The organism is Streptomyces sp. NPDC002133 (assembly GCF_040296405.1).
GTDB lineage: Bacteria > Actinomycetota > Actinomycetes > Streptomycetales > Streptomycetaceae > Streptomyces.
In genome coordinates, this window is sequence record NZ_JBEOXF010000034.1 from 1 (window position 1) to 55217 (window position 55217).

The 55217-nt window shown below is 71.3% G+C and carries 54 protein-coding genes, 9 pseudogenes and 1 riboswitch; of the genes and pseudogenes, 32 read left to right on the forward strand and 31 right to left on the reverse strand.

Annotation, left to right across the window (positions count from 1 at the left end; translation table 11 throughout):
- The 7 genes and pseudogenes from ABT078_RS26785 to ABT078_RS26815 all read right to left on the reverse strand — a co-directional run.
- Positions 1 to 213 (reverse strand): annotated as a pseudogene (locus ABT078_RS26785) (hypothetical protein); the annotation flags it as partial.
- A complete protein-coding gene (locus ABT078_RS26790) occupies positions 210 to 437 on the reverse strand; it encodes a transposase (RefSeq protein WP_351231989.1) in 228 nt (75 codons plus the stop codon). The gene ABT078_RS26790 and the pseudogene ABT078_RS26785, both read right to left, overlap by 4 nt.
- Positions 438 to 516: 79 nt before the next feature.
- Positions 517 to 960 (reverse strand): VOC family protein, encoded by a 444-nt coding sequence (locus ABT078_RS26795; RefSeq protein WP_351231991.1) that lies wholly within the window; start codon positions 958 to 960, stop codon positions 517 to 519.
- 410 nt (positions 961 to 1370) lie between these two features.
- A pseudogene (locus ABT078_RS26800) lies at positions 1371 to 1688 on the reverse strand (VOC family protein); the annotation flags it as partial.
- A gap of 70 nt (positions 1689 to 1758) precedes the next feature.
- Positions 1759 to 2010 (reverse strand): hypothetical protein, encoded by a 252-nt coding sequence (locus ABT078_RS26805; protein WP_351231993.1) that lies wholly within the window; start codon positions 2008 to 2010, stop codon positions 1759 to 1761.
- Between the two features lie 75 nt (positions 2011 to 2085).
- On the reverse strand, positions 2086 to 2646 hold the full coding sequence (locus tag ABT078_RS26810) for a hypothetical protein (protein ID WP_351231995.1): 561 nt from the start codon (positions 2644 to 2646) through the stop codon (positions 2086 to 2088).
- A 449-nt stretch (positions 2647 to 3095) separates the two neighbouring features.
- Complete coding sequence (locus tag ABT078_RS26815; protein WP_351231997.1) at positions 3096 to 3527, reverse strand: SMI1/KNR4 family protein; 432 nt, start codon at positions 3525 to 3527, stop codon at positions 3096 to 3098.
- A 664-nt stretch (positions 3528 to 4191) separates the two neighbouring features.
- On the opposite strand from ABT078_RS26815, the gene ABT078_RS26820 reads away from it, so the two are divergent.
- Positions 4192 to 4665: a hypothetical protein gene (locus tag ABT078_RS26820; protein ID WP_351231999.1), complete on the forward strand. Its 474-nt coding sequence runs from the start codon at positions 4192 to 4194 to the stop codon at positions 4663 to 4665.
- Positions 4666 to 4894: 229 nt separating this feature from the next.
- On the opposite strand, the pseudogene ABT078_RS26825 reads toward ABT078_RS26820, so the two are convergent.
- Together ABT078_RS26825 and ABT078_RS26830 are read right to left on the reverse strand one after the other, a co-directional pair.
- Positions 4895 to 5154 (reverse strand): annotated as a pseudogene (locus tag ABT078_RS26825) (tyrosine-type recombinase/integrase); the annotation flags it as partial.
- A gap of 7 nt (positions 5155 to 5161) precedes the next feature.
- Complete coding sequence (locus ABT078_RS26830) at positions 5162 to 5686, reverse strand: hypothetical protein (RefSeq protein WP_351232001.1); 525 nt, start codon at positions 5684 to 5686, stop codon at positions 5162 to 5164.
- A 151-nt stretch (positions 5687 to 5837) separates the two neighbouring features.
- On the opposite strand from ABT078_RS26830, the gene ABT078_RS26835 reads away from it, so the two are divergent.
- Positions 5838 to 5978, forward strand: coding sequence for a hypothetical protein (locus ABT078_RS26835; RefSeq protein ID WP_502981338.1), 141 nt, complete (start codon positions 5838 to 5840; stop codon positions 5976 to 5978).
- A 346-nt stretch (positions 5979 to 6324) separates the two neighbouring features.
- Positions 6325 to 6615: an Imm32 family immunity protein gene (locus tag ABT078_RS26840; protein WP_351232002.1), complete on the forward strand. Its 291-nt coding sequence runs from the start codon at positions 6325 to 6327 to the stop codon at positions 6613 to 6615.
- 407 nt (positions 6616 to 7022) lie between these two features.
- Here ABT078_RS26840 and ABT078_RS42835 read toward each other — a convergent pair whose 3' ends face one another.
- The 3 genes and pseudogenes from ABT078_RS42835 to ABT078_RS26850 form a co-directional block, all read right to left on the reverse strand.
- Positions 7023 to 7286: a hypothetical protein gene (locus ABT078_RS42835; RefSeq protein ID WP_502981344.1), complete on the reverse strand. Its 264-nt coding sequence runs from the start codon at positions 7284 to 7286 to the stop codon at positions 7023 to 7025.
- 108 nt (positions 7287 to 7394) lie between these two features.
- A pseudogene (locus tag ABT078_RS26845) lies at positions 7395 to 8093 on the reverse strand (tetratricopeptide repeat protein); the annotation flags it as partial.
- Positions 8094 to 8210: 117 nt separating this feature from the next.
- Positions 8211 to 8726 (reverse strand): hypothetical protein, encoded by a 516-nt coding sequence (locus ABT078_RS26850; protein ID WP_351232006.1) that lies wholly within the window; start codon positions 8724 to 8726, stop codon positions 8211 to 8213.
- An 806-nt stretch (positions 8727 to 9532) separates the two neighbouring features.
- Between ABT078_RS26850 and ABT078_RS26855 the strand changes: the two genes are divergently transcribed.
- From ABT078_RS26855 to ABT078_RS26905, 11 genes and pseudogenes are all read left to right on the forward strand, one after another.
- Entirely contained in the window at positions 9533 to 10243 is a 711-nt protein-coding gene (locus ABT078_RS26855; RefSeq protein WP_351232008.1) for an HAD family hydrolase, read from the forward strand.
- A gap of 251 nt (positions 10244 to 10494) precedes the next feature.
- Positions 10495 to 11532 carry a Strvi_7410 family MBL fold metallo-hydrolase gene (locus ABT078_RS26860; protein WP_351232010.1) on the forward strand — a complete coding sequence of 346 codons (1038 nt, stop codon included), beginning with the start codon at positions 10495 to 10497 and terminating at the stop codon, positions 11530 to 11532.
- A gap of 128 nt (positions 11533 to 11660) precedes the next feature.
- Positions 11661 to 11730, forward strand: a riboswitch (cobalamin riboswitch).
- Positions 11731 to 11838: 108 nt separating this feature from the next.
- Positions 11839 to 13095 (forward strand): SCO2321 family membrane protein, encoded by a 1257-nt coding sequence (locus ABT078_RS26865; protein ID WP_351232012.1) that lies wholly within the window; start codon positions 11839 to 11841, stop codon positions 13093 to 13095.
- Positions 13095 to 13820 carry an SCO2322 family protein gene (locus tag ABT078_RS26870; RefSeq protein WP_351232014.1) on the forward strand — a complete coding sequence of 242 codons (726 nt, stop codon included), beginning with the start codon at positions 13095 to 13097 and terminating at the stop codon, positions 13818 to 13820. The genes ABT078_RS26865 and ABT078_RS26870 overlap by 1 nt, the downstream gene beginning before the upstream one ends.
- 560 nt (positions 13821 to 14380) lie before the next feature.
- The gene (locus ABT078_RS26875; RefSeq protein WP_351232016.1) at positions 14381 to 15445 is read left to right on the forward strand and encodes an energy-coupling factor transporter transmembrane component T; all 1065 of its coding nucleotides are present in this window, start codon (positions 14381 to 14383) and stop codon (positions 15443 to 15445) included.
- On the forward strand, positions 15442 to 17304 hold the full coding sequence (locus tag ABT078_RS26880) for an ATP-binding cassette domain-containing protein (RefSeq protein WP_351232018.1): 1863 nt from the start codon (positions 15442 to 15444) through the stop codon (positions 17302 to 17304). Before ABT078_RS26875 ends, ABT078_RS26880 begins: the two co-directional genes overlap by 4 nt.
- A gap of 11 nt (positions 17305 to 17315) precedes the next feature.
- The gene (locus tag ABT078_RS26885; protein WP_351232140.1) at positions 17316 to 18128 is read left to right on the forward strand and encodes an ECF transporter S component; all 813 of its coding nucleotides are present in this window, start codon (positions 17316 to 17318) and stop codon (positions 18126 to 18128) included.
- A gap of 300 nt (positions 18129 to 18428) precedes the next feature.
- Positions 18429 to 18836 carry an aggregation-promoting factor C-terminal-like domain-containing protein gene (locus ABT078_RS26890; protein ID WP_351232020.1) on the forward strand — a complete coding sequence of 136 codons (408 nt, stop codon included), beginning with the start codon at positions 18429 to 18431 and terminating at the stop codon, positions 18834 to 18836.
- A 141-nt stretch (positions 18837 to 18977) separates the two neighbouring features.
- Positions 18978 to 19394 (forward strand): annotated as a pseudogene (locus tag ABT078_RS26895) (substrate-binding domain-containing protein); the annotation flags it as partial.
- A gap of 98 nt (positions 19395 to 19492) precedes the next feature.
- Positions 19493 to 20560, forward strand: coding sequence for a hydroxyacid dehydrogenase (locus tag ABT078_RS26900; protein WP_502981339.1), 1068 nt, complete (start codon positions 19493 to 19495; stop codon positions 20558 to 20560).
- A 12-nt stretch (positions 20561 to 20572) separates the two neighbouring features.
- A pseudogene (locus ABT078_RS26905) lies at positions 20573 to 20877 on the forward strand (alkaline phosphatase family protein); the annotation flags it as partial.
- Positions 20878 to 21001: 124 nt separating this feature from the next.
- On the opposite strand, the gene ABT078_RS26910 reads toward ABT078_RS26905, so the two are convergent.
- On the reverse strand, positions 21002 to 22171 hold the full coding sequence (locus ABT078_RS26910) for a steroid 3-ketoacyl-CoA thiolase (protein ID WP_351232022.1): 1170 nt from the start codon (positions 22169 to 22171) through the stop codon (positions 21002 to 21004).
- Between the two features lie 246 nt (positions 22172 to 22417).
- Between ABT078_RS26910 and ABT078_RS26915 the strand changes: the two genes are divergently transcribed.
- Positions 22418 to 23665, forward strand: coding sequence for a cytochrome P450 (locus tag ABT078_RS26915; RefSeq protein WP_351232024.1), 1248 nt, complete (start codon positions 22418 to 22420; stop codon positions 23663 to 23665).
- Between the two features lie 80 nt (positions 23666 to 23745).
- Here the strand turns inward: ABT078_RS26915 and ABT078_RS26920 are convergent, their stop codons facing one another.
- The 3 genes and pseudogenes from ABT078_RS26920 to ABT078_RS26930 form a co-directional block, all read right to left on the reverse strand.
- Positions 23746 to 24156 carry a PIN domain-containing protein gene (locus tag ABT078_RS26920; RefSeq protein ID WP_351232026.1) on the reverse strand — a complete coding sequence of 137 codons (411 nt, stop codon included), beginning with the start codon at positions 24154 to 24156 and terminating at the stop codon, positions 23746 to 23748.
- On the reverse strand, positions 24153 to 24431 hold the full coding sequence (locus ABT078_RS26925) for a type II toxin-antitoxin system VapB family antitoxin (RefSeq protein WP_351232028.1): 279 nt from the start codon (positions 24429 to 24431) through the stop codon (positions 24153 to 24155). The genes ABT078_RS26920 and ABT078_RS26925 overlap by 4 nt, the downstream gene beginning before the upstream one ends.
- Positions 24432 to 24503: 72 nt before the next feature.
- Positions 24504 to 24683, reverse strand: a pseudogene (locus ABT078_RS26930) (IMP dehydrogenase); the annotation flags it as partial.
- On the opposite strand from ABT078_RS26930, the gene ABT078_RS26935 reads away from it, so the two are divergent.
- Complete coding sequence (locus tag ABT078_RS26935) at positions 24684 to 25430, forward strand: MmyB family transcriptional regulator (RefSeq protein WP_351232030.1); 747 nt, start codon at positions 24684 to 24686, stop codon at positions 25428 to 25430.
- Positions 25431 to 25472: 42 nt separating this feature from the next.
- Here the strand turns inward: ABT078_RS26935 and ABT078_RS26940 are convergent, their stop codons facing one another.
- The 3 genes from ABT078_RS26940 to ABT078_RS26950 all read right to left on the reverse strand — a co-directional run bounded on the left by ABT078_RS26940 (position 25473) and on the right by ABT078_RS26950 (position 27953).
- A complete protein-coding gene (locus ABT078_RS26940) occupies positions 25473 to 26693 on the reverse strand; it encodes a M48 family metallopeptidase (protein ID WP_351232032.1) in 1221 nt (406 codons plus the stop codon).
- A gap of 185 nt (positions 26694 to 26878) precedes the next feature.
- Positions 26879 to 27145 carry a DUF397 domain-containing protein gene (locus ABT078_RS26945; RefSeq protein ID WP_351232034.1) on the reverse strand — a complete coding sequence of 89 codons (267 nt, stop codon included), beginning with the start codon at positions 27143 to 27145 and terminating at the stop codon, positions 26879 to 26881.
- Positions 27102 to 27953 (reverse strand): helix-turn-helix domain-containing protein, encoded by an 852-nt coding sequence (locus tag ABT078_RS26950; protein WP_351232036.1) that lies wholly within the window; start codon positions 27951 to 27953, stop codon positions 27102 to 27104. Before ABT078_RS26950 ends, ABT078_RS26945 begins: the two co-directional genes overlap by 44 nt.
- 129 nt (positions 27954 to 28082) lie before the next feature.
- Here ABT078_RS26950 and ABT078_RS26955 point away from each other — a divergent pair, with 129 nt between their 5' ends.
- Positions 28083 to 28442: an ATP-binding protein gene (locus ABT078_RS26955; RefSeq protein ID WP_502981345.1), complete on the forward strand. Its 360-nt coding sequence runs from the start codon at positions 28083 to 28085 to the stop codon at positions 28440 to 28442.
- Between the two features lie 35 nt (positions 28443 to 28477).
- On the opposite strand, the gene ABT078_RS26960 is transcribed toward ABT078_RS26955, so the two are convergent.
- Entirely contained in the window at positions 28478 to 29194 is a 717-nt protein-coding gene (locus ABT078_RS26960; protein ID WP_351232040.1) for an SDR family oxidoreductase, read from the reverse strand.
- Between the two features lie 804 nt (positions 29195 to 29998).
- Between ABT078_RS26960 and ABT078_RS26965 the strand changes: the two genes are divergently transcribed.
- Positions 29999 to 30667: an O-methyltransferase gene (locus ABT078_RS26965; RefSeq protein ID WP_351232042.1), complete on the forward strand. Its 669-nt coding sequence runs from the start codon at positions 29999 to 30001 to the stop codon at positions 30665 to 30667.
- A gap of 145 nt (positions 30668 to 30812) precedes the next feature.
- Here ABT078_RS26965 and ABT078_RS26970 read toward each other — a convergent pair.
- Positions 30813 to 31922 (reverse strand): annotated as a pseudogene (locus ABT078_RS26970) (serpin family protein); the annotation flags it as partial.
- Between the two features lie 11 nt (positions 31923 to 31933).
- Here ABT078_RS26970 and ABT078_RS26975 point away from each other — a divergent pair.
- Positions 31934 to 32260: an antibiotic biosynthesis monooxygenase family protein gene (locus tag ABT078_RS26975; RefSeq protein WP_351232044.1), complete on the forward strand. Its 327-nt coding sequence runs from the start codon at positions 31934 to 31936 to the stop codon at positions 32258 to 32260.
- 70 nt (positions 32261 to 32330) lie between these two features.
- Here ABT078_RS26975 and ABT078_RS26980 read toward each other — a convergent pair whose 3' ends face one another.
- Positions 32331 to 32747 (reverse strand): hypothetical protein, encoded by a 417-nt coding sequence (locus tag ABT078_RS26980; protein WP_351232046.1) that lies wholly within the window; start codon positions 32745 to 32747, stop codon positions 32331 to 32333.
- 91 nt (positions 32748 to 32838) lie between these two features.
- The gene (locus ABT078_RS26985; protein WP_351232048.1) at positions 32839 to 33336 is read right to left on the reverse strand and encodes a winged helix-turn-helix transcriptional regulator; all 498 of its coding nucleotides are present in this window, start codon (positions 33334 to 33336) and stop codon (positions 32839 to 32841) included.
- A gap of 107 nt (positions 33337 to 33443) precedes the next feature.
- Between ABT078_RS26985 and ABT078_RS26990 the strand changes: the two genes are divergently transcribed.
- The 3 genes from ABT078_RS26990 to ABT078_RS27000 all read left to right on the forward strand — a co-directional run bounded on the left by ABT078_RS26990 (position 33444) and on the right by ABT078_RS27000 (position 35306).
- Positions 33444 to 34229 (forward strand): SDR family oxidoreductase, encoded by a 786-nt coding sequence (locus ABT078_RS26990; RefSeq protein ID WP_351232050.1) that lies wholly within the window; start codon positions 33444 to 33446, stop codon positions 34227 to 34229.
- Between the two features lie 58 nt (positions 34230 to 34287).
- Positions 34288 to 34647 (forward strand): nuclear transport factor 2 family protein, encoded by a 360-nt coding sequence (locus ABT078_RS26995; RefSeq protein ID WP_351232052.1) that lies wholly within the window; start codon positions 34288 to 34290, stop codon positions 34645 to 34647.
- A gap of 152 nt (positions 34648 to 34799) precedes the next feature.
- Entirely contained in the window at positions 34800 to 35306 is a 507-nt protein-coding gene (locus ABT078_RS27000) for a GNAT family N-acetyltransferase (protein WP_351232054.1), read from the forward strand.
- Positions 35307 to 35388: 82 nt separating this feature from the next.
- Here ABT078_RS27000 and ABT078_RS27005 read toward each other — a convergent pair whose 3' ends face one another.
- On the reverse strand, positions 35389 to 36702 hold the full coding sequence (locus tag ABT078_RS27005) for a phytase (RefSeq protein WP_351232056.1): 1314 nt from the start codon (positions 36700 to 36702) through the stop codon (positions 35389 to 35391).
- Positions 36703 to 36961: 259 nt separating this feature from the next.
- Positions 36962 to 39049, reverse strand: a complete 2088-nt coding sequence (locus ABT078_RS27010) for a DHA2 family efflux MFS transporter permease subunit (RefSeq protein ID WP_351232058.1) — start codon at positions 39047 to 39049, stop codon at positions 36962 to 36964.
- 217 nt (positions 39050 to 39266) lie between these two features.
- On the opposite strand from ABT078_RS27010, the gene ABT078_RS27015 reads away from it, so the two are divergent.
- Both ABT078_RS27015 and ABT078_RS27020 read left to right on the forward strand, forming a co-directional pair.
- Positions 39267 to 40223 carry a peptidoglycan-binding domain-containing protein gene (locus tag ABT078_RS27015; RefSeq protein WP_351232060.1) on the forward strand — a complete coding sequence of 319 codons (957 nt, stop codon included), beginning with the start codon at positions 39267 to 39269 and terminating at the stop codon, positions 40221 to 40223.
- Between the two features lie 717 nt (positions 40224 to 40940).
- Entirely contained in the window at positions 40941 to 41612 is a 672-nt protein-coding gene (locus tag ABT078_RS27020; RefSeq protein WP_351232062.1) for an HAD-IA family hydrolase, read from the forward strand.
- 169 nt (positions 41613 to 41781) lie between these two features.
- Here ABT078_RS27020 and ABT078_RS27025 read toward each other — a convergent pair whose 3' ends face one another.
- Together ABT078_RS27025 and ABT078_RS27030 are read right to left on the reverse strand one after the other, a co-directional pair.
- A complete protein-coding gene (locus ABT078_RS27025) occupies positions 41782 to 42366 on the reverse strand; it encodes a TMEM165/GDT1 family protein (protein WP_351232064.1) in 585 nt (194 codons plus the stop codon).
- Between the two features lie 347 nt (positions 42367 to 42713).
- Positions 42714 to 43454 (reverse strand): ABC transporter permease, encoded by a 741-nt coding sequence (locus tag ABT078_RS27030; protein WP_351232066.1) that lies wholly within the window; start codon positions 43452 to 43454, stop codon positions 42714 to 42716.
- A 239-nt stretch (positions 43455 to 43693) separates the two neighbouring features.
- Between ABT078_RS27030 and ABT078_RS27035 the strand changes: the two genes are divergently transcribed.
- The 5 genes and pseudogenes from ABT078_RS27035 to ABT078_RS27055 all read left to right on the forward strand — a co-directional run bounded on the left by ABT078_RS27035 (position 43694) and on the right by ABT078_RS27055 (position 49373).
- Entirely contained in the window at positions 43694 to 44347 is a 654-nt protein-coding gene (locus ABT078_RS27035; protein WP_351232068.1) for an HNH endonuclease family protein, read from the forward strand.
- 90 nt (positions 44348 to 44437) lie between these two features.
- On the forward strand, positions 44438 to 46168 hold the full coding sequence (locus ABT078_RS27040; protein WP_351232070.1) for an alkaline phosphatase D family protein: 1731 nt from the start codon (positions 44438 to 44440) through the stop codon (positions 46166 to 46168).
- Positions 46169 to 46235: 67 nt separating this feature from the next.
- Entirely contained in the window at positions 46236 to 48206 is a 1971-nt protein-coding gene (locus tag ABT078_RS27045) for an FAD/NAD(P)-binding protein (RefSeq protein WP_351232144.1), read from the forward strand.
- Between the two features lie 55 nt (positions 48207 to 48261).
- Positions 48262 to 48369, forward strand: a pseudogene (locus tag ABT078_RS27050) (DoxX family protein); the annotation flags it as partial.
- Between the two features lie 353 nt (positions 48370 to 48722).
- Positions 48723 to 49373, forward strand: coding sequence for a DedA family protein (locus ABT078_RS27055; protein WP_351232072.1), 651 nt, complete (start codon positions 48723 to 48725; stop codon positions 49371 to 49373).
- Here ABT078_RS27055 and ABT078_RS27060 read toward each other — a convergent pair.
- Both ABT078_RS27060 and ABT078_RS27065 read right to left on the reverse strand, forming a co-directional pair.
- Entirely contained in the window at positions 49339 to 49590 is a 252-nt protein-coding gene (locus ABT078_RS27060; protein ID WP_351232074.1) for a DUF2277 domain-containing protein, read from the reverse strand. The genes ABT078_RS27055 and ABT078_RS27060 overlap by 35 nt on opposite strands.
- A gap of 207 nt (positions 49591 to 49797) precedes the next feature.
- On the reverse strand, positions 49798 to 50010 hold the full coding sequence (locus ABT078_RS27065; protein ID WP_351232076.1) for a hypothetical protein: 213 nt from the start codon (positions 50008 to 50010) through the stop codon (positions 49798 to 49800).
- A gap of 53 nt (positions 50011 to 50063) precedes the next feature.
- On the opposite strand from ABT078_RS27065, the gene ABT078_RS27070 reads away from it, so the two are divergent.
- Both ABT078_RS27070 and ABT078_RS27075 read left to right on the forward strand, forming a co-directional pair.
- The gene (locus tag ABT078_RS27070) at positions 50064 to 50702 is read left to right on the forward strand and encodes an HAD family hydrolase (protein WP_351232078.1); all 639 of its coding nucleotides are present in this window, start codon (positions 50064 to 50066) and stop codon (positions 50700 to 50702) included.
- A gap of 73 nt (positions 50703 to 50775) precedes the next feature.
- Entirely contained in the window at positions 50776 to 51228 is a 453-nt protein-coding gene (locus tag ABT078_RS27075) for a protein-tyrosine phosphatase family protein (RefSeq protein ID WP_351232080.1), read from the forward strand.
- Positions 51229 to 51411: 183 nt separating this feature from the next.
- Here ABT078_RS27075 and ABT078_RS27080 read toward each other — a convergent pair whose 3' ends face one another.
- Entirely contained in the window at positions 51412 to 51765 is a 354-nt protein-coding gene (locus ABT078_RS27080; RefSeq protein ID WP_351232082.1) for a hypothetical protein, read from the reverse strand.
- A gap of 331 nt (positions 51766 to 52096) precedes the next feature.
- Here ABT078_RS27080 and ABT078_RS27085 point away from each other — a divergent pair, with 331 nt between their 5' ends.
- Positions 52097 to 53398 (forward strand): MFS transporter, encoded by a 1302-nt coding sequence (locus ABT078_RS27085; protein ID WP_351232084.1) that lies wholly within the window; start codon positions 52097 to 52099, stop codon positions 53396 to 53398.
- Positions 53399 to 53726: 328 nt separating this feature from the next.
- Here ABT078_RS27085 and ABT078_RS27090 read toward each other — a convergent pair whose 3' ends face one another.
- A complete protein-coding gene (locus ABT078_RS27090) occupies positions 53727 to 54653 on the reverse strand; it encodes a hypothetical protein (RefSeq protein ID WP_351232086.1) in 927 nt (308 codons plus the stop codon).
- Between the last annotated feature and the right edge of the window lie 564 nt (positions 54654 to 55217).

The window sequence follows — 55217 nt, forward strand, 5'->3', positions numbered from 1 at the left end:
GTCGACCAGCTTCTCCAGGGCCCCGGCGTCCCGCGCGGCCCGCCACTCCTTCACGTGCGAGTGGTAAAGCCGCTCGCGGCGCAGGATCGCGCCCTTCTCGTTCTTGGGCGCGGCGTCGTACTCGGCCACGATCCGCAGCTTGTACTCGGGACTGAACGTGCGGCGCTTCGGCCGGGGAGCCGGATCGGATCCGGCGGGCTTGGTGCTGGTCATGAGGGGGTGGTTCTCCTGTCGTGCCCTCTCAGGCTAACCCGCCGAAACGGGACGTCTCGCCAAAGGCTGACAGAGAGGGCCTTTTTCACCCAGCCCCGCAGGGACTCCGAGCTGATCCCGAGCTCCCGGGCGACCTCGGTCACCGTCCGGCCCGACGACCGCACGAGCTCGATCGCGTCCCGCTTGTACTCGTCCGAGTACCGCTTCGTGTACTTGCTTCCCACCTGGCACTGCTTCCTCTGGGCTCTCACGTCCCAGTCTCCAGGTGTCCACGATCAAGGGGAAGCTTCAGGTGGCTCAGGCCTATGCGTCGGCGTCGGCGTCCTGCGTGGAGGCCACGAACGCCTCGGGGCCCTGCTCCGCCGCCGCCGGGTCCATCCACATGACCTGCCAGCCGTGGCCGTCGAGATCGAAGAAGCTGCGTGAGTACATGAAGCCGTAGTCCTCGGCGCCATCAGCCTCGGAGCCGCCCGCCGCGAGTGCAGCGGCGCTGACCGTATCGACCTCATCACGGGATGACACGCTGAAGCAGTACAGCGCCAGCGTGTGCGTGGTGGGATCGGCCATCGGCAGTTTCGCGAACTGCGCGAACTTCTCACGGCTGAGCAGCATGACGAAGGCCTGCTCGCCGACCAGCATGCAGGCGGCGGTCTCGTCGGTGAAGTTCGGGTTGAAACTAAACCCGAGATCAGCGAAGAACTCCTTGCTGCGTTCGAGGTCCGCTACGGGGATGTTCACGAACAGCATGCGGCCGGGGTGTGCGGGATTCGTCATGGTGGGTCTCCAGTCGGCGTCTCGATGGCGTACGTCCTGGTAGACCGGCCCGGTCGGCGGAACTCATCGGTGGATCTTCGCTGGCTACCCGAACAGCAGACGCCTTCGCTTGGATATCTTCGCCCACCGCGTCGAGTTGACCTCCAGGAAAAAGCGATCAGCCGTTGATCCCGGCTGAGTGTCTAACTGCGTGACAACGCCGAAGGACAGCGGCAGTCAAGTACTGACACAAGCGGACCATCAACGGCGCCGGACGCTAGCGCTCCTGAGCGGCCTGGCACGGCCAGCGTGGCCCGGTGCCTCCCGGGTGTTACCGAGGGGCGATCGAACTCCGAGGTCCATCTCATGACTTCCGTTCAGCTGCATGGTTCGGTTCCTCCCTCTCAGCGCAGTTGCTCGGCCAGTCCGACGATGATGCCCTCCGGGCCGCGGAGGTAGCAGAGTAGATAGCTGTCCTCGAACCGGGCGATCTCGCCGACGAGTTCGGCGCCGTGAGGGCGCAGGCGGGCAACGGTGTCCTCGATGTCGTCGACGGCGAACATGACGCGGTGCGTGCCCAGAATGTTGTGCGGCCGGTTGCGCGGCCCGGCGCTGATCACCGCGGGGCTGCGGTACTTCGCCAGCTCGAGCCGGCTGTGACCGTCTGGGGTCCGGACCATCGCGATGTCACAGCGGACGCCGTCGAGTCCGGTGCTGATGTCCCTGGGACGGAGCCGGTGGCACGTTCTCGACATCCCCAGAGCGCCGAACTCCGAAAATCTGGATCGCGCCTCAGGTGAGATTCATCCGGATGTACCAACCCACCGCCAGCACGATGAGAATGGCTCCCACGAAGGCCCACACCGTGGTTGCTGCGCTGTGCGAGGTATAGATCAGAGCAGGCATGCTCAGCCAGATACCCGGCAGGAGCGGCCGTAGCCAGTGGACGTTGGCGCCCCCCTGTCGAATACGTGTCGAAGGCGCCGATCTATCGCGCTCGGCGTCCGTGGAGCACCAGGTCAGGAGGGATGCGCCGACGATCACACCAGGCGCCTTCTAAGCGCTTGGCCAGCAGCAGCGAGTAGGCCGAGAGCGGGCCGGTCGGTCGGTGCAGCCCGTTCAGAGCAGCTTGGCGAGTCCGAAGCCGAGCAGCCCCGCGGCCCAGGACCCAAGGCAGGTCCAGAAGACGGTCCGGCCGCACGGAAGAGCGCGCACCGCGGCATTGAAGCGCTGGCTCTGCTCGATCTTCCCCGGAGAGGGGTAGCGCCCAGTGGCGAGGATCAGCCCTCCGGTCAACGACATGCCGAGCGCGATGAAGATGATGGCGGCGGCGCCCACCACCGATCCTGCATCCCGTTCCATGTAGATGGTGCCGTTGTCCCGGACCTCGATCCGGTCTCCCGGCTGTGCCTCGTCGCTGGCGAGCCAGTGCTGCGGGTCGGTGTCCGAACCATCGGCGGCGCTGAAGTCCCCCCAGCATCGCCGGGTCTCACGCCGGTCGTCGGCGTCGCGGTCATTGTCGGTGTACGAGACATCGATCCGGCAGTCGGCGACGGTGAGGGTTCCTCCGGTGCCGGCCAGGCCCACAGTGGTGGCGAAGGTCTGGGTGCCGTACGTGCCCATGAGCAGGCCGACGAGAAGTATGGCGAGACCGATGGCCCGGACGACGATGCGCGACATGATGCAGGACACTACATCGCGGGCCAGAATCCGGAATACCCCACCCCGCACGGCGCACGAGGCGCGCAGCTGTGCTCATATGAGGACTGCGGCTGTGCCGACGAAGGCCATGACCTGGCCGAACATCGCCCGCCAGCTGCGCAGCAGAGCTACGCCAGCCGACGCACCGACCTTAGTGCGCTGGGCCTGACCGATCAGTCGGCGAATCGGCCCGGAAGGGCAAGGGAACTGGCATGGCCGATGAATGGTGCCGAAGGGGGACGCATGAACGGGCCGCCCCAGTGGCCGACACTTCCGAGTAGGGACGCGTGCCCCCTGCGTGCCCGATGAGGCGGGGGCGATCGGGGAACCACGGGGAGTCGGGGCGATTCAACCGCTATCCCGCAGGTAAGCCATGCCCCAGGTCGGGCCGCATACGTGGTCTTCCAAACTAGGGACATAGAGGGTGGCTACCGGTACCAGTCGCCATCGCCCGCGAGCGAACGGTGCAGGTAGTCCTCCAGCTCGCATGCAGCCCACAGCCGACTGTCATCCTCGTGGTCCCAGACGAAGATGTCCGGACGCTCAGGCGTTAGCACGAAGGCGAACTGGTCGCCTCCGCCGTTGTCGCCGAAGAACAGCAGCGGATCGAAGGGCATGTACAGGCCCGGGAACGTGTCGGGGGACCAGAACAGCAGGTTCTGCTCCACAATCCGATCCAGGGACCATACGACGTCAGTCCCGTACTCGCCGACCATCCCGTTGGTCTCCGTCAGCAGAGCAGTCAGCTGCGCCGGCAGGCCTCGGCCAAGGCGCCGTTGCGCCTCGGCTAGAGCAGTCGCGTCAACGGGTGCGCGGAACTCGACCTCGGGCAAGGCTTCGGAAGCGGCTTCTTTCCACATAGGCGCAGCTTAGGCCGAGGGTTGACCGTGCCGACAACGGGCGCTGTACAGCAGCGCCGTACCGCAACCCCAGCCCGCCGCTGTCCGGTAGCGTCCCTCCAGAGCCACGCAGCGACCGGTATGACCGTCGCTGACCGATCCGGCTAGAGCTACGGATCAGAGGGTGACAACTACCATGGCGAGCGTGGCTGGCATGGAGGTCCCCGAGCCCCTGATCGCTCTGCAATGCGCCGTATATGCGGCTAGGCAGGCACTGGCCGAGCACGTCCGCACGAACGGTCCTGTACGCACCTGGAGCACTGGGATCAACGCCGCGGGTGCCGCGTTGCAGCAGACGTGCGAGAGAGCCAAGGCCACTCTTCAACAGGCGATCAATGACAGCGGCTTGGTCCGCGATCACGGTAGCCGTGCTGTGAATCACGCACTCAGGGGAGCGGCCCTGCCGCGGATGGAAGCCCGTGCCACATCCGTGCCAGAAGGAGCGGATCCCAGCGGTCAAGAGCGGTCAAGCGGGACGCCCCGCGAGTGATCATCAGCAGCCGTTTGCGCTGGTCAGCGTCAACATTCCACGTGACGGTCCGGTGATTCCCAAGCTCATGTCCTTGGACGCCCTACCGCACCTCGTCATAGGGTCCGCGTCAGGGGGGATGCGATGCGATCTCCGATGATCACGTGGACGTTGCACAGTCACGGGTGGGCCTTCGTCAAGGTGGGTGACGATCAAGGCGAGGCGGAGGTCATGGCTTCATACATCACTGACGGGCCTGAGCAATTCTTGTACGCCGTGGCCAGGCTGGTGTTGGGTGACGAAGACACGCGTGCCGAGTTGGAGGGGGAACCTGAGGTGTACAGGTGGTTCTTCCATCGGGAGGGTTCGGGTGTCGATGTTCGTCTAGTGAGGGCTGACGACGACCGTGCGCCGGACAGCTCAGGGACGGTTCTCTGGTCAGGACGCCACACGATCGCGGCACTCGCACGGTCGGCCGTCCGAGCCTTCGACCGGATCGACCACGAACTGGGCGAGGAGGCCTACGAGTCTCAGTGGGGCCGGCCGTTTCCCCGAACCGAACTCGAAGCCCTGCGAACCGCGATGCGGCGGCACCTCAAGACCACTCCTAGTCCTGACATCACCAAGTGACATCAACGACAGCGGACATGGGCAGCCCGAGACAGTCATTCACGAGGCGTGGACGCAAGGACGAGGGCTCCAGACGGCCCGTCCGCGCGAACTTACAAAGCAGATGTCGGCGGTTCGAAACCGTCCGCGCCCACCAGCACAAAGGCCCCCGCAGCGAGTCCGCTGCGGGGGCCTTGACGGTAGAACTTGATGGCAGTCGCCCAGTCCCGAGCGCGCCGTCGGCGCAGTGCCGGTCCATGTGACCCATCGCCTCACGCCGCCCCTCGTCCGACAAGTGGGTGTAGATGTTCATCGTGACGGCGATCTGGGAGTGACCCTGGATCTCCATAACCACCCGTGGCGGCACCCCGGCAGCGAAAAGAAGGGTCGCGCACCCGTGACGGGTGTCGTGCAGCCGGATCCGCGGCAGCCCGGTTCCTAGGTGACTCGCTCGAACGATCGGCTGAGGTTCCGCGGCTCGATCGGCCGGCCCGTGCGGGTGGTGAACACCGTGTGTTCAGGCACCGGGGTGTGCCCCGTCGCCGGCGCCGAGGAGGGGGATCGTGAGTCGGCGTTCGACGGCGGTGGGCAGGGACCACAGCTCGGTGCGCCGCCTTCGGTCCTCGGAGCCCTGGCGGGCGGCACGGCGGATACCGGACACGGCCAGGGTCAGGGCGGCCAGGGACACGGCGAGCCCGCTCCCGAGGAGTACACCGGCCAGTACGGCGCCGTCCGCCAGGGCGAACGGAAGCGCGACCCCGAGGCAGAGCGTGCCGAGGCTGCTGAGGACGGCAACCATCCCCCACAGTGGCGTGAGCGGGTGCTCGTTGCGCAGGTGGTCGACCAACTGTCGGTCGGTGGGACGCCGCCGAGGGTGCTCTCCGGCGGCGATGAACAGCTCGGCCCGCCCGCGCAGCGCCCACACAGCGTGCACTCCCACCCATGCGACGGGCAGCACGAACAGCGTCACCAGCACCAAACCCGCCTGAATCGCCCTCGGCACCGACGCCCAGCCGGAGGCGTTGGCGACCATGGATGCCACGGCGGCTCCCGCGAGTACGGCACCCCCCACGCTCGTGGCCACGAGCCATCGCCGGGCCCCGCGTACCCGAGCGCTGAGAGGGAACTCGACCGCGTCCAACGTCTTTCTCCAATCGATGACCGCAGGTACTCTACGCAGCCCTCCGAGGAGCATGCGCCCCGATCCGGGCGCCGTCGAGCACGGCTTCGCGCACCTTAAGAACTGGCACGTGCTCGACGAGGTACGCACCGACCCGAAGTGGGCGACCGGGCTGGTGAGGGCCCTGCTGGTCCTGAGTTCGCATCGAGGGTAGGCCGTGCCCGATCCGTGCCCGATGAGGCGGTGAACCACGGTCAACGGCGGGTGCTCGACCGCGCCTCCAGGCATGGCACCAACACCGGCTCATTCAGCGGGGTTCACGGCCGTTCAGACGGGACCAAAGGCGAGAGGCGATCCCAGAGTCGTCCTTCCGTGAACGCAGGTGAACGGCCCCGCGCTGAACCTGAGACGGCCCTCGGCGCTGGCCCCGTAGGATCTCGGACAGCCACCCGCTTCGAGCTGACCGCCGCCAGAGCTCACCACACCACCAACAGACTTGGAAAGCGCGCGACTACGGCAACCTGCTGGCTCGTGTCCCAGTCGATGGCTGATCCTTGGGCATGACCTCCGAATCGAACGGCGCTCCGCCGGCGACCACGCACGTCAACACGATGACCGATGGGGTCACGAGAGTCTTCACGTGGGAGGAGGGCGCGCGCATCGAGGTGCGCAACCTCGGCGGGGAGATCGTCATCGAGGCGAACGCCGCAGGGCTGAAGACTCTGGCCGGCCATCTGCTCACACTCGCGCAGGACGGCACACCCGACGGGGCTCATCTGCACCTGGAGGACAACAACGGACTTGAAGACGGGTCCGCGAGCCTGGTTCTGGAGCGGTGCGACGGCGAATAGCCCGTGCCAGATCCGTGCCAGATCGAGCGGTCAGCCACGGTCACTCGGGGCACATGGCGGCGCAGATACCGGTCAGCATGCCCAGCCCCCTTGGGCGACTGGTGACCAGCGAGAACTCGTCCACGATCAGCGCCAGGCTTACAAAGCGGCGCCCTCGATGATGTCGGGCACGGTGCGGCGGCGTCGAGCAGGGCGCGGGCGCGGTCCCATGCGCGGGCCTGCCTGGTCTCGGCGAGTAGCTGCTCGGCCGCGCCCTGCCCCGGGATGGTGGTGGCCTTGTCGGCGACGGCGCGCCTCTCCTTGGTGCCGCGCAGGTGCCAGGGTCTTGGAGCACCAGCTTGGAAGACGAATGAAGGTGTGTGGCCTGGCCCTGGGAACGTCTGGCTGGGCCGTGTGCCGCTACTGGTTCAGTCGGTGACGTTTCCACACGCTGACGGCACCTCGACTGCGGGACGGAGCGCAGGGACGTACGGCGTTGGAGCGAGTTCCGCAGGCTTTGGGGCGTCTGCAGCAGGCGGCCGTGGCCGGTCCTTACGACCCCTGCCCGTGAGCACCCGCCATATGCCCCGGGACTCCCGGCCTTTCAGGACCCGGCTCCGGCCGTCGCCGAGCTTGCTGAAGCGGACGGCGGCCTTCTGGTGGGCTTCTATGGCTTCGTCGAACCGCCGCATCTGCTGGAGGGCGGCACCGAGGTTGTTGAGCGCCTGACCCTCGCCGTGGATGTCACCGAACTTGGTGAAACGGTCGGCGGCCTTCTGGTGGGCTTCTATGGCTTCGTCGAACCGCCGCATCTGCTGGAGGGCGGCACCGAGGTTGTTGAGCGCCTGGCCTTCGCGGTGGTTGTCACCGAGCTCGCCGAAACGGTCGGCGGCCTGGTGGTGGGCTTCTATGGCTTCGTCGAACCGCCGCATCTGCTGCAGGGCGGCACCGATGTTGTTGTGCGCCTGACCTTCGCCGTCGTGGTCACCGAGTTCGCCGAAAAGGTCGGCGGCCTGCTGGTGGGCTTCTATGGCTTCGTCGAACCGCCGCATCTGCTGGAGGGCGGCACCGAGGTTGTTGAGCGCCTGGCCTTCGCGGTGGTTGTCACCGAGCTCGGTGAAACGGTCGGCGGCCTTCTGGTGGGCTTCTACGGCTTCGTCGAACCGCCGCATCTGCTGGAGGGCGGCACCGAGGTTGTTGAGCGCCTGGCCTTCGCGGTGGATGTCACCGAGCTCGGTGAAACGGTCGGCGGCCTTCTGGTGGGCCTCTATGGCTTCGTCGAACCGCCGCATCTGCTGCAGAGCGGCACCGAGGTTGTTCAGCGCCAGAGCTTCGCCGTGGCGATCGCCGAGATCACGGCAGATGGCGAGGTCCTGGTGGTGGGCCGCTATTGCCTCGTCGAACCGCTGCACCTGCTGCAGAGCGGTGCCGAGACTGTTCAGGGGCCGGCCCTCGCCGTGGCGTTCACCAAGTTCGCGGCAGATCGTAAGGTCCTGCATTCTCGCTCCAGGAGTGTCGCGCGCTCCCGCCCTCACTGCCTGTTCCTCACGCCGAGCGACGGCGTGGCTGGGCGGGCAACCCGTTCATGCTGACACTCTTAGTAATCATTCGGGCGGCTAGCCCTGCAACCAGCCGGGTGCCGACCGCGCCCAACCGGATGACACATTCGCTTGCTCGGCGCATAGGAAACGACTGCTGCACTGTGACGATCCCGAGCGGCGGGCGCAGGCGGAACGGCGCTGGGCGCTGGAGATGGCGGCGCGCGGTAATGCCTGCTCGTCGAGCGGCGTACGGCCGAAGGGCGGTTGGAAGTCGCCTGTAGGGATGCCGCCGGATTCGCGGTCGAGGTCGTCGAGCAGGACGGCGAGACGCAGACCCGTTCCCGTGGCGCTGAGCGCGGTTCCGTCGGCGAGGCGGAGCGTGCGCGTACCCCAACGGGCCATGGTGCCCGGGGCGGGGTGCTCGCCCCCGCTGCTGTCGGGCACGTTGGCGGCGGCGAGCAGCCGCGCGGCCTCACCGATGGCGGCGTTGAACGCCTCGGATGCGATCACGAACGCCCGCACCGCATCGCGCGCGGTTGCATACGTCGCGGCGAGGGCGCCTGTGTCGAGGGGGCCGCCGGGCGCGGCCATGGCGGCGGCCTGTCAGCCGGTCGCCTGGGGCTGCTTGCGGTCACGGTGTGGGTACTGACATCACTGCGGAGCGTTGGACCGCTACGGTTCGGCATGCTGGCTGGCAAAGTCGAGGCGGCGCTGCCGGAAGCCGTCCAGTCCAGCTGAACAGAGCCAGTCGAGCATGTTCGTCCGCACGGGTCGGTGGGTGAGTGAGTGCCCTGACGTCGCTGGGCCGTCTGTGGGCCGTCTGAGCGCAGCCAGGAGCCATCAACAACGACCAACTACGACCTCTGCCCCGCTGGTCAGACACGTGCTTGATTCTGGAACCCGAGGCAGCCAACCTGCCGCACCAGTTCTGGTTCAACTAAGCCAGACTCGGGACCGAATAGGCCCCGACCAGCAGCTTTGCCACTGGTGAGGGTTCCCTCTCATGCCTCCCGGGCCGCGTCCGAGCATCGCCGGCGGCGCCGGTACGGCTCGGAACCGTCCACACCGCCTCGCCTGCGACGAGATGGGACACCTCGTCGGGCATCGAGGTGGTGGCGGCCGACTCGAAGTTGCCTCGGCACGTGCTGGATTCGGCGAGGCGACTGGATGCCGAGGGCGACGTGAGGTGGTTCGCCCGTCGGCGATCCCGCCCGACTGTCGTTCGTGCGGATCCGTACCCACGCCGCCCACGATCCCTCCGTGAGGGGCGAGAGTTCACCTGCCCCGAACCCTTCGGCAGCGTCTGAGGCGTGTGGCCGGTCTCGGGATCTCGCAGTTCTGCGGACAGAGGGGCCGGTGACTGTCCCACCAGGAGCCCGGCCGCCTAGGATCACGACATGATCAAGGGAGTGATGTTCGACTTCTCCGGCACTCTGCTGCGTATCGAGTCGACCGAGGAGTGGCTCGGCACGGTCCTGACGGCGACCGGCACCCCGGTGGCCGGCGACGAGTTCACCACCTTGGTGCGACGACTCACGGAGTACGGAGTGCTGCCGGGCGGACCGGAACCCCGGCGCGTACCCGCCCATCTCGAAGCGCTGTGGCACGAGAGGGATCTGAGCGCAGACCAGCATCGGGCGGCCTTCACCGCGCTGGCCCGGGAGGCGGGGCTGCCGGCGCCCGATCTGCTGCGGGCGCTGTACGACCGCCATATGACACCGGCCGCCTGGCGGCCCTACCCGGACACCGAGCCGACGTTGCGCGAACTACGCAGGCGAAGGCTCCCGGTGGCCGTGGTGAGCAATATCGGCTGGGACCTGCGGCCGGTCTTCCGCGCACACGGGCTGGACGAACTGGTCGACGCATACCTGCTCTCCTTCGAGCTGGGTACGCAAAAGCCCGACCCGGCCATCTTCCGAGCCGCCTGCGACCGGCTCGGACTGGCACCCGCCGACGTGCTGATGGTCGGTGACAACCGGACGGCGGACGGCGGCGCGGAGGCCCTGGGCTGCCAGGTCCACTTCGTCGAACACCTGCCGGTGGACGAGCGCCCGGCCGGACTGGCACCGCTCCTGGACCTCCTGGACCGACGAGGCACCGGCGGTTAGCGAGCGGCAGGCGGGGGTCGGCCCGCGCACCACCAGGCGCCACGAGCCCTCGGCCGCCACTCGGAGCCACTCGCCCGGGCGGTCACCTCGGGCCGTCCCCGAACGGCCCGAGGTGACCGACACCGACCGTCGCCGACTCCCCCACGGCTGGTCGGCAGGGGTTCCAAAGAGTTCCTTCCGGCCGTTCTGACGATCCATCAGTTCTCGTTATAGTGAGCAATGGCCGTGCTGCACAGGGGAGACGAGGTCGTATGCCACAGGTGACGGAGCACGGCGGAGGCGTCTGGTCCCTCCGGGTCCCCATCCCGGACAATCCTCTGGGCCACACCCTGGTCCACGTTCTGGAGACGGACCGCGGCCCCGTCCTCGTCGACACCGGCTGGGACGACCCCGCCTCCTGGACCGCGCTCACCGAGGGCCTGGGCGCGCTCGGCGTCGCGGTCGCCGACATCCACGGCGTGGTCATCACCCACCACCACCCCGACCACCACGGACTGTCGGGCCAGGTGCGCGACGCGTCCGGCGCTTGGATCGCCATGCACGCCGCCGACACCGACGTCGTACGCCGCACCCGCGAATCCCGGCCGGAGGCCTGGCTCGACTACCTGGCCGACAAGCTCGCCACGGTCGGGGCGCCCGACGAGCACCTCGTCCCGCTGCGGGCGGCGCGCGACTCCGGCCGGATGCGGACCCTGCCGGGTCTGCGCGCCGCCCTGCCCGACCGGGAGATCGTCCCCGGGGAGCTGCTGGACCTGGCGGGCCGGCGGCTGCGCGCGATATGGACGCCCGGCCACACCCCCGGCCATGTCTGTCTCCACCTGGAGGAGGACCACCCGGCGAACCTCGCGGGCCACGGCCGTCTCTTCTCCGGCGACCACCTGCTGCCCGGGATCTCCCCGCACATCGGTCTCTACGAGGATCCGGACGACTCCACCGTCACCGATCCCCTCGGCGACTACCTGGACTCACTGGAACGCATCGGCCGCCTCGGCGTCGCCGAGGTCCTCCCGGCGCACCAGCACGCGTTCACCGACGCAGCGGCGCGGGTGCGGGAGCTGCTCGCCCACCACGAGACCCGCCTCAGCGGGCTGCTGACCCTCCTCGCCACCCCGCTGACCCCCTGGCAGCTCGCCGAGCGCATGGAGTGGAACCGCCCCTGGGACCGGATCCCCTACGGATCCAGGAACATCGCCGTCTCGGAGGCGGAGTCCCATCTGCGCCGCCTCGTGAAGCTGGGGCGGGCGGAGGCGGTGCCGGGGAGCGCGCCGGTGACGTACGTGGCGGTTTGACGCGTGACGTATGAGGTATGACGCGTGGGGGGGTGGCTCACGAGTGTGACCCACGCCCCGGCATCCTCCCAGGGACCCGCCGGATACGGGCCGGTAGAGTGTGCGAGTCGTCATCATGCCCGTACGGGGGGAAGCCGGTGCGAATCCGGCACTGACCCGCAGCCGTGAGCCGCCTCGCAGGCGGTGAGTCGGAATGCCTCGTACCGGGACAAGACACCCCGAAGGCACCGTCGAGGTATACGGGGCCGGAACCTGGTGCCCGAGCGTGCCTGCGTCCGGCTCCCCGCAGGAGAGGCACCGTCCGCCATGAACGTTCGCCGCAGCGCAGCCGCGCTCGCCGCCGCTACCGCCGTGCTCTGTGGGGCCGGCGCCCCGGCCGCGACCGCCGCGCCGAGCCCCTCCCCCTCGCCCGTGCTCCCGGCCGGGCTGTTCGGCACGAAGGACCCCACCTACGACGGTGTCTGGCGGCAGTCGCTGGCACTGCTCGCGCAGGACGCCATGAAGGAAGTCCCCGCGGCGAAGGCCGTGTCCTGGCTGACCGGGCAGCAGTGCGCGAACGGCGGATTCGCCTCCTACCGCGCCGACGCCGCCAAGCCCTGCGACGCCAAGACGATGCTGGACACCAACGCCACCGCCGCGGCACTGCAGGCCCTCACCGCCGTCGGCGGGCACAAGGCCGAGGTCCGCAAGGGCATCTCCTGGCTGAAGTCCGTGCAGAACGCGGACGGCGGCTGGAGCTACAACCCGGGCATGCCGTCCGACGCCAACTCCACCGCGATAGTGATCGGCGCCCTCGCGGTGGCGGACGCTCGACCGGCCACGATGACGTCGAGCGGCGGGAAGAACCCGTACGACGCGCTCGTGTCGTTCGCGATCCCGTGCGCGGACAAGGCGGGCGGCGGAGCGTTCGCGTACCAGCCGGACAAGGCGGGCAAGCTGTTCGCGAACGGCGACGCGACCGCGGCCGCCGTGCTCGGCGGGCTCGGCCGCGGCTTGATCGTCAAGGGTCCGAAGCCGGGCGGTGCCCCGGCGTGCGACACCGCCGCCGAGGCGACCCCCGAGCAGTCCGCCCGCAACGGCGCGGCCTACCTCGCGACGGCCCTCGCCAAGACCGGCCACCTCGACTCCCCGCCGCTGCCCGGCGCCGCCGACCCCGCCCCGCAGCCCGACTTCGGCAACACCGCGGACGCGGTGCTCGCCCTGTCCGCGGCCGGGCACGCCGACAAGGCGGCCGGCGCCGTGGCCTGGCTGGAGAAGAACTCCGCCGTCTGGGCGAAGGACGGCGGCCCGGCGGCGTACGCCCAGTTGGTCCTCGCCGCGCACGCGTACGGTGCCGACCCGCGGGACTTCGGCGGCACCGACCTGGTCGCGCAGCTGAACGCGACCGGCCCCGCGCCCGCGTCCACCGTCGCGCCGACGCCGGCGGCGGCGGCGGGCCAGGACGACAAGGCCGAGGTGACCGGCGGCGACAACGTGGGCATCTGGTGGATCATCGGCGCGGGTGTCGCGGCGGGCGTGGTCATCGGCTTCCTGATCAGCGGCCGCAGGAAGAACAAGCAGTAATGCTCAGGCGATTCACGGCCGCGCTGGTCCTCGGCGCTGCTCTCGCACTGGTGGTGGCGTTGCCGGCGCAGGCGGCCGGCTACCGGTACTGGTCGTTCTGGCAGTCCGGCGGTGGGGCCGGTGGTGAGGCCGCGGGCGGCGGATGGATGTACGCCACCCAGGGCCCGGCCACCGCCCGGCCCGCGGACGGCGAGGTGAACGGCTTCCGCTTCTCGGTCAGCACCGACTCGGCGGACTCGGCGAAGCCGCGCACCGCTCCCGACTTCGCGTCCGTGTGCGCGGACACGCCCGCGAAGGCGGGCACCAAGCGGGTCGGCATCGTCATTGATTTCGGCACGCCGGCGGACGCGCCGCAGGGCGACGCCCCGCCGTCGCCCGACCGGCGCACCGCCTGCGCCCGGGTGGACCCGTCCGCGACGAGCGCGGACGCCCTGGCGGCGGTGGCGAAGCCGCTGCGGTACAACGGCGATGCGCTGCTCTGCGCGATCTCGGCGTATCCGAGGTCGGGGTGCGGCGAGCAGGTGTCGGCCGTCGCCCCGCCGCCGGCCGGGCCGAGCGCGGCGACGCCCGCCGCGGATGCCGCGGATGCCTCGGACAACTCGGACACCTCGGACGGCTCCGCGGAGGAGGCCTTTGGACCCTCGGTCGGTGTCGTCGCGGGCGTCGCGGCCGTGCTCGCGCTGGGCACGGCGGCGTTCTGGCAGTCCCGCCGTCGTCGCGGATGACGCCGGCCGAGGCGCGGGCAGGGGCCTTCTCCCCTCCCCGCCCCTTCCCGAACCGGGGCTCCGCCCCAGCTCCCGTGCGGCCTTCAGCAGCCGTGTCCTCAGTCGCCGGACGGGCTCAGGACGAGCCGATACCGCCGAGTCGACCCGGGTGTCCGTCCTCAATCGCCGGACGGGCTCACGGTGACCCTGTACCGCCGGGTCGGCCCGGATACCCCTCCACAAACACCGAACCGGCACACGACGACCCCGTACCCACCAGCAAGCCCGAGCGCCCCTCCCCAGCCGCCGGACGGGCTCACGGTGACCCTGTACCGCCGGGTCGGCCCGGATACCCCTCCACAAACACCGGACCGGCACACGACGACCCCGTACCCACCAGCAAGCCCGAGCGCCCCTCCCCGGCCGCCGCGCCCGCTCAGGAGGGGACCTCTCGCGTCTCCGTTCCCCACGCCCGCCAGGGCCGGGGCGCAGGCGGACAGGGTGCGGGGCGGGGGCAGAGGCCGCCGCAGGCGGGGCGTCGGCGGGGTCTTCGCGCGCCCGAGGCCAACCGGAGCAACGCGTTGCATGCCGGGGCGTGGTGGGTGTGGGCCCTGGGGCTCGCGACCGCGGCGTCCCGGACGACCAACCCGCTGCTGCTCGGCCTGCTGGTCGGCGTCGCCGGGTACGTCGTCGCGGCGCGTCGCACGGACGCCCCGTGGGCCCGGTCGTACGGCGCGTTCCTCAAGCTCGGACTCGTCGTCCTCGCGATCCGGCTCGTCTTCTCGGTCGTGCTCGGGTCGCCGATCCCCGGAACCCATGTCCTCCTCTCCCTTCCCGAAGTGCCGCTGCCCGACTGGGCGCAGGGCATCAGGATCGGCGGCCGGGTGACGGCCGAACAGCTGGTGTTCGCGCTGTACGACGGGGCGAAGCTCGCCACGCTGCTGATCTGCGTGGGCGCGGCGAACGCCCTCGCGAACCCCGCGCGGCTGCTGAAGTCGCTGCCGGGCGCGCTGTACGAGGCCGGGGTCGCCGTGGTCGTGGCGATGACGTTCGCGCCGAACCTGGTCGCGGACGTGGTGCGGCTCCGTACCGCGCGCAGGCTGCGCGGTCGCTCGACCGGCGGCATCCGGGCGATCGTCCAGATCGGGCTGCCCGTCCTGGAGGGCGCGCTGGAACGCTCCGTCGCGGTGGCCGCGTCGATGGACGCGCGCGGGTACGGGCGTACGGCCGCGGTGCCGCCGGCCGTCCGGCACACGACCACGGCCCTCACCCTGGGCGGGCTGCTCGGGGTGTGCGCGGGCTCGTACGGACTGCTCGCGGCGGAGGGGGCCGGGTACGGACTGCCGGTGCTGCTGGGCGGATTCGCGGCGGCGCTGGCGGGACTGTGGCTCGGCGGGCGCCGCCAGGTCCGTACGCGCTACCGCCCCGATCGCTGGGGCGCGCGGGCGTGGCTGGTGTCCGGGTCGGGCGTCGTGGTCGCGGTGCTGATGATCCGGGCGGGCTCCTACGCCCCGGAGGCGCTGCACCCAGCCGTCGTACCGCCGGCCGCGCCGACGCTGCCGCTGCTGCCGGCGGTGTCGGTCCTGGTGGGCCTGCTGCCCGCGTTCGTCGCTCCCGAACCGATGTCGCCGAAGGAGTCGTCGTGATCCGCTTCGAGAACGTCTCGGTGACGTACGCGGACGCCGCGACGCCCACGATCCAGGGGATCGATCTGACGATCCCCGAGGGCGAACTCGTCCTGCTGGTCGGCCCGTCGGGGGTCGGCAAGTCGACACTGCTGGGCGCGGTCTCCGGGCTGGTCCCGCACTTCACGGGCGGAACGCTGCGTGGCCGGGTCACGGTCGACGGGCGGGACACCCGCACCCACAAGCCGCGCGAACTCGCCGACCTCGTCGGCACGGTGGGCCAGGATCCGCTCGCGCACTTCGTCACCGACACGGTCGAGGACGAGCTGGCGTACGGCATGGAGTCGCTGGGGCTGGCACCCGACGTCATGCGACGACGCGTCGAGGAGACCCTCGACCTGCTGGGCCTCGCCGATCTGCGCGACCGGCCGATCGCCACGCTCTCCGGCGGGCAGCAGCAGCGGGTGGCGATCGGCTCCGTCCTCACGCCGCACCCGAAGGTGCTGGTCCTCGACGAGCCGACGTCGGCGCTCGACCCCGCCGCCGCCGAGGAGGTGCTGGCGGTGCTCCAGCGGCTGGTGCACGACCTGGGCACGACGGTGCTGCTGGCCGAGCACCGCCTGGAACGCGTTGTCCAGTACGCGGACCAGGTCGTCCTGCTCCCCGGTCCCGGTGAGCCCCCGGTGCTGGGCAGCCCTGCGGAGGTGATGGCGATCTCACCGGTCCATCCTCCGGTGGTGGCGCTCGGCCGCCTGGCGGGCTGGTCCCCGGTGCCGCTGTCGGTGCGCGACGCGCGGCGGCAGGCGGGAGCGCTGCGGGAGCGCTTGGCGGGGGCCGAGTCCCCGGCCCTCCGGGGCGGGGCGCCGACTCCGCCCGGCGCCGTACCGCGGCGGGCTGCCGCCGACGGCGCCACACCCCGGGTCGAGCCTGCTCTCCGTGAGACCGCAGGCGCATACGTGTCGGGGCGCGCCGCCAGGACCGTGTTCGGCAGGCTGTTCCGGCGGCCCCGCCCCGCCGCGGCCGCCGGCGACGGGGCACCGGCCACCGGGGAACCCACGCCCGACATCCCCTCCGCGCGGGTGGAGGAGCGGGAGGAGTCCGCTTCCGCATCCATCGCCGGCCCGCGGAGCCGTCCCGTCGCCGAGGTGCGCGGGCTCGGGGTGCGACGGGGGCGGGTCGAGGCGCTGCGGGGTGTCGGCCTCGCCGTGACGCCCGGCGAGACCGTCGCGCTCATGGGGCGCAACGGTGCCGGGAAGTCCACGCTGCTCGGCGCGCTCGTCGGGATGATCGCGCCGACATCGGGCAGCGTCCTGGCCGGCGGCCGCGTACCGCATCGCACGCCGCCGCGCGAGCTCGTCCGGCAGGTCGGGCTCGTACCGCAGGAGCCGCGGGACCTGCTGTACGCGGACACGGTGGCCGCCGAGTGCGCCGCGGCGGACGCGGATGCGGGCGCCGCGCCGGGGACCTGCCGGGAGCTCGTCACCGCGCTTCTGCCCGGCGTGCCCGACGAGACGCATCCCCGGGATCTCTCCGAGGGCCAGCGCCTCGCGCTCGCCCTCGCGCTCGTGCTCACCGCCCGCCCGCCGCTGGTCCTGCTCGACGAGCCGACCCGCGGACTGGACTACGCGGCCAAGGCCCGCCTGGTCGCGGTCCTGCAGGGCCTCGCGACCGACGGCCACGCCATCGTCCTGGCGACGCACGACGTGGAGCTCGCTGCCGAGCTGGCGCACCGGGTGGTGATCCTCGCGGACGGCGAGGTCGTGGCGGACGGTCCGACGGCCGACGTCGTGGTCTCCTCGCCCGCGTTCGCCCCGCAGGTCGCCAAGATCCTCGCCCCGGAGCCCTGGCTCACCGTGGCCCAGGTCGAGGAGGCCCTGTGACGACGCGCCCCATGCGGCTCGGCCCCCGCGCGCTGGCCGCGCTCGTGCTGATCGGTGCGATCGGTGTCGCCGCCTTCGGCTGGCCGCTGCTGGCAGACGCGGACGCGGCCGTCACGGACCACGCCCAGGACGCCCCGTGGCTGTTCGCCGCGCTGCTTCCGCTCCTGGTCGCCGTCGTCGTCGCGACGATCTCCGACGGCGGGGTGGACGCGAAGGCCGTCGCGATGCTCGGTGTGCTCGCGGCCGTGGGGGCCGCGCTCCGGCCGCTGGGTGCGGGCACCGCGGGGCTCGAGCCCATGTTCTTCCTGATGGTGCTGAGCGGACGCGTGCTCGGTCCCGGCTTCGGGTTCGTGCTCGGCTCCGTGACGATGTTCGCGTCCGCGCTGCTCACGGGCGGAGTCGGGCCCTGGATGCCGTTCCAGATGCTGGCGATGGGCTGGTTCACGATGACCGCGGGGCTGCTCCCGGGACCGGACCGCATCCGGGGCCGTGCCGAGCTCCTGATGCTCGCCGGATACGGTTTCGCCGCGGCCTTCGCGTACGGCACGGTCATGAATCTGCAGGGCTGGGTCGTCCTGCAGAGCGGCATGGCCTCGGGGATCTCGCTCCACCCGGGCGACCCGGTCCACGAGAACCTGGTCCGTTTCCTGGCCTACTGCCTGGCGACCTCGCTCGGCTGGGACCTGGGGCGTGCGGTCCTCACGGCCGTACTGACCCTGACCGTCGGCTCCGCGCTCCTCAAGGCGCTGCGCCGGGCGACGCGCCGCGCCGCCTTCGAGGCCCAGGTCACATTCGAGCCCCCGGGGAGGGCCCCGGAGGGGTGAGGCGGCCCACAGGACCTTGGTCCCGAAACGATCGGGCTTAGTAGACGGACCCCGGGGCTGTTCGTCCCCGTACGACCCATTCCGACCTGCAACGAAACCCGATATGTCCGGCTCGGGACCTTAGTCCTGGAGTACCCCTTCTACGTCGTATCTACGGGGTGAGCCCGGTCACGGCGGGGGCCCTGACATCGCAGCTACAACTGTCCTCGTCGCAAGGCAACGCAGGGCTTCGAGCCAGCACCACGGACCGATTTCGGCCCCGCCGTCGCGACGTCCTTGCCCCCGACGTTAGGTACTGCCTTGTCTCACTCGCTGATCAACCGCTTCGCCGCCCGCAACAAGTCCGTTGTCGCCGGCACCGCCGTGCTCCTCGGTGCGGCCGGTGCGGTGCTGGGGGCGACCTCGACGGCTTCGGCCGCCACCTCCTCCCCGCAGGAGATCGCGAAGCAGATGATGCCTGCCGCCCAGTTCCAGTGCTTCGACAACATCGTGAAGCACGAGTCCAACTGGAACCACACGGCGTCGAACCCCTCCTCCGGCGCCTACGGCCTGGTCCAGGCCCTGCCCGGCAACAAGATGGCCACCGCCGGCGCCGACTGGAAGACCAACCCCAAGACCCAGATCAAGTGGGGCCTGGAGTACATGAACGAGCGTTACGGCAGCCCGTGTGGCGCCTGGAACTTCTGGCAGGCCAACCACTGGTACTGAGCCGACGACGGCAGAGCGCCAGTAGCAGGGACCGACAAGGCCCCGAAGCGATCGTCTCGCTTCGGGGCCTTGCCGCATGCGCAGGGCCGGGGCCGCCGGCGCCCACGGGGCCGCCCGCGCCGCACGCGCCGCCACGCGCCACCCGTCAGCGTCCCGCCCCGGCCCGCGTCCACCTCGGCGACGAGGTGGTCGAATCTCGCCGGGGCCATGGCGGAGCACGGGGTCACGGCGGCCCTCGTGCACAGCGACGAGGACGCCATCGTGCTGGTGCCCAGGCTGCAGGCGCGCGGCATCCGTGTGCCGGGCGACCTGGCGCTGATCGCGTACGACGACGAGGTGGCACCGCTCGCCGATCTGCCGTTGACCGCGATCGCCCCGCCGAAGCGGTCGGTGGGCGAACTGGCGGCGAAGCTGCTGTTGCAGCGGCCGGCCGAGCGCAGGTCGGGTCGCGTTCCGGCGCCGCGCCAACATCTCGATCTGTTGCTGGAGTTGAGGGTGCGCGTACTGCTGCGGCGATCAGGGCGAGTCTTCGCCATGATCAATGTTCGATCGTTTTGATTGTCTTGCTCATTTTCTCTTGACGTCGATCGGGTCCGCACAAAAGATGGCCTGCGTTCGCCTCTCTCCCGTACGAGGTCCCACGTAGGAGCCGTGCAATGCCGCGCACTTCACGTTCGTTCCGTACAGCCGCCATCGCCGCCCTCGGCCTCGCTCCGGCCCCGCGCCGTCCACGCACCCTGCTCGCCATGGGCCCCGAGGCCCACACCCAGCTGCTCGCCGAGGGCGCCCTCGACCGGCTGCCGCGCGTGGCGGAGGTGGACGTCGCCGAGTGCGTCGGCGACTTCGGGGCGGCCGACGACGCCGTGCTCGACGCCGCCGAAGTGCTCTTCACGCACTGGGCCGCCCCGGTGCTCACGGCGGACGCGCTGCGCCGGATGCCGCGGCTGCGGGCCGTCGTCCATGCGGCGGGATCCATCAAGCACCATGTCACCGAGGCCGTCTGGGAGCGTGGCATCGCGGTCTCCACGGCCGCGGCCGCCAACGCGCTGCCCGTCGCCGAGTTCACCCTCGCCGCCATCCTGTTCGCCAACAAGCGGGTGCTCGACAGCGCCAGGCACTACCGGGAGGCACGCGCACAGGTGGCCGTCCTGCCGTACCTCGCGGGCCACGGCAACTACCAACGCACCGTCGGCATCGTCGGCGCCTCGCGCATCGGACGCCGTGTCCTGGAGCTGCTGCGGCCGCTGGACCTGGACGTGCTGCTGCACGACCCGTATGTGGACGCGGCCGGGGCCGCGGGGCTCGGGGCCGAGCTCGTCGGGCTCGACGAGCTCGTGTCCCGCAGTCAGGTGGTGTCCATCCACGCACCCCAACTCCCCGAGACCCGCCATATGTTCGACGCCCGGCGCATCGCGCTGCTGCGCGACGGCGCCACCCTCGTCAACACCGCGCGCGGCTCCCTCGTCGACACCGGCGCTCTCACCGAGCACCTGGTCACCGGCCGTATCCACGCCGTCCTGGACGTCACGGAGCCCGAGGTGCTGCCCGCCGAGTCGCCGCTGTACGCGCTGCCCAACGTGCTGCTCACCCCGCACATCGCCGGCTCGCTCGGCAACGAGCTGTGCCGCATGGCGCACTGGGCGATCGACGAGGTCGAGCGCTACGCCAAGGGCCTGCCCTTCGCCCACGGCGTCGGCGCCGACGAACTCACCCGCTCGGCCTGAGGAGCGCGTCGCATGACGGACCCCTCCGCAGCCGTCCGCCGCGTCCTGGTCGTCGGGATCGACGGAGTGCCCCTCGACACGCTGAGCGCCGTCGAGCCCCCTCATCTGGACGCGGTGGCGGCGTCCGGGCTCCTGGTGCCGGTCCGGTCACGGTCGACCCCGGTACGCCCACCATGTCCGGGCCCTGCTGGGCGACGATCGCGACCGGTGTGACCGTCGGCAAGCACGCCGTGTGGAGCAACGACTTCAGCGGCAACCGCCTCGCGGTCTTCCCGGACTTCACCACCCGCCTCGCCTCCCTCGGCGGCCGGCGCACCCGTTTCGATCGTTCTCCGCTCCGGGCAAGTCGCCGCACGCACAGTCGGCACGACACACGCAAGGCTCCGAAGCGGCATACCGCCTCGGAGCCTTGTGCGTCTTGTGCGTATGTACCCGGCCGTCTCAGAGCCGCTGAATGATCGTCCCTGTCGCCAGCGCACCGCCCGCGCACATCGTCACCAGCGCGAACTCCTTGTCCCTGCGCTCCAGCTCGTGCAGAGCCGTCGTGATGAGCCGCGCCCCGGTCGCCCCGACCGGATGGCCGAGCGCGATGGCCCCGCCGTTGACGTTGACCTTCTCCAGGTCCTGCTCGAAGACCTGCGCCCAGCTCAGCACCACCGAGGCGAACGCCTCGTTGATCTCGACGAGATCGATGTCCCTGAGCGACATTCCCGCCTTGCCCAGCACCGCCCGGGTCGCATCGATCGGCCCGTCCAGGTGGTAGTGCGGGTCCGCCCCGACGAGCGCCTGCGCGACGATCCGGGCGCGCGGCTTCAGCTTCAGCGCCCGCGCCATCCGCTTGGACGCCCACATGATCGCCGCCGCGCCGTCCGAGATCTGCGACGAGTTGCCCGCCGTGTGGACCGCGGTGGGCATGACCGGCTTCAGCCTGGCCAGCGCCTCCATCGAGGTGTCCCGCAGCCCCTCGTCCCGGTCGACGAGCCGCCACATGCCCTGCCCGGCGTGCTGCTCCTCCTCCGTCGTGGGCACCTGCACGGCGAACGTCTCGCGTTTGAAGCGCTCCTCGGACCAGGCGACGGCGGCCCGCTCCTGTGACAGCAGCCCCAGCGAGTCGACCCGTTCCCGGGTCAGCCCGCGATGGCGCGCGATGCGCTCGGCCGCCTCGAACTGGTTCGGGAGATCGACGTTCCACTCGTCCGGCCAGGGCTTGCCCGGCCCGTGTTTGGACCCGCTGCCCAGCGGCACGCGCGACATGGACTCGACCCCGCAGCTGATGCCGACGTCGATGACCCCGGCCGCGATCATGTTCGCGGCCATATGGCTCGCCTGCTGCGACGAACCGCACTGGCAGTCGACCGTCGTCGCGGCGGTCTCGTACGGAAGCCCCATCGCGAGCCAGGCGTTGCGCGCGGGGTTCATGGACTGCTCGCCGGCATGGGTCACCGTGCCGCCGACGATCTGTTCGACGCAGTCGGCGTGAATGCCGGTGCGGCCGAGGAGTTCACGGTAGGTCTCGCCCAGCAGATAGGCGGGATGCAGATTGGCGAGCGCGCCGCCGCGCTTGCCGATGGGGGTGCGTACGGCTTCGACGATGACGGGTTCCGCGGCCATGAGCTCGTCCTCTCTTCGCACAGCCGGCGTACATCGACGGGGCGTCCCGGCGCCCCGCGCGGCGTACGGCGAAGAACTAGTACGCGTTCTAGTTCTCAGAGCAGTCTTATGAGGCTTACCCCCGGTACGCAAGGGTCGTGCACGCACCTTGCACGCAACAGATCCCGCCATGACCCTTGCCAGTTGTAGAACCCGTTACTACCTTGCGGGCAATTCTGATGGGCCGTCAGACAATGGAGTTGCCCCATGCCCTGTCCAGCGCTGCCCGAAGGGTTCGACGCCACCGACCCCGACCTCCTCCAGAGCCGCATACCCCTCCCGGAGTTCGCTCAGCTGCGGCAGACCGCACCGGTCTGGTGGTGCCCGCAGTCCCGTGGCATCACCGGCTTCGACGACGAGGGTTACTGGGTCGTCACGCGGCACGCGGACGTCAAGTACGTCTCCACGCACCCGGAGCTGTTCTCGTCCTTCGAGAACACGGCGGTCATCCGCTTCAACGAGCACATCAACCGCGAACAGATCGAGGTCCAGCGGCTGATCATGCTCAACATGGACCCGCCCGAGCACACCCGGGTCCGCGGGATCGTCCAACGCGGCTTCACCCCGCGGGCGATACGCAGTCTCGAGACGGCACTCCGCGAGCGCGCCCGGAGGATCGTCGAGGAGGCGAGGCGCAACGCCGCCGCCGACGGCACCTTCGACTTCGTCACCAACATCGCCGTGGAACTGCCCCTCCAGGCGATCGCCGAACTCATCGGTGTCCCCCAGGACGACCGGGCCCGGATCTTCGACTGGTCGAACAAGATGGTCGCGTACGACGACCCCGAGTACGCCATCACCGAGGAGGTCGGCGCCGACGCCGCCATGGAGCTCATCGGCTACTCCATGAACATGGCCGCCGACCGCAAGCAGTGCCCGGCGAAGGACATCGTCACGCAACTCGTCGCGGCGGAGGGCGAAGGCAACCTGTCGTCGGACGAGTTCGGCTTCTTCGTGCTGCTGCTCGCGGTCGCGGGCAACGAGACGACCCGCAACGCGATCAGCCACGGCATGCACGCCTTCCTCACCCACCCCGACCAGTGGGAGCTCTACAAGCGGGAGCGCCCGGCGACCACCGCCGAGGAGATCGTCCGCTGGGCGACGCCCGTGACCTCCTTCCAGCGCACCGCGACCCAGGACACCGAGCTGGGCGGCCAGAAGATCAAGAAGGGCGACCGGGTGGGGATGTTCTACTCCTCCGCCAACAACGACCCCGAGGTCTTCGACAACCCCGGGCTCTTCGACATCACCCGCGACCCGAACCCCCACCTCGGCTTCGGCGGCGGCGGTCCGCACTTCTGCCTCGGCAAGTCCCTCGCCATCCACGAGATCGACCTGATCTTCAACGCGATCGCCGACGTCCTGCCCGACCTGCACCTCGCGGGCGAACCGCGCCGGCTGCGCGCGGCCTGGCTCAACGGCATCAAGGAACTCCAGGTCGCCGTGGGCACCTGAGAGCCGGGCGCCGCACCCGGCCATGGGAGGCGGGGGCATCCCCCCTACGCCCCGCCCCCGCCTCCCGCCGGCCTCGGCGCTCACGCGTCCCGGATGTCACGCTCCCGCACGTCGCCGAGTACGCGGGCGATCGCCGCGAAGTCGTCGTCCACATGCAGGACGGTCAGGTCGTGGTGCACGGCAGTCGCGCAGAGCAGCAGGTCGACCGGGCCCGCTGAACGATGCTGCCCCTTCTGCGTGAGCTTGTACTGGGCCGTGTCGACCCAGCGCCACGCGTTCTTGGGTACGGCTGCGGGCTCGCACAGGGTGTCGAGCTCCTCTGCGAGCTCATCCCGGTGCGCCGGGCCGGTGGCGCTGTAGAGGAACTCGGCCCTCGTCGGCTCGCAGACGCGAAAGGCTCCGGCGCCGATGTGCCCCTCCCAGAGTCCGAGTGCCCCCGGCGTACGGAACAGATGCCACAGCGCGGAGCAGTCGAGCAGGTACGACATCACGCGGCAGCCGACCCGCGCCCTCGGTTCGTCGCTCCCGATCCGCGCTCGGCAGCCGTCTTCCTGGCCTTCTTCGCCGCCTGATGCGCCGCAGCCGCGTCGTCGAACTCCCCGCGTGCACCACGCGCGGCCAGCGCCTCCGCGGCCTGAAGCCGCTCGACCCGCCGCACATACTCGCGCAGCGCGGTGTTGACGGTCTCCTTCTTGGTACTGGCACCCATGAGGCGCATGGCGGCGGCCAGCACGTCGTCGTCGAGGTCGATCTGGGTGACGGACATGACCTCTCCCGATTGTTGGCGATGTACCCATTCAATGTACATCGCCCACAGAGCCGGTTCCCGGGATACAGGTCAGGGCCTGACCAGGACCTTCAGGGCCTCGCGCCGGTCCATCGCCCGGTAGCCGTCGGGCACCTCGTCCAGGCCGATCGTGCGGTCGAACACGCGGCCCGGCTCGACCCTGCCCTCGAGGACGTCGGGCAGGAGCTCGTCGATGTAGGCGCGCACCGGGGCGGGGCCGCCAGCGCGGGTGTGGAGGTCGCCGGGCTCGCCGCGATCTCCACGGACTACTACACCCGTCTGGGGCAGGGCCGCATCCAGGCCTCCGCCGCCGTGCCGGCCGCCCTCGCCCAGGCCCTGCGTCTCGACGACGACCAGCGCGACTACCTGTTCGGCCTCGCCGGAAAGGACAGTGCACGGCCCCGCCGCCGCGCGCGGCAGAAAGTGCAGCCGCAATTGCAGCGGCTCCTGGCCGATCTCACCACCACCCCGGCCATTGTCATGGGCCGGCGTATGGACGTCCTGGCGGGGAATTCACTGGCCGCCGCGCTGGTGACCGACTTCGGGCAGATCCCGGAAAAGCACCGCAACTACGTGCGGCTCGTCTTCACCGATCCCGCCGTGCGCGCCCTCTGCGCGGACCGGGAAACCGTCGCCCGCACCTGCGTCGCGCAGCTGCGCAGGGAAGCCGCCAAGTACCCCGACGATCCCCGTCTGACCGCGCTCGTCGGAGAGCTGTCCGTGCAGGATCCGCACTTCCGCCAGTGGTGGGCCGCCCACCATGTGGCCACCCTGAGCGTGGGCACGAAGGCCTTGCGCCACCCGATCGCCGTTGACCTCACCCTCGACTGGGACACCCTCACCGCCAGCACCGACCCCGACCAGCGGCTCGTCATCTGGACGGCCGAACCCGGCACGCCTTCCCACGACGGCCTGCGCTTCCTCGCCTCCTGGGCGGCCTCCAGCGCGCAGGCGTCCGCATCCGGGACAGCGGGCTGATCGTCGTCGACCCGACGCTGCCGGGGCGGGGCACGCCCCCGATCAGCCTGCGGCGTCGCGAATGACGGTGTGGGCCACGCGGGCACGCGCGGCGGCCAGCTCGGCGGCGATGGCGGCGGCCCGCTCCTCGTCGCACCGGATCGCCGCCTGCCGCTGTTCGCCCTCGCTCAGGCGTCGCCGCCGCAGATGCGTCGGCGGGTGGGTCGCGTCGACGCTGCGGCCTCGCAGGACGCTGACGCGGCGCAGCCGTTCGTACTCCCGCTCCGGGACGGAGTGGATGCGGGCGGCGAGCCGTTCCCACAGCCCCTGCTCCGCCTCGCGCCGGGCGGCCATCCCTCCGCCTCTGCTCTGCGCGACCACGGATTCGCGGTGGAGTGCGCTTCCGACGGCGTCGACGACGAGCATGTGATCCATCAGCGCGACCGCCGCCTCGGTGGACGCCGCGCGGGCTGCCGTCTCGTCCGCCAGGTACTCGGCGCGCTGGGAGGCCCGCAGCGTGAGCCGGTCGAGGAGACGGAGGAGGCCGTGGACGGCCCATCTCGGCACTGCCAACAGCCAGTTGGTGAGACGCTCCATCAGCGAGGACTCGGAATCGGGAGTCAGGAAGTACAGCCACAGCGTGAGCGATCGCAGGGCGTGCCCGGTGACGGCACCGTGGCGGGTGTCCCCGTGGGCGAAATGCCCGAGCTCGTGGCCCAGGAGCGCGACCCGCTGCTGCGGGGTGAGGATCTCCCAGAACCCGAGCCCGATGAACAGCACCCGGCGGTGCCGTATGCCGTACGTGGTGACGGCCGCATTGGCGTCGGCAATGAGGACGACGGCGTCCACCCCTGACGTCCCGGCCAGGGCGGCGATCTCGTCGATCAGCCCGAACAGCCGTGGGGCATCGGCCCGGCGCAGGACCGGAGCGTCGTCGGGCAGCCCGGTGAAACGCGGCCGCAGGGCGATCGCGACGGCGAAGAGCAGCGCACCGACGACGGGCACCGCGCCCTCGCCCCAGCCGAGCACGACGAGCAACACGCCCACGACCGCGAGGGCCACGGTCACACCGTGGACGAGTACCGCGAGCGCATGGGCGAGGATGCTGGAGGCGTCCCGCTGCGGGCGCAGGTCGACCTCGGCGAAGAGCCGCTCCCCGTACCGCTGTGCGAGCCGGCGGCGCAGCGCCTCCATCCGGCCCGGTTCGGGGTCCGGCTCACCGGGATCCACGTTCCAGTCGCACGCGGCGCACCAGGTAACGAACCGCGTCGCCTCGACCGGCACCTCCGCACCGCACTCCGGACATGTCCGCGTCCGCGACCGGGTTTCTGTTTCTGTCCGTCCCGCTGTCCGCGCCTGTCCGGCGGCAGAGCGCTGCGCTGCCATGTCCCCTCCCCACCCCTCGGCGCACCCGCGCCGAGGCTGCACCGTACTACGGGGCGGAACACTGACCAGCGGCCGTCAGCGCATCAGCGCAGCGAGTCGACGAAGGCGCTGAACGCGGCCGGGATGAGGCGGAGCTGTGGGCCGTCGGGGACCTTGGAGTCGCGGACGGCGACGAGGTGGAGGGCTTCGGCGACCTCGACGCAATCGCCACCCTGGTCGCCGCTGTAGCTGGACTTGCGCCAGGCGGCGCCGCCGAGAGGGGCGCACTCGACGCATTCGCCGCCCTGGTCGCTGCTGTAGCTGGACTTACGCCAACGGGTGCCCGTCAGACGTGAGTTGCTGCTCCCCATAGCGTTCCTCCATCGTGCGCCGGATCAGCGCGGCCGAGTCTTTGAGGGACAGGGCGGCGGCCTGGAGGTGATCGTAACGGAGCGAACAGTCCCTGACCGTGTCCGGGTTGGCCGTTGGATGCCCTGCCCCGTAGCCCTCCGTGTAGACGATGGCCGGGTCGCTCCCGAAGCGGTAGTGGGTAAATGAGCCCGTCAGCCCGGCGTGGGCACCGACCTCATACGACAGCACCTGGATGTTCACCCGCGGCTCGTTCTCGTACGACAACAGGTGAGCCAGTTGCCCGCGCATGACCTCCGGGCCGCCGACCTCCTGGTGCAGCGCCGCCTCCCCGATGATCGCCCAGAACACCGGCGGCTGCTCCTTCTTGAGGATGCGCTGCCTGGCAAGCCGAACGGTGGTGCGGTCGTCGAGCTTGCTGCGGTCCATGGCGCCGAGCACGGCCCGTGCGTACGCCTGCGTCTGCAGCAGGCCATGCACCATGTGCGTCTGGAACGTGCAGATCTCCGTCGCCCGCGCTTCCAACTCCGCCACCTGTTGGAACCACGCGGGCAGTTGGCTCCGCAGTACAAGACCCAGCAACCGCGTCAGCAACCCGCCCGTCCCGAGCGCCGCGTCCGTCCGCTCGCTGAACGCCTCCGTCGGCAGCTTCCGGGCCGTCTCGATCTGGCCGACCAACGACCCCGTGTAGTTGATGATCGCGCCCAGCTGCTTCTGCGTGAGCCCGGCGGCTTCGCGGTAGCGACGGAGCTCGTAGCCGTAGTAGTCGAGCGGCGAGGCGCTCGGGTCCAGGACGTTGATGTGGGTCACGCCGCTATCCCCTCGTACTCAACTCCGTCCACTCCAGGACGGGTTGTATTCGTTCCGTAGCCGAGAGTAGCCGCCCGCCGTCACGCTCGTACCGTGAACGAAGACATCGCCCCCGCCGCCCAGTACGCCATGCGCTTCACAGTCGGAGACCACTCCGCCCGCCATGTGCGCCGCATCCTCCGCCACTACCTCGTCCAATGGGGCATGCCGGATCTGGCCGACGACGCCGGGCTGGCGCTCACCGAGCTCCTTGCCAACGTCCATCACCACGTGCCCGACCGGCGCTGCGCCCTCCTCATCGAACGCAGCCCGTCCGGCCTCCGTGTGGAGGTCCGCGACGGCTCCCCCGCCCTGCCCTCCCTGTGCCGGGCGGCTTCCGACGACGAGAGAGGCCGAGGGCTGGCGCTGCTGGATGCGGTGGTCCACAAGTGGGGTGTGGAGCAGAGCGGCTCGTCCGGCAAGACGATCTGGTTCGAGTGTCAGGTGTGATCGTGCACTGCGTGATCGTGCACCGAGGGGTCGGCTCAGCCGAAGTCCGAGCTCGTCGGCATCACCACGATGTCGCGCACGCAGATGTGCTGCGGCTGCTTCCAGCAGAACAGGACGATGTCGGCGAGTTCCTCGGCGCTGATGAAGTCCGGGTGGCCGAGGCGCTCGACGTACTCCTCGAAGCTGATCCCCATCTCGGCGTGGATGTTGGTCCTGACGAAGCCGGGGGCGACGTTGACGACGCGGATGTTGCTCTTGGCCTGGCTCTTCTGCAGGGAGCCCGCCAGCGAACGCAGCGCGGCCTTGCAGGCGTGGTAGACCTCTCCGTCGGGGCCCGGCGCGCGGTCGCCGACCGAGCTCACGTTGATGATCGTGCCACTGTTGCGGGCCCTCATGCCGCCGAGGACGGCGCGGATGCCGTTGAGCACGCCTTTGAGCAGCACATCGACCTCGTAGGACATGTCGGCCGGGTCCCGGGTCTCCAGGCCGCCGATCCTGAGGAATCCCGCACAGTTGACGAGGCATTCGGTCGGCCCGTACAGGTCCTCCGCCGCACGGACCGCCGCTTCGAGGGCCGCGTAGTCCGCGACGTCGACCGCCGCGCGGACGAGCTGTTCCGGGGGCAGCCCTTCGAGTGCTGCGGGATGCCGCGACACGAGGAGCAGGGGATGCTCCTCCGCCGCGAAGGCCTCCGTCACGGCCCTGCCGATGCCGTGGCTCGCCCCAGTGACCACGATGAGCGGTTTCGTCATGAAGTCCTCCGAGCAGGACGCGGCGCCGTACCCGCGCAGTTTCGCCTCCCGCGGATCTCCACGCCGTGTCACACGCCGCGGCCGGCCCTCTCCACGAGCTCGTGACACGGCACGGCTCGGCCGTCCGGGTGCCACCTGGATGCCGAGCCGGATGCTGTCCGGGGCCCGGTGGCCGTTCCGCCCGCCCCGCGACGCCCGAGTCGGTGTGAGGGGGTCGCGGGCGCTGCATCGCCGCCGTCAGGTGCGCCCGGCTCCCGTTTCCAGGGCGTCGAGAACTCTGCGGCACGCGGGGTGGTCGTGATGGTGGGAACGGCGCTCGCCCCGGCCTTCGGACTCACGGCGGTGACCAGGCCGACCGGCCGCACAAGGGATTGCGTCGCGCCCGCGTCGACTTCGGGCTGCCGGCCGGGGACTGATCAAGTGGCGGAACCGCCTCAGCGGGCGGATCCTGGCTGGACGCGGCGATCCACTCGAGGGAGCGCCCGCCGGGTGTTCCCTCGGGCCGGGCCAGGCCGGGCCGGCCCGGGTGAGACCCGGTCGGACCTGGAACCGAACGCTCCACCGCTGCCGTCCGAAGAGGCATGCGAGGGATGCACAGGGTGTGGCTGGTGGTGTGCGCGCTGTTCGCGCTGCAGCTCGGGTAGCTGATCGCGCCGACGTACACGTGCGGCTGCGGGGCGGTGATCCCCGGCCTGCGGATCGTGTGGGACGACGGGCTGGTGACGGTGGCAGGTGGCGTACCGGTATGGCTGATGCCGGTCGGAGGAGGGCTCGTCGCAGCCGCGATCGCGGTACGTTTCCGGTATGGCCAACGATCAATGGAACTCCGTGGACGCCTACTTCATCGAGCATCTCGCTCCGGCTGACGATGCCCTGGACGCCGCGGTCGCCGCGAGCGACGCGGCCGGGCTGCCGCAGATCGCCGTCGCCGCCAACCAGGGCAAGCTGCTGCACCTGCTCGCCCTCACCCAGGGTGCCAGGAGCATCCTGGAGATCGGCACGCTCGGCGCGTACAGCACCATCTGGCTGGGCCGTGCACTGCCCGCCGACGGCCGGCTGGTCTCCCTCGAGTACAGCCCGGCCCACGCCGAGGTGGCCCGCGCGAACCTCGCCGGCGCCGGCCTCGACAAGACCGTCGAGGTCCGGGTGGGCGCGGCACTCGACTCCCTGGAGCAGCTGGAGGCGGAGGGCGCGGGCCCGTTCGACTTCTTCTTCATCGACGCGGACAAGGTGAACAACCCCAACTACGTCGAGTGGGCGGTGAAGTTGTCCCGCCCGGGCAGCCTCATCGTCGTCGACAACGTCGTCCGCGAGGGTGCGGTCGCCGACGCGTCGAGCGACGACCCGGCCGTCCGGGCCACGCGCCGCATGGTCGAGCTGGTCGGGCAGCACCCGAGGCTCACCGCGACGGCGGTGCAGACGGTGGGGGCGAGGGGGTACGACGGGTTCCTTCTGGCGCGGGTGCTGGACTGAGACTCCCCGGCGGGACCGGCCGGGGCAGCGTGGGCGGCATGTCCTCCACGGTCGGCAGCGGGGGCACGGGCGGCAGAGACGGCGGAAGCGGCGGAGGCGGCGGGAACGGGCCCTCGTAGCCGGCCGCTCCGGGCGGGGTGGGCTCACCGGCCGGGGCGGTCGCCTGCCAGGCGGCGAACAGCGGAACCTCCCCGGTCCGGTCGAGTACGACGATCCCGAAGGGCCGGTCGTAGGCGATGCGTACCACTCGCTGCGGGCGGGGCGCACTCCCCGCGCGCATGAGTACCGCGGTCACGGCGGCTGCTTCGACGCCCAGCTCGGCGACCTTGATCACGGCTTCCTGGACGACCTGCGACACGGCCAGCGGCTCGGGCGACAGGCCGGAGAAGTCGGCGGCTGGGGACGCGGCCCGGTGGATGCCGAGCGCGGGCAGCTGAGGCGTGACGTCGACGGTCGTACGGAGTGTGAGGCGCGGCAGGGCGAGGCTGACGACCTCGGCGTCGACGGGTGCGCGCCGCGGGCGCGGCGCCCAGGCGGCGGGCAGCACGTCCGCCGCGCCCGCACCGGGCTCGCCGAGCACGAAGCGCACGCGGGCCGCGTCGGCGGCGCAGCGCAGCTCGACGACCGTGGCCGCACCCACCGTCCACGCCTCATGGGGCGACAGCCTCCGATGCATCGTCGGCACCTGCTGCACGGCGCCCGTCGCATCGGTGAAGGGCGCGGCGCGGGTGGTGCGGGCCTCGAAGGGTGTCTGCCAACGCGCCTTCAGGGCGAGGGCGTTGACGAGCGCGAGGAGAGCGTCCTGCTGGATCTGCACGGGCAGCTTCTCGATCTGACCGCCCGTCGCCTCCTTCACCCAGGCGTCGATCTCGCCCTGGCTGTCCCGGCCGCCCTCGGCGAGGTGCCCGAACCCGATGTCCGGCAGCGCCTCCCGGTACGCCCGGTACACCGGCACCTGGCTCCACACCCGCGTGGCCACGCCCAGCGCATCGCTCACCGCGAGATCCCGGGCGACGGTCGTCACGGCCGCGGCGGCCTCGTCACCGGCGACCCCGAGCAGCCCCCGCAGCTCCTCCGCGGTCTCCCCGCGCGCCCCGGCCGCCACGGCCCCGAGCGCCAGCCACAGCCCGGCCGGCGAACAGACGAAGTCGCCCCCGTTCCCGCCCTCGCCCCCTGCGCCCAGTTCCCGTATCCACCGCTCGCCGAGCCCTCGCACCGCCCGCGCGTGTCCGACCAGCGCCACGTCCCGCCCCATATCCTGCCCCCATGAGTGTCGTGAAGATCAATGTACTGACCGTCCCCGCCGAACAGCGCGAGGTCCTGGAGAAGCGCTTCGCCGCCCGCGCGGGCGCCGTGGAGTCCTCCGACGGCTTCGAATGGTTCGAGCTCCTGCGCCCCGTCGAGGGCACCGACCAGTACCTCGTCTACACGCGCTGGCGTGACGAGGCGTCCTTCAACGCCTGGATGGAGGGCCCGATGAAGGCGGCCCACCAGGGCGCCGGCGCGGGCGGCGAGCGCCCGAAGCCCGCGGCGAGCGACTCCACCCTGTGGTCCTTCGAGGTCGTCCAGCAGGCCGCGCCCAAGCAGGGCTGACCTCACGGCAGCGCGCCCCGGCCGAAGTTCCGTCGCCGGGGCGCGCTGCCGGCCGCTCACCGCGTTCGACCTACCGGGTCACCGGCATTTCCGGCGAGCGCCGCTCCATCACGTATCCGACCACCATCGTCACCAGCACCAGCGCCCCCACTGCGGCCAACGGAGTCATGGAGGTCGCCAGCGCTCCTGCGATGATCACCAGCTGGACGACCCCTGCTGTCGCCAGCGCGCGCTCGACGGATCCACGACCACGGAACGCCCGGATGGCGCTGCCGCCACTCCACATGTTCAACGCCACCACCACCGCGCCCGCTGTCAGCGAGAGCGCGATGAATCCGCCGGCAGGCTTCGCCGAATCCTCGTCCTCGAGGCCGAAGCCATTGGCGATGACCGGGATCAGCACGAAGAAGTAGACCGCCGCCAGCAGCGCCTCGACGGCCAGCAGGGCAAGCAGGGGTACGAGGACGGCGACGCGGCTACCGTTCATGGACCATCTCCGGATGCCGGACCGCACAGAGTGACGCCTCCTGCGGCGCCAGGGGGACCACGGCCCGCGCGAGGCTCCGGTCCCCCTCGCGTCAGGGCCCGGTCGTCGTCGAAAGGTAGCGGGCGCGCATGGCGTCGCCGGCGGCGGGGCCCGCCGTGAAGACGTAGGCGTCGCTGTCGTCGAGGCGGTCTCCGGTCTTTGCGTCGATGACGACGGGTTCGACCTCTTCACCGGTCGCCCGGTGGACGAGGATCATGCTGCGCTCCTCGGGAGCCAGGCGGGCGTTGCCCCACGCCGCCAGCGCGACGATCACCGGGCGCAGGGAGCGGCCCAGCTCGGTCAGGACGTACTCGTGGCGCACGGGGTTGGTCTGGTAGGGGCGGCGCTCCAGCAGTCCGTCGGCGACCAGGGTCTTGAGGCGGACGGTGAGCATGCTGGAGGAGATGCCCAGGCTCTCCTGGAACTGGTCGAAGCGGGTGTAGCCGTCGAAGGCGTCGTGAAGGATCAGCAGCGTCCACCATTCCCCGACGTGCTGCACTGTCGTGGACAGTGGACATTCCCGGTCCTCGAGCCTCATCCGGCTTGCCATGGCGACCATCCCCAATGAGTTGCTGCTAAAGTCGAAGTCACTTGCTTCTATTTTAGCAGTCACTGCTGGATCCAGCAGTGACTCGCGAGACGGGACCGGAACCTCCTATGAGCACCCCTCTCGATGAATCCCTCGACGGTCGTCGCGCCCTGGTCACCGGTGGCACCAAGGGCAGCGGGGCCGCCATCGCCCGGCGGCTCGAGCAGGCCGGGGCCACCGTGCTGGTGACCGCCCGCAGCCGCCCTCGGGACACCGAGCCCAAGGCCTTCATCGCCGCCGACCTCGCCACACCCGAAGGCGCGGCCGCCGTGGTGGACGAGGCCCTCGACCGCCTGGGCGGTATCGACATCCTGGTCAACACCCTCGGCGGCTCGGCGGCCCCCGCCGGCGGCTTCGCCGCGCTCGGCGAGGACGACTGGGCCAACGAACTGAACGTCAACCTGCTGGCCGCCGTCCGGCTGGACCGCGGTCTGCTGCCCGGCATGATCGAGGCCCGCAAGGGCGCGATCGTGCACGTCACCTCTATCCAGCGCCGGATGCCGCTGTGGAACGGCACCCTGGCCTACGCCGCCGCCAAGGCCGCGCTGACCACCTACAGCAAAGGCCTCGCGAACCAGGTCGCGCCGTACGGGGTGCGCGTCAACACCGTCTCACCCGGCTTCGTGCAGACCACCGCCGCCGACGCCCTCGTCGACCGGATCGCCCAGGGCGACGGCATCACGACCGAAGCGGCACTCCAGAAGCTGATGGACTCCCTCGGCGGCATCCCCCTCGGCCGCCCCAACCGACCCGAGGAAGTGGCCGAACTGGTCGCCTTCCTGGTCTCCGACAGGGCCTCCGCCATCGTCGGCGCCGAGCACGTCATCGACGGCGGCACCATCCCCACCGTCTGAGACCCCACCCACCTGAAGCCTCACCCACCTGAAGCCTCACCCACGCAGAAGGCCCGCCATGGACGAGAACCAGCCCCGCACCATCGACCCCGCCACGCTCCCCGACGTGGTCACCCGCTACCTGGAAGCCCACCGCGTCCGTGACACGGCCACGGCCCTCACGGCCTTCGCCGGCGACGCGACGGTCGTCGACGACGGCCGGACCCACTACGGCACCGAGGCGATCGAGAAGTGGCTGAACCAGGCGGCCGGCGAGTTCACGTTCACCGTCGAGCTCACGCACGCCCAGCAGACGGACGACACCCACTTCACCGTCACCCAGCACCTCGAAGGCGACTTCCCCGGCGGCGTGGTCGACCTGCACTACCGCTTCGTTCTCACCGGCGGCCTCATCGAGCGGCTCGTCATCGAACCCTGACCCGGGAGCCCTGAGCCGGAAGCCGGAAGCCAAGAGCCATGAGTCATGAGCCGGAAGCCCGCGAGCCCCGAGCCCGGAACCCGCGAGCCATGTGCCGCGAGAGCCGATAACCCGTTCGCGCCAGGACGCGCGGATCAGGTACAGAGAACGGCATGACGACCTGGTCCGTGCGCCCCGAGCGCTACGACACCCCCGACGCCACCGCTCTGCGCCGTGACTACTACGACGAGGTCGCGAGCCGCTACTGGAAGCGGCCCGCAACCCGGGCGGAGATCGACGAGGGGCTCGCCGACGACGGGGTGGAGAGGCTTTCCGTGCCCACCGGGGAGTTCGTCGTCGGGCGGTACGACGGCAAGGCCGGGGCCTGCGGCGGGGTGCTCATGATGGACGCGGAGCACGCGGAGCTGACGCGGGTGTACGTGCGGCCCGGCTTCCGTGGCACGGGCGGCGGGCGTGCGCTGCTCGGTGTGCTGGAGGACGCGGCGCGGCGGCTCGGGGCGCGGCGGATGGTGCTCAACACCCGGCTGGACCTCGTCGAGGCGCGCGCGCTGTACGTGAGGAACGGTTACGCGGAGATCCCGGCGTACTGCGATGGCCCGTACATGGAGATCTGGTACGGCAAGGACCTGAAGAAACCGCAGGAACCGCAGAACCCGTAGGGGTGCGGGTGTTCCGGTGTGAACCGCGAGGCGCCGCACAACGCCGCTGATCCGAGCGGTGTGCGGCGCCCTTCGATCGGACTCAGTCGTCGATGCGGTCCATGACCTCACCCAGGTCCACGAACTTGAAGCCGGTCGCCTCGCGTTCGCCGTCCCCAGGGGTGTCGTGGCCGTCCTGGACGACGAGGAGACCGTGCGGGTAGCGCCTGCCGAGCGGGGCGTTGAGGACGGCGGCACCGTCGCACTCCTCGGAGCCGTCCAGGCTCACCGACGCGGCGGTGACGCGGAAGCCGCCCTCGTACTCGTTGCCGTCCGAGAGCTCGCGGTCGTAGAGGGCGAAGGTGTCGTCACCCTGGCTGGAGGCCAGCACGTAGCCGTCGCCGTCGGGTTCGGTGAGCAGGGCCAGTCCTTCGACGTCGGCCGCGAGGCGCTTGCCGCCGTAGCCGGGATCGGCGCCCGGGGTGCACTCCTCGGTCTCCTCGTCGTACGTCCCGGGGACGCCGAACTCGCGGACCTTGTCGAGGAGCTTCGGCCGGCCGGTGAGGTCGGCCCGGACGCGCCAGATGCCGACGTCCTCCTGACCCGCGTAGAGCATGCCGTTGGCCGGGTCGACCACCATGCCCTCGACCTGCGGCAGTTCGCCCGGTTCCGCGCACGGGGTCCAGGAGGTGCCGTTGGGCAGCCGGAAGGCGGACGGCAGTTCAATGGTGCGGATCTTGCGGTACGTGACCGTGCCGGCGGGCGTGGGGACGAGTTCGAGGAGCGCGACGTCGGTGCGGTTGCGGCGGCTTGCGAGGGCGTACGCACGGCTGGTCGCCGGGTCGGTCCAGGTGGCCAGGCCGTAGGCCGTGGTCTGCTCGTTGATCTCGTCCTGGTCCGCGGAGAAGACCGGCGGGGCGGACGGGTCGGTGATCTCGGTGAGGGGGGCGCCGCGACGGCCCGGGGCGGCGATGCGGTACACCCGCAGCCGGTCGTGCCCGCGGTCGGTGACGACGGCCAGATCGGCGCGCCCGCCCGACAGCCTCAGCCCGTGGACGAGGTCGACGTTGTTGAAACGCCCTGGCGCATCGTCCGGTCCGGGGGCGGGAGGCGCCGCGATCGACTGCACCGGCCGGGCGTCGAGGTCGTAGACCCGCAGTCCGCCCTCCTTCGCCGTGGCGATCACCAGACTCCGGTCGGGGTCGGCGGCGTTGCGCCAGATCGCCGGGTCGTCCGCGTTGGCGTTGCCGCCCGCCGCGTCGTCGTGGAGCGTGGGCGCCTCGGCCCGGGGCGTCACCGCCGGAAGCGCACGGGAGGAGTCGGCCTGCGCTCCTGCGGGCACCGCCGCGGTGGTGAGTGCGGCGAGCGCCGTACCGAGCACGAGCGCGGCGGACCGGACGGGGCGTTGCCGTCTCATGAAGTCTCCTCACGGTCGGGAACAGTGGATCACTGTCGGGAACATGGCAATTGCTGAGCGTGAGCGTCGAACGGCGGGATGGCGGCGCGGCGTACGGCGACGGTTGGACACATGTGCCGTTGATGAACGGACCGCGCGGCTGCAACGCGCCGTGATGTCAGGGCAGTTCGGAATGCGTCTCGCTCACGTCGTTCGTGTTCCCACACGTCGTTCGTCGTCCCACACGTGGGTCGTGCCCCCACACGTCCTTCGTGTCCCCTCACCTCCTCAGCGGGTGCTCCTGGTGCCACGCCTGGTGGTCGCGGTGCGGCTCGCCGCTGTACGGGCGTTCGCCGTCCGAACCGCACAGTTCGGCAGTGAGCTCCTTCACCAGCTGGATCAGGTCCGTGGGCCGGTCAGGGCCCCACCAGTCGCCGAGCAGCTCGGCCAGCGACTCCTCCCGGGCCGTCGCCAGTCTCGCCGCCGCCTCGTCACCCTTGTCGGTGAGGATCAGCGACAGCCCTTCACGCCGGGCCAGCCCTCGCTCCTCCACCTGCCGGGACGCCTGCGTGATCGTCTTCAGCGGTACGGGGGTGACGTCGACGAGCCGGGAAGGCTCGACCATGCCGTGCCGTCTGATGCGCAGCAGCAGCCAGCTCGCCGCCGGGATCAGGTCGAGACCGGCCTTCACGGTGAGCTTCACGTAGATCTCCTTGCGGCCCTCGCGCGACCCCAGCACCGACAGCGCGCGGGCGCACTCGTCGTACGAGGAGCGCTGGACGGGGTTGGAGGCGAGCGTCTCGCTGACCTCGGGCGCGGTGACGGAGCCGCGCAGCTTGTCCTCCTTCAGGTACCAGGCGGTGATGAACGCGACGAGGACGACCGCCGCCGCGTACAGGAAGACGTCCGTGATGGACGTGGAGAACGCCTGCAGGACGTCCGCCCGCAGGCCGGGTGGGAGCTCGGTGAGGGCCCGCGGATCGGCGGCGAGCTGATCGGGGCCGGTGCCGGGCGGGACCGGCCGTCCGGCGAAGACGTCGGCGAGGTTCTCCCTCAGCCGACTGGTGAAGAGGGTGCCGAAGAGCGCGACACCGAACGACGCCCCGATGGAACGGAAGAAGGTCGCCCCGGACGTCGCGACGCCGAGGTCCTCGTAACGCACGGCGTTCTGCACGACCAGCACGAGCACCTGCATGACGAGGCCGAGCCCGGCGCCGAAGACGAAGAAGTAGAGGCCCATCTCCCAGACCGGCGTGTTCACCTGCAGCTGGTGCAGCAGGAGCAGCCCGATCGCGGTGACGGCGGTACCGGCGATCGGGAAGACCTTCCACCGTCCCGTACGGCTGACGATCTGGCCGGATGCGGTGGAGGTGAGCAGCAGCCCGAACACCATCGGCAGCAGGTGCACACCGGACAGGGTCGGGGACACGCCCTGGACGATCTGCAGGAAGGTCGGCAGATAGGTCATCGCTCCGAACATCGCGAAGCCGACGACGAAGCTGATGACGGCGACGAGCGTGAAGGTGCGGACCCGGAAGAGCTTCAGCGGCAGCACGGGCTCGGCCGCGCGTCGCTCCGCGTACACGAACGCGACGAGCAGCACGGCCCCGAGGACGGCGAGGCCGATGATCTGTGCGGAGTCCCAGGCCCAGGTGGTGCCGCCGAGGGAGGCGACGAGGACCAGGCAGGTGGCGACCGACGCGATGAGGAACGTTCCGAGGTAGTCGATGGTGTGCCGGGCGGCGCGCACCGGGATGTGCAGCACGGCGGCGATGACGAAGAGGGCGACGACGCCGATGGGGATGTTGATGTAGAACACCCAGCGCCAGCTGAGGTGCTGGGTGAACAATCCGCCGAGCACCGGCCCGAGCACGCTCGACGCGCCGAAGACCACGCCGAACAGCCCTTGGTACCGGCCGCGCTCGCGCGGCGTGACGATGTCGCCGACGATCGCCATGGACAGCACGATGAGTCCGCCGCCGCCGAGGCCCTGGAGGGCGCGGAAGGCGATGAGCTGGAGCATGTCCTGCGCGATTCCGCAGAGGGCGGAGCCGATGAGGAAGATGACGATCGCGGCCTGGAAGAGCTTCTTGCGGCCGTACTGGTCGCCGAGCTTGCCCCAGAGCGGCGTGGCGGCGGTGGAGGCCAGTATGTAGGCGGTGACGACCCACGACAGATGCTCCAGGCCACCGAGTTCGCTGACGATGGTCGGCAGGGCGGTGGAGACGATGGTCTGGTCGAGCGCCGCGAGCAGCAGGCCGAGCAGCAGTGCGCCGATGGCGACGAGGACGGTCCTGCGGCTGCGTCCTGTGCCGGGTCCGGGTATCGGGGCGGGGTTCACATCCGGGTTGCCCGCATCCTGAGCCATGTGCACTCCTCGGGTCCGGTCCGCCGGTTCGTCGTACACCGGGTTCGTCGTACGCCAGGTCCCTTTTGCCCCTCTCGTATGTCACCCCATGTCCTCCCATCCTGAACTTTTCGTCCCGTAATGGCCTGCCGAGGCGAGGGGCGGGACGGGGACGCGGCGTCGCACGGCTGGACAGGGGCTGCATAATCGGCGGCAGCGCAAGGGGAGGGAAGCCACCATGACGGGACGGGCATGTCCTGAATGCGGTACGCCGCCGACGGAGGTGTGCGGCTGCGCGATGCGGGCCGAGCGCTCGGCCGGCCGCTCCGCGGAGATCGCGGAGGCGGAGGACTTCGATCCGCTGCGCATCAGGCCGTACGTGACGCTGGGGTCGCCGCCGGAGGCATCGGGCCCGCCGCCCGAGTCGCTTGCGGCGGGGCAGTCGGGTCCGGGTCCGGACACGTCCATGGACGGCCCGGCCACGCAGGAGATCGTGTACGAGTACGAGCTCACCGCTCCGGCCGCCGGCCCCGTGCCCGACGGTCCTGTGCGACGGCGCGGCCCCGGTGTGCTCATCGCGGCCGCGGCCGTGGTGGCCGTGCTCGGGACCGCCGCGTTCGCGGGCGGGCTGCTGAGCGCGGACGAGGGCGGGGAGAGGGCGCTGCCCGACATCGAGACGATGGAGCCGTTCCTGAGCGGCGTACCGGAAGCGTCCGTGGACCCCTCGGCGTCGAAGAAGGCGAGTCCGTCGCCGTCCGCATCGGCCTCGGCATCGGCGTCCGTCCCGGCATCGCCTTCGGGTACGGCCTCGGCATCGGGGACCGCGGTCGCCGCCGCACCCGGCTCGCCGTCCACCACGACGCGCGCGACCGGCCAGGTGTCGCAGAGCCCCGCCACCTCCGCCGCGCCGCTCACGCTCCGCCCGGGCGACAACGGCGCGGAGGTCGTCGAGCTCCAGGAACGCCTCGACCAGATCCGGCTCTACGACGGCCCGCCGCACGGCCACTACGACGGCCGCGTCGAGGACGCCGTCGCCACGTACCAGCAGTACCGGGGCATCGACAGCGACCCCGAAGGCGTCTACGGCCCGGCCACGCGCCGCGCCCTGGAGGCGGACACGGAGTACCCGTACGACGGCGGCAGCTGGGACGACGACGACGACTGGAACGACAACGGCGGCGGCCGCGGCGACTGACGCCGCGACTGACGCGTGGGGATGTGCCCGGTACCGGGCACATCCCCAGCCCGTCCCGGCCACCCACCAGGCCCGTACGGGGCCCGCCGGACCGTCCAGGCCACCCATCCGGCCCGCCCCGGGCCGACCGGACCGTCCCGGCCACACACCCGGACCGTCCACACGCCACCGCGCCACTCATCCAGCCCGCCCCGGGCCGCCGGACCGTCCCGGCCACACCAAGCCCGTCCGCGGCCCGCCGGGCGTCGAGGCCACCCATCCGGCCCGCCCCGGCCGGCACGGCCGTCCCGACCACACACCAGGCCCTCGCGGAACACACCGGACCCTCCAGGCCGCCCACACGCCACCGCGCCACTCATCCAGCCCGCCCCGGGCCGCCGGACCGTCCCGGCCGCACCGAGCCCGTCCGCGGCCCGCCGGGCGTCCAGGCCACACTCATCCAGCCCGTCCGGCGCTTGAGGAAGGACACCCCGGCCACCCACATGGCACCGGACACGCCCCAGCGGGCCTGGGGGCTCGCCCCCAGTTCGGGAAGGGGCGGGGAGGGGAAAGGGCCCCGCGCAGCGGCCCGCACACCCGCCTCCGCACCGCCGCGACTGGCGCCGGAACCACTTTGTTTTGTATCGTACAAAAACAAAGTGGTTCCCGCTCGCACTCCCTGACCGGCGGGCGGGGACCACTCTGGTCCATTACGCCCCCGCAGCTGGAGCAACGCCGATGCCGGCCACCCCCACCCCGTCCGTAGTGACCACCCGCGCCCTCCTGCTCGACATGGACGGCACCCTCGTCAATTCGGACGCCGTCGTGGAGCGCGTCTGGCGCGGCTGGGCCGTGCGGCACGGGTTCGACCCCGACGAGACGCTCAAGGTCGTCCACGGCCGCCAGGGCCACGCCACGATGGCCCTCCTGCTGCCGGACCGCCCGATGGCGGAGAACCACGCCGAGAACCGCGAGCTGCTCGACCAGGAGACCGCCGACGTCGACGGCGTCGTCCCGATCACGGGCGCGCCCGCGTTCATGGCCGCCATCGCCGCGCTCCCGCACGCGCTCGTCACCTCGGCCGACGAGGCCCTCGCCCAGGCCCGGATGGGCGCCGCGGGGCTGCCCATGCCGGGGACGCGGGTGACCGCGGAGCGGGTCGGGGTCAGCAAGCCGGACCCGGAGGGCTTTCTGAAGGGTGCCGCGGAACTGGGCTTCGCCCCGGCGGACTGCGTGGCGTTCGAGGACTCGGAGGCGGGCATCACGGCGGCCCGTGCCGCCGGCATGCGGGTCGTCGGTGTCGGGCCGCGCGCGGCGGCGTTCGGGCCGGACGTGCACGTCCAGGACCTGACCGAGATACGGGTGGAGACGGCGGACGACGGCTCGATCCGCCTCCACGTTCGAGCCTGACCCCCGCACCGCCAGGCACCCGCGGAAACGTGCGGCGCCGCCAGGCACCCGCGGAAACGTGCGGCGCCGCCAGGCACCCCGCGGCAAGCGCATCCCCCGCCGCCGGGCGCCCCGCCTGTCCGTCCTCGAACGACGGACCGGCCGACGTCGCGGCCCCGTCAGGTCCAGGTCAGCCCGCGATCGCCTCGTACAGGCTGAACCCCGCCAGCGCCAGCATCAGCGCCGCCGCCACCTTCGTGATCAGCCGTAGCGGCACGTACTTCATCAGCGTCCTGCCGCCCACGATGCCGAGCCCGGCCACCGCCCACAGCGCCAGCACCGCACCGAGGCCCACCGACAGCGGGTTGTCGTAGCGGGCGGCCAGGTTCGCGGTCATGATCTGCGTCAGGTCGCCGAACTCCGCGACCAGGATCAGCATGAAGCCCGCGCCGGAGACCTTCCAGAAGGACTGGTCGGCCGGCGCCTTGATCGACTCCTCGTCGTCGTCGTCCTTCTTCAGCAGCAGCATCGCCGCGCCCGCGAGGAAGAGAACACCGACGACCGCCTGCACCAGCCGGTGGGGCAGCAGCGTCAGCACACTGCCCGCCGCGATCGCGAGCGCGACGTGCACGGCGAAGGCCGCCGCGACCCCGGCGAAGACGTACGAGGCCCGGTAGCGCGTTCCGAGCATGAGCCCGGCCAGGGCCGTCTTGTCGGGGAGTTCGGCGAGAAAGACGACGCCGAAGGTGATCGCCATGATCGTGAAGCTCAACACGGGTGAGGTTTCCTCAATCGGTGGGGCGCCGCCGCACCGAGAGACCTGACCGATTTCCGTTTCCGGGGTCGCTTCGGCTCGGCAGCACCATGAATGGACATGGTCACTGCTGGCCGAAGGTCTCGCTGGCAGGCCATCGGTGATGACGGCCGCCTCCGGGCGCCGGCCGAGACGAGCTCGGCAGTATGTCGACGTTCCGGCGAAGAGCTACTCCCCTTCTGCGTCCACAAGAGTACGTCACGCCCGCACCACCCCGTCAGGGACCTTGGTCCCGAGACCGGGACAGCCCGGTACCGGGACCGGGACCGGCCCACCACGGAGACAGCCCGGCACCGGAACCGGCACCGTCAGTCCCGGTGCAGCCGCCCCCGCGCCACCAGCTCCAGCACCAGCGCCACCGCGACCGCCTGCACCGCCATCAGCCCCACCAGCACGAACAGCTGCACCGCCCCCGCCTCCAGCGGTGACGCCCCGCCCAGCAGCATCCCCACGAACGCGCCCGGCAGCGTGACCAGGCCCACCGTCCTGGTCTGGTCGAGGCCCGGCAGCAGCGCGTCGGACGCCGCCTCCCGCGCCACCTCCATCCGGGCGTCCCGGTCGGGCAGGCCCAGTGCCATCCCCGCCTCCACCTCGCCGTGCCGGGTGGCGAGCTCGTCGAGCGCGCGCCGGCCGCCGAGGACCGTCGCGGTGAGCGCCCCGCCGATGAGGATCCCGGTGACCGGGATGAGCGCGATGCCCTTGACCGGTACGAGTCCGGTGAGCAGCAGCGCGCCGACGACCGGGGCGACGCCCGCGCCGATCGGGAGCGCCGTGCGCCACCAGGTGCCGTTCGGGGTGATGCGGCGCCCCGCGGTGCGCACGGCGACGGCGTACATCAGCAGCAGGAAGGCGAGCAGCAGCGGTACGGAGTGCACCACCCAGCCGATGACGAGGGAGACCGCGGCGAGTTGGGCCGCGGCGCGCACCCCCGCCACGGCGATCTCGCGGGCGCGCCCCGGGCCTAGGTGGGCGACGGCCGCGACGGTGGCCGCGACGGCCAGAAGTACGGCGAGGACGACCCCGAACGTGACGTTGACCGGCAGCAACACGCACCAACCCTAAGCGGTGCGAGCCGATGTGCCGGGGCGTCAGGACTCCAGCAAGGGTCGTGGTGCGGATCGTGCTGCGGATTTCGGCCACGGCGTCAGAACCCTTGATGTGACGTGTCCATGCCGCCACTCTGTTACCTGGCGCCCATCCCCAGGAAACCTGGCGCCGCCACGATGGCGCGGGCCCTGCCGCCAGGGCCTGCAACCGGCCAACCCCACCCACCCCCACGGGAGTTCGCATGTCAGGTGTCTACGCGCGTCGAGTGCCCCGCACCGCCGTGCTCGCCGCATCCGCCGCGCTTGCCTGCGCCACCACTCTGCTCAGCGCCCCCGCCGCCAGCGCCGCTCCGCCCACCCCGGTCAGCGCCTCCACCGCCCGTACCTACCTGAGCTCGCTCACCGTCAAGGCGGAAGGTTCCTCCAGCGGCTACAGCCGCGACCTGTTCCCCCACTGGATCACCCAGTCGGGCTCGTGCAACACGCGTGAGGTCGTCCTCAAGCGCGACGGCTCGAACGTGGTCCAGGACTCCAGCTGCGCGGCCGTGAGCGGCAGTTGGTACTCCCCGTACGACGGCGCCACCTGGACCGCGGCCTCCGACGTCGACATCGACCACATCGTCCCGCTCGCCGAGGCCTGGCGCTCCGGCGCCAACTCCTGGTCCACCTCCTCGCGCCAGGCCTTCGCCAACGACCTGACGCGGCCGCAGCTGATCGCCGTCACGGACAACGTGAACCAGTCCAAGGGCGACCAGGACCCGGCGGAGTGGATGCCGTCGGTCACCTCCTACCGGTGCTACTACGCCCGCATGTGGGTGCACACGAAGTACTACTGGAACCTGTCGGTGGACTCCGCCGAGAAGTCCGCGCTGCAGTCCGTCCTCAACGGCTGCTGACCTGTTAATTCCGTCAGGAACCGCGCTACCCTCCCCCGTCGTTCCGTACCGTGCGGGGGCGACCCGTACGGGGGCGACGGAGGAGGGCACATGGCAGCCGGGCTGCGCCTGGGACCAATGCTGCGGTACGTCGACTGGGAAACCGGCGACCGCGCGACCGTATGGATCGAGGCCGACCGGCCCTGCACGGCCGAGGTGCGCTGCGCCACGGACGGGGCCGGCGGCTCGGTGCGTACGTTCCAGATCGAGGGCCATCACTACGCCCTGATCCCCGTGACCGGCCTGACCCCGGGCTCGTCGACGGCGTACGAGGTCCTGCTGGACGGCCGCCGCGTCTGGCCGCTCGAGGACTCCGGCTACCCCGAGAGCACGATCCACACCCCCTCGGTCCCCGCCGAAGAGGTGCGGATCACCTTCGGCTCCTGCCGCTGGGCGGCGCCGCCGGCCGACGAGCACGACCCGATCGGCCCCGACGCACTGGACGCCCTCGCCGCCCGGCTGGCCGCCGACCCGGCCGCGGAGCGCCCCGACGTGCTGCTACTGCTCGGCGACCAGGTGTACGGGGACGCCACGTCCAAGGCCACCCGGCGCTGGCTGGCCGCCCGGCGCGATCTGGGCGAGCCGCCCGGCGCGGAGGTCGCCGACTACGAGGAGTACACCCGGCTGTACGACGAGTCCTGGCTGGACCCCGAGGTCCGCTGGCTGCTGTCCACCGTCCCCAGCTGCATGATCTTCGACGACCACGATGTGATCGACGACTGGAACACCAGCGCGTCCTGGCAGGCCGAGATGCGGGCCACGGCCTGGTGGCAGCAGCGGGTGCTCAGCGGCCTGATGTCGTACTGGGTCTACCAGCACCTGGGCAATCTCTCCCCGTCGGAACTGGACGCGGACCCGGTCTACGCGGCCGTACGGGACACACCGGACGGAACCGACGTGCTGCGGCGCTTCGCCGCGGGGGCCGACGCCGACCCGACCGCCGTCCGATGGAGTTACCGGCGCGACTTCGGCAGGACCCGGCTGCTCATGGTCGACACCCGCGCCGGGCGCGTCCTGGACGAGAACAAGCGGGCGATGCTCGACCAGGACGAGGCGCGCTGGCTCCGCGACCAGGCTCTGCAGCCCGGTGCGTACGACCACCTCCTCATCGGCAGCTCGCTGCCCTGGCTGCTGCCGCCCCTCATCCACGACGCGGAGAGCTGGAACGCGGCCCTGTGCCGGGGCGAGCGGGGCCCGCGGTGGGCGCGGTTCGGCGAAGACGTGCGCAGACGGGCGGATCTGGAGCACTGGGCGGCGTTCCCGGGATCGTTCGAGAAGCTGACCGCACTGATCGCGGAAGCCGGCAGCGGCCCGGCGGCGCCGGCGACGGTGTGCGTCCTGTCCGGGGACGTCCACCACGCCTACGTGGCGGAGCCCGAGTGGCCCGACGGGGCCCCCGACGCGCGGGTGCTGCAACTGACCTGCTCCCCCGTCCACAACGCGATCCACTCGTCGGTGCGACTCGGTTTCCGCTTCGGCTGGAGCAGGTCGGGGCGGCGGCTCGGCCACGCGCTGGCCCGGCACGGGCGGGCGGGGCGACCGGTGATCGACTGGCGGCGGACCGGTGGGCCGTGGTTCGGGAACCAGCTCATGACGCTGGCCCTGCGCGGGCGTTCGGCGGAGCTCCGGCTCGACCAGGCGCGGGATGACGGCGGGCGGGCGGGCCGCAAGCGGACGGACGGGACGCAAGGAGACTCCACGCGGACGGAGGGGACGCGGGCGGATCATGCCCATACGCGCCTCGTGACCGTGGACGAGCGGAACCTGACGAATGGTCCGTGACTCTGCCCACACCGGGACCTGATGCACACCCCGGCTCTTCGGCTCCCGCCGGGGCAACGGCATGATGATGCGGACGATCCACTTCCCGCACCTCACACCCCCCACATTTGTCCCGGGAGTCACTGTCTTGTCCGCAGTTCGGCATGCGATAGCCCTGGTCGGCGCTGGTCCTCGTGGCACCTCGGTCCTCGAAAGACTCTGCGCCTCCGTGCCCGAACTGGCCCCGGACACCCCGCTGACCGTTCATGTCGTCGACCCGGCACCCGCCGGTCCCGGCCAGGTGTGGCGCACGGACCAGCCCGCCGAGCTGCTGATGAACACGGTCGCGTCCCAGGTGACCCTCTTCACCGACGGGAGCGTCGGCTGCGAGGGCCCGATACGCACGGGGCCGAGCCTGTACGAGTGGGCCGCGACGCGGGAGAGCGAGGAGCGGCTCGGTCCTGACGACTATCCGACGCGGGCCGGCTACGGCCGCTACCTGGAGTGGGCGTTCCGCAGGACCGTCGAGCAGGCGCCGCAGACGGTCCGCGTGGAGGTGCACCGGGCGCGGGCGGTGCGGCTCGACGAGACCGAGGACGGCTCGCAGCGCGTGACGCTCGACGACGGCACGGTCCTGGCCGGCCTGAGCGCGGTGGTGCTGGCGCAGGGGCATCTGCCGGTCGCGCCCGGGGCCACGTCCGCCCGCCTCGGCGCGTACGCGGAGCGGCACGGGCTGCGGTACTTCTCCCCCGCCAACCCGGCCGACCTGGACCTCTCCGCGATCGCCCCGGGGGAGAAGGTCCTGCTGCGCGGACTCGGCCTGAACTTCTTCGACCACATGGCGCTGCTGACCACCGGCCGCGGCGGTGAGTTCGTACGGGTCGGGGAGCGCGTGGCGTACCGGCCGTCGGGGCGGGAGCCGCGCCTGTACGCCGGCTCGCGGCGCGGGATCCCCTACCAGGCGCGCGGGGACAACGCGAAGGGCGCGTCGGGCCGCCACCACCCGCTGGTGCTCACGCCGGACCTGATCGCGGTCTTCCGCAAGCGCGCGGACGCGGGCGATCCGCCGGACTTCCTGGGCGAGATATGGCCGCTGGTCGCCAAGGAGGTGGAGACGGTCTACTACGAGGCGCTGTTCTCGGCGCGCCCCGGGCCGGGCGAGCGGCTGCCGGGCTTCCGGGTGCGCTTCCTGGACGCCCCGCACGGCAGCCCCGAGGAGGCGGCGGTCCTGGACGCGTACGGCTGCGCGAAGGCCGACCGCTGGTCCTGGGAGCGCCTGTCGTATCCGCACGGAGGTCAGAGCTTCGCCGGCCCCGCGGAGTTCCGCGCCTGGCTCCTCGACCATCTGCGGCACGACGCCGAGCACGCTGCACTCGGCAATGTGGCGGGCCCGGTCAAGGCGGCGCTCGACGTCCTGCGCGACGTGCGCAACGAGGTGCGGCAGATCGTGGACCACGCCGGGCTGTCCGGGACCTCGCGGCGCGACCACCTGGACCGCTGGTACACGCCGCTGAACGCGTTCCTCTCCATCGGCCCGCCGCGCCGCCGCATCGAGGAGATGGCCGCGCTGATCGAGGCCGGGGTGCTGGAGGTGGTCGGCCCGCGGATGACCGTACGGACGGAGGGCGGGCTCTTCACGGCCGGCTCCCCCGATGTGCCCGGGTCGGACGTGTCGGCGACGGCGCTGGTCGAGGCCCGGCTTCCGGAGACCGACCTGCGGCGCAGCCGCGACGAGTTGCTCGCGCGGCTGCTGCGGACGGGCCAGTGCCGGCCGCACGCCGTCGGCGGCTACGAGACCGGGGGCGTGGACGTGACGGAACGGCCGTACCGCCTCATAGACCGTCAGGGACGGCCGCATCCTCGCCGGTTCGCGCTCGGCGTGCCGACGGAGGGGGTGCACTGGGTGACCGCGGCCGGGGCGCGGCCGGGGGTGGACTCGGTGACGCTGTCGGACGCGGACGCGGTGGCGAGGGCGGTGCTCCGGACCATGTCTCCCCGGTGTGAAATCCGCATGAGAAGCGGCCACCGGCCAAATGTTGAACTTGCAAGCATTGATTAGGTCCGCCTGACTTGAGGGCTCGTCGGTTCACGTCCCCAGACCGAAGGAGTCCCCCATGGCCCCTCGTGGCCTTTCCTCACGTCTCGACCAGGCCCAGCCGTACGCGCTCGGCCTCTTCCGCATCGCCGTCGGCCTTCTCTTCGCCGCCCACGATCGACGGTCCACGGGGTTGTCCGTCCCCCGGTGCGCGCCACCGGGTCGACCGCACCTGGGCGCCCGCACCGGGACACCCTTCCGCCGGTCCGGGATCCCGGGCTCGTCGGCCCGCGGAGCCCCGGGTCGGCCTGAGGAGCCGGCTCGTGAGCGGTCGGCCGGCGAGCGCCTCGCGTCTGCATCGCCGTGGGCCCGGCCCGGCACCGGTCCGGGCCCACGGGCGTCTTCCCTGTACACCCCCCGGCTTGCCCTCACCCTGCCGGTCCGGTCGCCGGGCGCAGGCGTACGCTGTACAGCTGTCATGCCGCTCCTGCCGCTCCCCTGCGACGTCGCGGCGTTCTTTCGCGGAATCGGGGAGTCCAGGTGCTCGACAGCGTGGGGATGCTGACCGGTAGTCCCTGGATCTACGCCGTGGTGGCCCTCTCCGTACTCCTCGACGTCTTTCTGCCGGTGCTGCCGAGCGGCGTGCTGGTGATCACAGCGGCCACGGCCGCCGCGGCCGGATCGACAGCCGCCGCCGGGTCGGCGACCGCGGCCGCCGAAAAGATGCCACCGCAGGAAGTGCCCTCGCTCCTGGCGCTGCTGCTCTGCGCGACCACCGCTTCCGTGCTCGGCGACCTCGTCGCGTACCACCTCGCCTGGCGCGGCGGTGCCCGGCTGGACCGCGCGATCGCCCGGTCGCGGCGCCTGACCACTGCGCAGGAACATCTCGGCGCAGCACTGGGCCACCGATGCGGCGGCCTGCTCGTGGTCATCGCCCGCTTCGCCCCGGGAGGCCGCTCGGCCGTCTCGCTGGGCGCGGGCGCCGCGCACCGCAGGGTGCGGGAATTCCTGCCCTGGTCCGCGCTCGCGGCCGTGGCGTGGGCGGGCTACAGCGTCGGCCTCGGTTACTTCGGCGGCCAGTGGCTGGGCATGACCTGGGTGGGCGCGGCGGTGTCGGTCCTCGCCCTCTGCGCGGCGGGCTCGCTCGCCGCTTACGTCATCCGGCGTCCACGGGCTCCGGAACGCGCTTAGCCCCGCCGGCTCCGCGCACCTCCAGCCCGTCGAGCAGCGCGCGGGTCGCCTCCGCTATCTCCTCGACGGCGCGCTCGAACACCTCCCGGTTGTGCGCGGCGGGCGCCCGGAAGCCGGACACCTTCCGTACGTACTGCAGGGCGGCGGCCCTGACGTCGTCCTCGGTCGCCTCGTGCGGGAGGACGGGCGGACGGAGGGTCTTGATGCTGCGGCACATGACTCCAGTGTGGGCCACGCCACCGACAACGCGCCCGGCTTCGACGGCACCCCGGTCCACTCGCGGGCATCCCGGGACACTCGCCGGCACCCCGGTCCACAGCGTCCAGCACATCCAGCGACGCCGTCCCGGGCGTGGCATTGACGACGGCACCCGCCCGATCCACGGACCGGGCGAGGGGCCGGCCGCGTCCTGTACGGAACGCCGTCAGGCCGCGTCCGCGATGACGGGAGCCAAGGCACTGGCACCCGCGCCCGCGTCGGCCTCGACCGCCGCGGCCCACTCCACCAGCAGCCTCTCGTAGCGCGCCTCGTCCACGGCGGACAGCCGACCGCCGGAACGGGCCCACAGCGCACGAATCTCCGCATTCACCACGGCAGCGGACCGCACGGAACCAGGCTTGCGAGGGTTGGGGAACATGGGTACAAGGCTACGGCTCCCCACTGACAACCTGCACCCGTAGTGTGGGTGCGGTGACGGAGACCATAGTTTTCGACATCGGGGGGACGCTCGTCCGCGACGACCGCTACTGGGCCTCCTGGGCCGACTGGCTCGATGTCCCCCGGCACACCCTCGCCGCACTCGTCGGCGCTGTCACCGCCCAGGGCCGCGACAGCGCGGACGCCCTGCGGCTGTTGCGGCCCGGTATCGACATCGGCGCCGAGTACCGCGCCCGCGAGGCCGCCGGCCGCGGCGAGCAGCTCACCGAGGACGACCTCTACGACGACGTGCGCCCGGCACTGACCGCCATCCGCGCCCGCGGTATCCGCGTCGTCGTCGCCGGCAACCAGACCGCGAAGGCCGGCCGGCTCCTGCGCTCCCTGGACATCCCCGCGGACCTGGTGGCCACCTCCGACGAATGGGGCGTCGCCAAGCCCGCTCCCGAGTTCTTCGCCCACGTCCTCACCGTCGCTCGGGCCGCCCCGCACGAGACCGTTCACGTCGGCGACCACCCGGTCAACGACGTCTTCCCCGCCAAACGGGCGGGGCTGCGCACCGCGCATCTCCGCCGTGGCGCATGGGGTCATCTGTGGGCCGACGATCCCGAGGTGATCGCGGCGGCGGACTGGCGCATCGACTCGCTGACCGATCTCGCGGAACTCGTCGACTGACACGACGGTCGGGCTCCCGGCGCGGACCTCGGCAGGCCCCGACGGGCGGCGCGGAGCGACTAGGTTGGGGCAGGTGACCGACCCCTGGAACCCCGCCGGCCCCGGAGTCCTCCGCCTCCCCTCCGGCCGCCTCGTCCGCGGCCGCGCCCTCCGCCGCCCTCTCCCGCCCGGCCTCCCGCCGACGTACGCCCTGCACCTGTACGGCAGGAAGCCCCCGGAGGTCCCCTGGGCGGCCAACTGGCTCCGCTGGCCCGACTTCCGGCTCCCCAGCGACCCCGCCGACGCCCGGAACCTCCTCCACGAGGCGTGGACCCGCGCCGCCACCGAGCGCGTCGAGGTCGCCTGCGGCGGCGGCCGCGGCCGCACCGGCACGGCCCTCGCCTGTCTCGCGGTCCTGGACGCGGTCCCCGCCACCGAGGCGGTGGCGTTCGTCCGGCGCCACTACAACCGCCGGGCCGTCGAAACTCCCTGGCAGCGGCGGTACGTCCGGCGTTTCGAGGCGGACGCCCCGTCCCCGGGCCGCTGAACCGCGCGGGAGTTCGTCCGGATCCTCCCAACGGGCCCGGTCGAAGCGCCCCTTGTCCGGACCGCCGAGGCGGCCCGTTCCAAGCCGACCGCGCCCGCCGGGCGTTCAGCCTCGGTACCGGAGCCGAACCGGCACACCTCCGGCGCCCTTGGAGGCGCCTCACCGGCGGTGAGCCTCGGCGTCTCAGCGGAACTCGTGAATCACCTGGATCTCACCGACGATATGGGCGTTGAACTCGTCGAGTTCCTCGGCCGGCACCCACAGTTCGAGGATCGTCCGCCCGCCGGCCTGCTGGACGGGGTACCGGCTCAAGAACTCCGACTCCACCTCGAAACGCGTGACGAACCCGGCGCCGTCGTGCTTCACGTTCCAGTCCCTCGCGATCTTGATCGCGTAGTCCTCGTCGAGAACCGGGTAGAAGATCGGCTGCTCGGGCAACCGGGGCGGCCAGGCACGCCAGTTCAGCTCTCGTACCAGGTCCAGCTCCTTGGGGCCGGTGGGGCGCCACAGGGTCGTCGTCGCTTGCCGGCTGGTCATGCGGATCGCTCTCTGCACGTGGGAAGCCGCCGATGCGGCTGGTTCGGGAGACCCGAGGTTACCGGCACCGCGGACTCGGCGACCAAGCGGTTTCCGCAAGGGCCACGGCGTGACGAGCCGTTAGCCGGCAGACGGCGATCACAGGTCACAGGTCACAGGTCACAGGTCACAGGTCACGGAAAAGTACCAAGCATGATCGCCTCGGGAGCTCTGACGTACGGTTCTGCAAGAGCCGGAAGCTGGGAACCCCCGGCTGCTCGCCCCCTGACGTGAAGTGCTCCCCTCAGACCCCATAGGCGTCCGTAACGCGGGCTCCTAGAAGGATGCCCGCATGGTCTTGTCCGTCGCCGCGACACCGTCCCGCCTCTGGACCAGGAACTTCAGCCTCTATTTCACCGCCCGCATCGTGGCGATGCTGGGCGACGCGATGATCCCGGTCGCGATGGCGGTCGTGATGCTCTCGCTCGGGTACGGGGTGAGCGGCGTCGGGTTCGCGCTCGCCGCCTGGATGGGGGCGTTCGCGCTCTTCGTCGTGTTCGGCGGGGTGTTTTCGGACCGGTTCCATCCCAGGCCGCTCATGATCGGCGCGGACGCGGTCCGGTGCGTGATCCAGGGCACGCTCGCGGCGTATCTCTGGTTCGGCCACCCGCCGTTGTGGTTCATCATCGGCGGGGCGCTGCTCGGCGGGATCGCGACCGCGATGTTCCACCCGGGCCTCTCCAGCCTGGTGCCGCAGATCGCCTCCGACCCTCACCAGGCCAACGGGGTGCTGCGGGTGAGCCAAGGGATGTCCACGATGGCCGGGCCCGCGCTCGCCGGGACGCTCGTCGCCACCACCTCTGCGGCCTGGGTGTTCGCGGTGAACGCGGCCACCTTCGCCGTCAGCGGGATCTGCCTGGCGGCCCTGCGGCTGCCCCCGTCCGAGGTGGACCGGTCGGAGTCGACGCTCGCGAACCTGCGTACCGGCTGGGACGAGTTCCGTTCCCGCTCCTGGCTGTGGTCGGTCATCCTGATCTGGTGGGTGCTGGGAGTCTTCGTCTGGGGCCCGCTCACACCGCTCGGCGCGGCCTCCATCATCGCCGAGCACGGCAAGGCGGCGTTCGGCTACGCCGAGGGCGCCTTCGGGGCCGGCTGCGTCCTCGGCGGCCTGGTCGCGATCCGGGTCCGCCCGTCCCGCCCGCTCTTGGGCGGCGCGCTCGCGATGTTCCTGTTCCCGCTGATGCCGCTGGCTGCGGCCCTGGTCCCCTCCTTGCCGCTGCTCATGCTCGGGTATGCGGTGAGCGGAGTCGGCTGGGCGTTCTGGGGCGTCCAGTGGGCCACCACGGTACAGACCCAGGTCCCCGAGGACCGCCTCAACCGGGTGGCCGCCTACGAGGTCGCCGGCTCGATCCTCGCCGTCCCGTTCGGCCAGGCGACAGCCGGCCCCGCCAGCAACCTCTTCGGCGTCCACCAACTCCTGCTGGTCGCCGCGCTGATCAGCCTCTGCTGCGCCATCGCCCTCATCGTCGTCCACCCCATCCGCCGCCTCACCCGCATACCCGCGCGATCGGCCACGGTGGTGGACGTGCGCAGCCGGCCCTCCGACCGGACGCGGAGAATCGACGTCGGCACGCACAAAGACCCTCAGCCTTGATCAGCTGAGGGCCTTCTCACCGATGGGCACGGACGGGTCCGCGCCGCAGGCATCCGCTCCGTACATCCCCAGACCGTGGTGGCGACAGCAACCGCCCACCTCCGCCTGGGGAGGAGCGGCCTCGGAGGCCGTACGCGCGACCCGGGCGGTACGGCGCCGAACCTGCGCTCCGACTCCACGGCGGAAGGTCCCCCCTCCCCCCTCGCACCGAAGGACCACGTGCGCCGGCCGAACCGGGCGCGCACGCAACACCTCCTCCGCCCGGTACAGAGCACCCCGTGTGAGACTCACGGGCCGGGCAGAGAGCGCGACTTCACCTCCGCCGAGTTCAGCTCCGGCTCGCCCCGGCCCCGTCCTCCCCGTACGGCACCGGTTGGCCCGTGAACGCGTCCAGAAGGACACGGTCGCCAACCGGCCGGTCCAGCTTCACGGTCATCTCCTTGCCGCGCAGTTCCGCGGTACAGGGACCGTCCTTCGTCCCGACGACGGATGCGGACAGCACCACGCTGCCGTCCGTCTCCAGCACATCCACGGCGGGGCCGTCGTCGCAGGCTCCATGGGTGGCCACCACCGTGACGGACCGGCCGTCCCCGGCCACCCCCACCAACCGGCCGAGCGGCGCCAGCTCGTCGGTGGGCACCTCACCGGCCGGCTCGATCGGCGGCTGGGGAAATTCCGACGGGCTGAGAGCGACCCGCTTGAGCGGGGTGTCATAGCCCTCCAGCGTGAACAGCCAGGCCGGGACGGTCGCCGGGCCACGGCTGGTGGCCAGGGCCATCACGCCCAGCTTTACCCCGCTCACGGTGAGATGCGGTCCGTCCTTGCTGCCGCCGGCCAGGCTCTCGAACGCCTCCCGAGCATCCATCAGCGGCAGCGTGACCGAGCCTCCGCTCTTCCACTTCACCTGCCCGTCCTTCTGCGGGGTGGCAGGAAGCTCGCCGCTGAGGACGAGGTTCCGGGCCCCGTACGCGAGCTTGTCGGCCTCGTTGCGGAAGGCGTTCTCGGGCAGCAGTACCGCCTCCCCCATCGGGTAGTAGCCCTTGCCCCACACCTCGGCGGCCTTGGAGCCGTCCCAGGCATCGGCCACCTGCCGGGCGCGGACCTTCGACTCCGGCGCCGGGTCGGTGCCGCGGACCTGAGTGCCGCGCCCACCGGCCCTCTCACTGCCGCAGTCGGCGACGGCACCGGTCGCGAAGGTGCACAAGGCGACGACGACGGCCAGATTGACGGCACCGCGTGCGGTGTACGTACGCATGGGTCCCCCCGGGGGCTGGCAGTGGCGAGTGGAGGTGAGGGGTGAGGGGTGAGGGGTGGAAGCCGAACCACCCCTGTGACGCGCCGACCCCGGTCCGGGTTCCTCGATGGCGGCGGAATTTCGGGGCCTCGAGAGCGGAGGTCGGCGGAGTTTCACCGGGTGCTCCCACCCGTGAGCGCTCTCGGAATCCGTCGTGGCGGCTGTCGCCGTGGGTTCACCTCCCCCACCGACCGCGGTCGAACGGCCGCGACCGGCCGACTCGGTGAGGGGCCGTCGGCATGTCCAGCCACCGTGACGGCCCGTTGTTCCCCGCGGCTCTACGGTCGAGCGGGTACGCGAGGGGAATGGACAGTCACTGGCGGGCCGCCCTCGGTCGCCCTGCCACGGCGCGCGGACGGCCGGCCCGCAGACGACCCGACGCCGTCGGGCCCACTCACTCTGTGCGTCCGAGCTCCCGACTCGTCGTCATGCAGGACACGATGCGCCGGTGGGAATCTGCTGCCTGCCGTCCTGGTGGTGCCAGGACCGATGTCGGCCTTGCGAGGCGGACGTGAGCCCGGCTCG

Bases quoted from the DNA above. Each gene is read 5' to 3' on its own strand.
- ABT078_RS26795 (WP_351231991.1), bottom strand. From the start codon at position 960: ATGCTGTTCGTGAACATCCCCGTAGCGGACCTCGAACGCAGCAAGGAG.
- ABT078_RS26810 (WP_351231995.1), bottom strand. From the start codon at position 2,646: ATGTCGCGCATCGTCGTCCGGGCCATCGGTCTCGCCATACTTCTCGTC.
- ABT078_RS26815 (WP_351231997.1), bottom strand. From the start codon at position 3,527: ATGTGGAAAGAAGCCGCTTCCGAAGCCTTGCCCGAGGTCGAGTTCCGC.
- ABT078_RS26820 (WP_351231999.1), top strand. From the start codon at position 4,192: ATGATCACGTGGACGTTGCACAGTCACGGGTGGGCCTTCGTCAAGGTG.
- ABT078_RS26835 (WP_502981338.1), top strand. From the start codon at position 5,838: ATGCGCCCCGATCCGGGCGCCGTCGAGCACGGCTTCGCGCACCTTAAG.
- ABT078_RS26840 (WP_351232002.1), top strand. From the start codon at position 6,325: ATGACCTCCGAATCGAACGGCGCTCCGCCGGCGACCACGCACGTCAAC.
- ABT078_RS42835 (WP_502981344.1), bottom strand. From the start codon at position 7,286: ATGCGGCGGTTCGACGAAGCCATAGAAGCCCACCAGAAGGCCGCCGTC.
- ABT078_RS26850 (WP_351232006.1), bottom strand. From the start codon at position 8,726: ATGGCCGCGCCCGGCGGCCCCCTCGACACAGGCGCCCTCGCCGCGACG.
- ABT078_RS26855 (WP_351232008.1), top strand. From the start codon at position 9,533: ATGATCAAGGGAGTGATGTTCGACTTCTCCGGCACTCTGCTGCGTATC.
- ABT078_RS26860 (WP_351232010.1), top strand. From the start codon at position 10,495: ATGCCACAGGTGACGGAGCACGGCGGAGGCGTCTGGTCCCTCCGGGTC.
- ABT078_RS26865 (WP_351232012.1), top strand. From the start codon at position 11,839: ATGAACGTTCGCCGCAGCGCAGCCGCGCTCGCCGCCGCTACCGCCGTG.
- ABT078_RS26870 (WP_351232014.1), top strand. From the start codon at position 13,095: ATGCTCAGGCGATTCACGGCCGCGCTGGTCCTCGGCGCTGCTCTCGCA.
- ABT078_RS26885 (WP_351232140.1), top strand. From the start codon at position 17,316: ATGCGGCTCGGCCCCCGCGCGCTGGCCGCGCTCGTGCTGATCGGTGCG.
- ABT078_RS26900 (WP_502981339.1), top strand. From the start codon at position 19,493: ATGCCGCGCACTTCACGTTCGTTCCGTACAGCCGCCATCGCCGCCCTC.
- ABT078_RS26910 (WP_351232022.1), bottom strand. From the start codon at position 22,171: ATGGCCGCGGAACCCGTCATCGTCGAAGCCGTACGCACCCCCATCGGC.
- ABT078_RS26915 (WP_351232024.1), top strand. From the start codon at position 22,418: ATGCCCTGTCCAGCGCTGCCCGAAGGGTTCGACGCCACCGACCCCGAC.
- ABT078_RS26925 (WP_351232028.1), bottom strand. From the start codon at position 24,431: ATGTCCGTCACCCAGATCGACCTCGACGACGACGTGCTGGCCGCCGCC.
- ABT078_RS26945 (WP_351232034.1), bottom strand. From the start codon at position 27,145: ATGGGGAGCAGCAACTCACGTCTGACGGGCACCCGTTGGCGTAAGTCC.
- ABT078_RS26955 (WP_502981345.1), top strand. From the start codon at position 28,083: ATGCGCTTCACAGTCGGAGACCACTCCGCCCGCCATGTGCGCCGCATC.
- ABT078_RS26960 (WP_351232040.1), bottom strand. From the start codon at position 29,194: ATGACGAAACCGCTCATCGTGGTCACTGGGGCGAGCCACGGCATCGGC.
- ABT078_RS26965 (WP_351232042.1), top strand. From the start codon at position 29,999: ATGGCCAACGATCAATGGAACTCCGTGGACGCCTACTTCATCGAGCAT.
- ABT078_RS26975 (WP_351232044.1), top strand. From the start codon at position 31,934: ATGAGTGTCGTGAAGATCAATGTACTGACCGTCCCCGCCGAACAGCGC.
- ABT078_RS26980 (WP_351232046.1), bottom strand. From the start codon at position 32,747: ATGAACGGTAGCCGCGTCGCCGTCCTCGTACCCCTGCTTGCCCTGCTG.
- ABT078_RS26985 (WP_351232048.1), bottom strand. From the start codon at position 33,336: ATGGCAAGCCGGATGAGGCTCGAGGACCGGGAATGTCCACTGTCCACG.
- ABT078_RS26990 (WP_351232050.1), top strand. From the start codon at position 33,444: ATGAGCACCCCTCTCGATGAATCCCTCGACGGTCGTCGCGCCCTGGTC.
- ABT078_RS26995 (WP_351232052.1), top strand. From the start codon at position 34,288: ATGGACGAGAACCAGCCCCGCACCATCGACCCCGCCACGCTCCCCGAC.
- ABT078_RS27000 (WP_351232054.1), top strand. From the start codon at position 34,800: ATGACGACCTGGTCCGTGCGCCCCGAGCGCTACGACACCCCCGACGCC.
- ABT078_RS27005 (WP_351232056.1), bottom strand. From the start codon at position 36,702: ATGAGACGGCAACGCCCCGTCCGGTCCGCCGCGCTCGTGCTCGGTACG.
- ABT078_RS27010 (WP_351232058.1), bottom strand. From the start codon at position 39,049: ATGGCTCAGGATGCGGGCAACCCGGATGTGAACCCCGCCCCGATACCC.
- ABT078_RS27015 (WP_351232060.1), top strand. From the start codon at position 39,267: ATGACGGGACGGGCATGTCCTGAATGCGGTACGCCGCCGACGGAGGTG.
- ABT078_RS27020 (WP_351232062.1), top strand. From the start codon at position 40,941: ATGCCGGCCACCCCCACCCCGTCCGTAGTGACCACCCGCGCCCTCCTG.
- ABT078_RS27035 (WP_351232068.1), top strand. From the start codon at position 43,694: ATGTCAGGTGTCTACGCGCGTCGAGTGCCCCGCACCGCCGTGCTCGCC.
- ABT078_RS27040 (WP_351232070.1), top strand. From the start codon at position 44,438: ATGGCAGCCGGGCTGCGCCTGGGACCAATGCTGCGGTACGTCGACTGG.
- ABT078_RS27045 (WP_351232144.1), top strand. From the start codon at position 46,236: ATGCGGACGATCCACTTCCCGCACCTCACACCCCCCACATTTGTCCCG.
- ABT078_RS27060 (WP_351232074.1), bottom strand. From the start codon at position 49,590: ATGTGCCGCAGCATCAAGACCCTCCGTCCGCCCGTCCTCCCGCACGAG.
- ABT078_RS27065 (WP_351232076.1), bottom strand. From the start codon at position 50,010: ATGTTCCCCAACCCTCGCAAGCCTGGTTCCGTGCGGTCCGCTGCCGTG.
- ABT078_RS27080 (WP_351232082.1), bottom strand. From the start codon at position 51,765: ATGACCAGCCGGCAAGCGACGACGACCCTGTGGCGCCCCACCGGCCCC.
- ABT078_RS27085 (WP_351232084.1), top strand. From the start codon at position 52,097: ATGGTCTTGTCCGTCGCCGCGACACCGTCCCGCCTCTGGACCAGGAAC.
- ABT078_RS27090 (WP_351232086.1), bottom strand. From the start codon at position 54,653: ATGCGTACGTACACCGCACGCGGTGCCGTCAATCTGGCCGTCGTCGTC.